Origin of the sequence: Nocardiopsis suaedae (genome assembly GCF_027706745.1) — a bacterium.
Lineage (GTDB): Bacteria > Actinomycetota > Actinomycetes > Streptosporangiales > Streptosporangiaceae > Nocardiopsis_A > Nocardiopsis_A suaedae.
On record NZ_JAQFWP010000041.1, the window covers coordinates 1 to 55,645 of the forward strand.

At 72.8% G+C, this 55,645-nt stretch carries 53 protein-coding genes and 2 tRNA genes (1 of these 55 cut by a window edge); 20 read left to right on the forward strand and 35 right to left on the reverse strand.

Annotated features, from left to right (window positions below):
- Positions 1–142 precede the first annotated feature (142 nt).
- The 5 genes from O4U47_RS19890 to O4U47_RS19910 all read right to left on the reverse strand — a co-directional run bounded on the left by O4U47_RS19890 (position 143) and on the right by O4U47_RS19910 (position 5,036).
- Positions 143–1,363, reverse strand: a complete 1,221-nt coding sequence (locus tag O4U47_RS19890; protein ID WP_270679417.1) for a cytochrome P450 — start codon at positions 1,361–1,363, stop codon at positions 143–145.
- A 269-nt stretch (positions 1,364–1,632) separates the two neighbouring features.
- Positions 1,633–2,856 (reverse strand): NAD(P)/FAD-dependent oxidoreductase, encoded by a 1,224-nt coding sequence (locus O4U47_RS19895; protein WP_270679418.1) that lies wholly within the window; start codon positions 2,854–2,856, stop codon positions 1,633–1,635.
- Entirely contained in the window at positions 2,853–3,053 is a 201-nt protein-coding gene (locus O4U47_RS19900) for a ferredoxin (protein WP_270679419.1), read from the reverse strand. Before O4U47_RS19900 ends, O4U47_RS19895 begins: the two co-directional genes overlap by 4 nt.
- 100 nt (positions 3,054–3,153) lie before the next feature.
- Positions 3,154–3,822, reverse strand: coding sequence for a TetR/AcrR family transcriptional regulator (locus O4U47_RS19905; RefSeq protein WP_270679420.1), 669 nt, complete (start codon positions 3,820–3,822; stop codon positions 3,154–3,156).
- Positions 3,819–5,036, reverse strand: a complete 1,218-nt coding sequence (locus tag O4U47_RS19910; protein WP_270679421.1) for a cytochrome P450 — start codon at positions 5,034–5,036, stop codon at positions 3,819–3,821. Before O4U47_RS19910 ends, O4U47_RS19905 begins: the two co-directional genes overlap by 4 nt.
- Positions 5,037–5,161: 125 nt before the next feature.
- Between O4U47_RS19910 and O4U47_RS19915 the strand changes: the two genes are divergently transcribed.
- Positions 5,162–6,637, forward strand: coding sequence for an MFS transporter (locus O4U47_RS19915; protein ID WP_270679422.1), 1,476 nt, complete (start codon positions 5,162–5,164; stop codon positions 6,635–6,637).
- Positions 6,638–6,744: 107 nt separating this feature from the next.
- On the opposite strand, the gene O4U47_RS19920 is transcribed toward O4U47_RS19915, so the two are convergent.
- Positions 6,745–6,996 (reverse strand): hypothetical protein, encoded by a 252-nt coding sequence (locus tag O4U47_RS19920; RefSeq protein WP_270679423.1) that lies wholly within the window; start codon positions 6,994–6,996, stop codon positions 6,745–6,747.
- Between the two features lie 16 nt (positions 6,997–7,012).
- Positions 7,013–7,930, reverse strand: a complete 918-nt coding sequence (locus tag O4U47_RS19925) for an RpnC/YadD family protein (RefSeq protein ID WP_270679424.1) — start codon at positions 7,928–7,930, stop codon at positions 7,013–7,015.
- Between the two features lie 469 nt (positions 7,931–8,399).
- On the opposite strand from O4U47_RS19925, the gene O4U47_RS19930 reads away from it, so the two are divergent.
- Together O4U47_RS19930 and O4U47_RS19935 are read left to right on the forward strand one after the other, a co-directional pair.
- Complete coding sequence (locus O4U47_RS19930) at positions 8,400–9,884, forward strand: SulP family inorganic anion transporter (RefSeq protein WP_270679425.1); 1,485 nt, start codon at positions 8,400–8,402, stop codon at positions 9,882–9,884.
- A 78-nt stretch (positions 9,885–9,962) separates the two neighbouring features.
- Entirely contained in the window at positions 9,963–10,670 is a 708-nt protein-coding gene (locus O4U47_RS19935) for a response regulator transcription factor (RefSeq protein ID WP_270679426.1), read from the forward strand.
- Between the two features lie 26 nt (positions 10,671–10,696).
- Here O4U47_RS19935 and O4U47_RS19940 read toward each other — a convergent pair whose 3' ends face one another.
- Genes O4U47_RS19940 through O4U47_RS19950 form a run of 3 tightly spaced genes read right to left on the reverse strand, consistent with a single transcriptional unit; the run spans position 10,697 to position 13,110 of the window.
- Complete coding sequence (locus O4U47_RS19940) at positions 10,697–11,446, reverse strand: ABC transporter permease (RefSeq protein ID WP_270679427.1); 750 nt, start codon at positions 11,444–11,446, stop codon at positions 10,697–10,699.
- 3 nt (positions 11,447–11,449) lie between these two features.
- Positions 11,450–12,211 (reverse strand): ABC transporter permease, encoded by a 762-nt coding sequence (locus O4U47_RS19945; RefSeq protein ID WP_270679428.1) that lies wholly within the window; start codon positions 12,209–12,211, stop codon positions 11,450–11,452.
- Positions 12,208–13,110 (reverse strand): ABC transporter ATP-binding protein, encoded by a 903-nt coding sequence (locus O4U47_RS19950; RefSeq protein ID WP_270679429.1) that lies wholly within the window; start codon positions 13,108–13,110, stop codon positions 12,208–12,210. Before O4U47_RS19950 ends, O4U47_RS19945 begins: the two co-directional genes overlap by 4 nt.
- A 128-nt stretch (positions 13,111–13,238) precedes the next feature.
- Between O4U47_RS19950 and O4U47_RS19955 the strand changes: the two genes are divergently transcribed.
- The 4 genes from O4U47_RS19955 to O4U47_RS19970 all read left to right on the forward strand — a co-directional run bounded on the left by O4U47_RS19955 (position 13,239) and on the right by O4U47_RS19970 (position 17,452).
- Positions 13,239–14,468, forward strand: a complete 1,230-nt coding sequence (locus tag O4U47_RS19955) for a sensor histidine kinase (RefSeq protein ID WP_270679430.1) — start codon at positions 13,239–13,241, stop codon at positions 14,466–14,468.
- 113 nt (positions 14,469–14,581) lie between these two features.
- Positions 14,582–15,694 (forward strand): glycoside hydrolase family 43 protein, encoded by a 1,113-nt coding sequence (locus O4U47_RS19960; RefSeq protein ID WP_270679431.1) that lies wholly within the window; start codon positions 14,582–14,584, stop codon positions 15,692–15,694.
- A gap of 18 nt (positions 15,695–15,712) precedes the next feature.
- Positions 15,713–16,756, forward strand: coding sequence for an endo alpha-1,4 polygalactosaminidase (locus O4U47_RS19965; RefSeq protein ID WP_270679432.1), 1,044 nt, complete (start codon positions 15,713–15,715; stop codon positions 16,754–16,756).
- A gap of 126 nt (positions 16,757–16,882) precedes the next feature.
- A complete protein-coding gene (locus O4U47_RS19970; protein WP_270679433.1) occupies positions 16,883–17,452 on the forward strand; it encodes a hypothetical protein in 570 nt (189 codons plus the stop codon).
- Between the two features lie 103 nt (positions 17,453–17,555).
- Here the strand turns inward: O4U47_RS19970 and O4U47_RS19975 are convergent, their stop codons facing one another.
- Positions 17,556–18,827, reverse strand: a complete 1,272-nt coding sequence (locus tag O4U47_RS19975) for a DUF5685 family protein (protein ID WP_270679434.1) — start codon at positions 18,825–18,827, stop codon at positions 17,556–17,558.
- Positions 18,828–19,234: 407 nt separating this feature from the next.
- Between O4U47_RS19975 and O4U47_RS19980 the strand changes: the two genes are divergently transcribed.
- Positions 19,235–21,208 (forward strand): ABC1 kinase family protein, encoded by a 1,974-nt coding sequence (locus tag O4U47_RS19980; protein ID WP_270679435.1) that lies wholly within the window; start codon positions 19,235–19,237, stop codon positions 21,206–21,208.
- An 86-nt stretch (positions 21,209–21,294) separates the two neighbouring features.
- On the opposite strand, the gene O4U47_RS19985 is transcribed toward O4U47_RS19980, so the two are convergent.
- The 4 genes from O4U47_RS19985 to O4U47_RS20000 all read right to left on the reverse strand — a co-directional run bounded on the left by O4U47_RS19985 (position 21,295) and on the right by O4U47_RS20000 (position 25,302).
- Positions 21,295–21,717, reverse strand: coding sequence for an Hsp20/alpha crystallin family protein (locus O4U47_RS19985; protein ID WP_270679436.1), 423 nt, complete (start codon positions 21,715–21,717; stop codon positions 21,295–21,297).
- A gap of 597 nt (positions 21,718–22,314) precedes the next feature.
- Positions 22,315–22,387: transfer RNA gene (locus O4U47_RS19990), tRNA-Arg, on the reverse strand.
- 171 nt (positions 22,388–22,558) lie between these two features.
- Positions 22,559–23,593, reverse strand: coding sequence for a pectate lyase family protein (locus O4U47_RS19995; RefSeq protein ID WP_270679437.1), 1,035 nt, complete (start codon positions 23,591–23,593; stop codon positions 22,559–22,561).
- Between the two features lie 443 nt (positions 23,594–24,036).
- A complete protein-coding gene (locus tag O4U47_RS20000; protein WP_270679471.1) occupies positions 24,037–25,302 on the reverse strand; it encodes an aspartate aminotransferase family protein in 1,266 nt (421 codons plus the stop codon).
- 174 nt (positions 25,303–25,476) lie between these two features.
- Here O4U47_RS20000 and O4U47_RS20005 point away from each other — a divergent pair, with 174 nt between their 5' ends.
- Positions 25,477–26,955 carry an NAD-dependent succinate-semialdehyde dehydrogenase gene (locus O4U47_RS20005; protein WP_270679438.1) on the forward strand — a complete coding sequence of 493 codons (1,479 nt, stop codon included), beginning with the start codon at positions 25,477–25,479 and terminating at the stop codon, positions 26,953–26,955.
- Between the two features lie 563 nt (positions 26,956–27,518).
- Here O4U47_RS20005 and O4U47_RS20010 read toward each other — a convergent pair.
- The 3 genes from O4U47_RS20010 to O4U47_RS20020 form a co-directional block, all read right to left on the reverse strand.
- The gene (locus O4U47_RS20010) at positions 27,519–28,043 is read right to left on the reverse strand and encodes a hypothetical protein (RefSeq protein ID WP_270679439.1); all 525 of its coding nucleotides are present in this window, start codon (positions 28,041–28,043) and stop codon (positions 27,519–27,521) included.
- Between the two features lie 1,218 nt (positions 28,044–29,261).
- Complete coding sequence (locus O4U47_RS20015; RefSeq protein ID WP_270679440.1) at positions 29,262–29,960, reverse strand: hypothetical protein; 699 nt, start codon at positions 29,958–29,960, stop codon at positions 29,262–29,264.
- Entirely contained in the window at positions 29,960–30,565 is a 606-nt protein-coding gene (locus O4U47_RS20020) for a hypothetical protein (protein ID WP_270679441.1), read from the reverse strand. The genes O4U47_RS20015 and O4U47_RS20020 overlap by 1 nt, the downstream gene beginning before the upstream one ends.
- A 466-nt stretch (positions 30,566–31,031) precedes the next feature.
- On the opposite strand from O4U47_RS20020, the gene O4U47_RS20025 reads away from it, so the two are divergent.
- The 3 genes from O4U47_RS20025 (at position 31,032) to O4U47_RS20035 (ending at position 34,737) form a co-directional block, all read left to right on the forward strand.
- Positions 31,032–31,250: a hypothetical protein gene (locus O4U47_RS20025; RefSeq protein ID WP_270679442.1), complete on the forward strand. Its 219-nt coding sequence runs from the start codon at positions 31,032–31,034 to the stop codon at positions 31,248–31,250.
- 55 nt (positions 31,251–31,305) lie between these two features.
- A complete protein-coding gene (locus O4U47_RS20030; RefSeq protein WP_270679443.1) occupies positions 31,306–31,491 on the forward strand; it encodes a hypothetical protein in 186 nt (61 codons plus the stop codon).
- Between the two features lie 390 nt (positions 31,492–31,881).
- Positions 31,882–34,737 carry an ATP-binding protein gene (locus O4U47_RS20035; protein WP_270679444.1) on the forward strand — a complete coding sequence of 952 codons (2,856 nt, stop codon included), beginning with the start codon at positions 31,882–31,884 and terminating at the stop codon, positions 34,735–34,737.
- Here the strand turns inward: O4U47_RS20035 and O4U47_RS20040 are convergent.
- From O4U47_RS20040 to O4U47_RS20065, 6 genes are all read right to left on the reverse strand, one after another.
- Positions 34,731–36,386: a polyamine aminopropyltransferase gene (locus O4U47_RS20040; RefSeq protein ID WP_270679445.1), complete on the reverse strand. Its 1,656-nt coding sequence runs from the start codon at positions 36,384–36,386 to the stop codon at positions 34,731–34,733. The two genes, O4U47_RS20035 and O4U47_RS20040, sit on opposite strands and share 7 nt — an antisense overlap.
- Positions 36,386–36,805, reverse strand: a complete 420-nt coding sequence (locus tag O4U47_RS20045; RefSeq protein ID WP_270679446.1) for a DUF350 domain-containing protein — start codon at positions 36,803–36,805, stop codon at positions 36,386–36,388. Before O4U47_RS20045 ends, O4U47_RS20040 begins: the two co-directional genes overlap by 1 nt.
- 147 nt (positions 36,806–36,952) lie before the next feature.
- Positions 36,953–37,291 carry a hypothetical protein gene (locus O4U47_RS20050; RefSeq protein ID WP_270679447.1) on the reverse strand — a complete coding sequence of 113 codons (339 nt, stop codon included), beginning with the start codon at positions 37,289–37,291 and terminating at the stop codon, positions 36,953–36,955.
- Complete coding sequence (locus O4U47_RS20055; protein WP_333563663.1) at positions 37,288–38,001, reverse strand: DUF2617 family protein; 714 nt, start codon at positions 37,999–38,001, stop codon at positions 37,288–37,290. The genes O4U47_RS20050 and O4U47_RS20055 overlap by 4 nt, the downstream gene beginning before the upstream one ends.
- A gap of 1 nt (position 38,002) precedes the next feature.
- On the reverse strand, positions 38,003–38,653 hold the full coding sequence (locus O4U47_RS20060; protein WP_270679448.1) for a DUF4178 domain-containing protein: 651 nt from the start codon (positions 38,651–38,653) through the stop codon (positions 38,003–38,005).
- A 214-nt stretch (positions 38,654–38,867) separates the two neighbouring features.
- Positions 38,868–39,215, reverse strand: a complete 348-nt coding sequence (locus O4U47_RS20065) for a hypothetical protein (protein ID WP_270679449.1) — start codon at positions 39,213–39,215, stop codon at positions 38,868–38,870.
- 289 nt (positions 39,216–39,504) lie between these two features.
- Between O4U47_RS20065 and O4U47_RS20070 the strand changes: the two genes are divergently transcribed.
- Positions 39,505–39,578 (forward strand) — tRNA-Pro (locus tag O4U47_RS20070).
- Between the two features lie 273 nt (positions 39,579–39,851).
- Here O4U47_RS20070 and O4U47_RS20075 read toward each other — a convergent pair.
- Positions 39,852–40,430, reverse strand: coding sequence for a TetR/AcrR family transcriptional regulator (locus O4U47_RS20075; RefSeq protein ID WP_270679450.1), 579 nt, complete (start codon positions 40,428–40,430; stop codon positions 39,852–39,854).
- A 91-nt stretch (positions 40,431–40,521) separates the two neighbouring features.
- On the opposite strand from O4U47_RS20075, the gene O4U47_RS20080 reads away from it, so the two are divergent.
- Entirely contained in the window at positions 40,522–40,968 is a 447-nt protein-coding gene (locus O4U47_RS20080; protein ID WP_270679451.1) for a DUF1772 domain-containing protein, read from the forward strand.
- An 82-nt stretch (positions 40,969–41,050) separates the two neighbouring features.
- Here O4U47_RS20080 and O4U47_RS20085 read toward each other — a convergent pair whose 3' ends face one another.
- The gene (locus O4U47_RS20085) at positions 41,051–41,425 is read right to left on the reverse strand and encodes a hypothetical protein (protein ID WP_270679452.1); all 375 of its coding nucleotides are present in this window, start codon (positions 41,423–41,425) and stop codon (positions 41,051–41,053) included.
- Positions 41,422–41,799 (reverse strand): hypothetical protein, encoded by a 378-nt coding sequence (locus tag O4U47_RS20090; RefSeq protein WP_270679453.1) that lies wholly within the window; start codon positions 41,797–41,799, stop codon positions 41,422–41,424. Before O4U47_RS20090 ends, O4U47_RS20085 begins: the two co-directional genes overlap by 4 nt.
- A gap of 252 nt (positions 41,800–42,051) precedes the next feature.
- Here O4U47_RS20090 and O4U47_RS20095 point away from each other — a divergent pair, with 252 nt between their 5' ends.
- On the forward strand, positions 42,052–42,864 hold the full coding sequence (locus tag O4U47_RS20095; protein WP_270679454.1) for a GntR family transcriptional regulator: 813 nt from the start codon (positions 42,052–42,054) through the stop codon (positions 42,862–42,864).
- 121 nt (positions 42,865–42,985) lie between these two features.
- On the forward strand, positions 42,986–43,978 hold the full coding sequence (locus tag O4U47_RS20100) for a hypothetical protein (RefSeq protein ID WP_270679455.1): 993 nt from the start codon (positions 42,986–42,988) through the stop codon (positions 43,976–43,978).
- A 31-nt stretch (positions 43,979–44,009) separates the two neighbouring features.
- Here the strand turns inward: O4U47_RS20100 and O4U47_RS20105 are convergent, their stop codons facing one another.
- Positions 44,010–45,167 carry a M48 family metallopeptidase gene (locus O4U47_RS20105; RefSeq protein WP_270679456.1) on the reverse strand — a complete coding sequence of 386 codons (1,158 nt, stop codon included), beginning with the start codon at positions 45,165–45,167 and terminating at the stop codon, positions 44,010–44,012.
- A 119-nt stretch (positions 45,168–45,286) separates the two neighbouring features.
- On the reverse strand, positions 45,287–45,832 hold the full coding sequence (locus tag O4U47_RS20110) for a GNAT family N-acetyltransferase (protein ID WP_270679457.1): 546 nt from the start codon (positions 45,830–45,832) through the stop codon (positions 45,287–45,289).
- 562 nt (positions 45,833–46,394) lie between these two features.
- Here O4U47_RS20110 and O4U47_RS20115 point away from each other — a divergent pair.
- A complete protein-coding gene (locus tag O4U47_RS20115; protein ID WP_270679458.1) occupies positions 46,395–47,117 on the forward strand; it encodes a peptidoglycan recognition protein family protein in 723 nt (240 codons plus the stop codon).
- 102 nt (positions 47,118–47,219) lie between these two features.
- On the opposite strand, the gene O4U47_RS20120 is transcribed toward O4U47_RS20115, so the two are convergent.
- Positions 47,220–47,963 (reverse strand): GAF and ANTAR domain-containing protein, encoded by a 744-nt coding sequence (locus O4U47_RS20120; protein ID WP_270679459.1) that lies wholly within the window; start codon positions 47,961–47,963, stop codon positions 47,220–47,222.
- Positions 47,964–48,004: 41 nt separating this feature from the next.
- Entirely contained in the window at positions 48,005–48,598 is a 594-nt protein-coding gene (locus tag O4U47_RS20125) for a GAF and ANTAR domain-containing protein (RefSeq protein ID WP_270679460.1), read from the reverse strand.
- A gap of 344 nt (positions 48,599–48,942) precedes the next feature.
- Between O4U47_RS20125 and O4U47_RS20130 the strand changes: the two genes are divergently transcribed.
- Together O4U47_RS20130 and O4U47_RS20135 are read left to right on the forward strand one after the other, a co-directional pair.
- Positions 48,943–49,269, forward strand: a complete 327-nt coding sequence (locus O4U47_RS20130) for an STAS domain-containing protein (RefSeq protein ID WP_270679461.1) — start codon at positions 48,943–48,945, stop codon at positions 49,267–49,269.
- Positions 49,270–49,345: 76 nt separating this feature from the next.
- Positions 49,346–50,059, forward strand: a complete 714-nt coding sequence (locus O4U47_RS20135) for a Crp/Fnr family transcriptional regulator (protein ID WP_270679462.1) — start codon at positions 49,346–49,348, stop codon at positions 50,057–50,059.
- Positions 50,060–50,453: 394 nt separating this feature from the next.
- Here O4U47_RS20135 and O4U47_RS20140 read toward each other — a convergent pair whose 3' ends face one another.
- The 3 genes from O4U47_RS20140 to O4U47_RS20150 form a co-directional block, all read right to left on the reverse strand.
- Positions 50,454–51,071: an FMN reductase gene (locus tag O4U47_RS20140; RefSeq protein WP_270679463.1), complete on the reverse strand. Its 618-nt coding sequence runs from the start codon at positions 51,069–51,071 to the stop codon at positions 50,454–50,456.
- Complete coding sequence (locus O4U47_RS20145) at positions 51,068–52,186, reverse strand: LLM class flavin-dependent oxidoreductase (RefSeq protein ID WP_270679464.1); 1,119 nt, start codon at positions 52,184–52,186, stop codon at positions 51,068–51,070. The genes O4U47_RS20140 and O4U47_RS20145 overlap by 4 nt, the downstream gene beginning before the upstream one ends.
- 107 nt (positions 52,187–52,293) lie before the next feature.
- A complete protein-coding gene (locus tag O4U47_RS20150; protein ID WP_270679465.1) occupies positions 52,294–53,214 on the reverse strand; it encodes a metallophosphoesterase in 921 nt (306 codons plus the stop codon).
- Between the two features lie 103 nt (positions 53,215–53,317).
- On the opposite strand from O4U47_RS20150, the gene O4U47_RS20155 reads away from it, so the two are divergent.
- Positions 53,318–53,773 carry a GatB/YqeY domain-containing protein gene (locus tag O4U47_RS20155; RefSeq protein ID WP_270679466.1) on the forward strand — a complete coding sequence of 152 codons (456 nt, stop codon included), beginning with the start codon at positions 53,318–53,320 and terminating at the stop codon, positions 53,771–53,773.
- A gap of 142 nt (positions 53,774–53,915) precedes the next feature.
- On the opposite strand, the gene O4U47_RS20160 is transcribed toward O4U47_RS20155, so the two are convergent.
- Positions 53,916–55,645: the 3' portion of a penicillin-binding protein gene (locus O4U47_RS20160; RefSeq protein ID WP_270679467.1), read on the reverse strand. The gene runs 703 nt beyond the window's last position; the window shows 1,730 of its 2,433 coding nt (coding positions 704–2,433); its start codon lies off the right edge, out of view; it ends in the stop codon at positions 53,916–53,918.

Below are 55,645 nucleotides of genomic sequence, written 5' to 3' on the forward strand. Positions count from 1 at the left end.
GGACCGCGAGGGGCCCGCCGGACGGCAAGCACGCCATGGGAACCGCCCCGCTTCGGCCGTCGCCGCCCATCATGGTGACCACGCAATCGCCGTGCGGCCGACAGCACGACCGCAAGGGCAGTCAACGCTTCCTCTCCGGCGGTTACCAGGTCACCGGTAGTTCGTACACGCCGTACACCTGGCCGTCGTGTTTGAACGGCAGGGCCTCTGCGTCCACCGTGAGCTTCAAGGTGGGGATGCGCTTGTACAGCGTTCCGTACGCCACCTGCAGTTCCATCCGTGCGAGCTGCTGCCCCAGGCACTGGTGTACGCCGAACCCGAAGGCCGAGTGGTTGCGCGCGCCCCGGTGCACGTCCAGGGTGTCCGGGGCCTCGAACACCCCCGGGTCCCGGTTGCCCAGTTCCAGCCCCACGAGCACGCCGTCCCCGGTGCGGATCGTCTCCCCGGCGACCTCGATGTCCTCCAGGGCCACCCGGCGCAGGCCGGTCTGGATCACCGTCAGGTAGCGCAGCAGCTCCTCGACCGCTGAGGCCACGGTCGTCTCATCGCCCTCGCGCACCTTCGCCAGCTGGTCCGGGTGCTCCAGCAGTGCCACCGTGCCCAGGGCGATCATGTTCGCGGTGGTCTCGTGGCCCGCGATGAGCAGCAGCACGCCGATCTTGGCGGCCTCGTTCCGGTCGATGTCGCCGTTCCGGACCCGCTGCGCGAGGTCGCTCAGCACGTCGTCGGCGGGGGCCTCCCCCTTCTCCTCCACCAGCCCCGCCAGGTAGGAGAACAGGGCGCCCATCGACGCGTTCCGGTCGGCCGCCGGGGTGTCCCGGTTGATGACGGCGGCGCTGTTGCGCTGGAAGAAGCCGTGGTCGGCGTAGGGCACGCCGAGCAGTTCGCAGATCACCAGCGACGGCACCGGCAGGGCGAACTCCTGCACCAGATCGGCCGGGTTCGGCCCGGTGAGCATCGCGTCGATCCGCTCGTCGACGATGCGCTGCACGGCGGTCCGCAGCGCCTGCACCCGCTTCACGGTGAACGGTGAGGCGACCATGCGCCGCAGCCGCGCGTGCTCGGGGTCGTCCATCAGGATGAAGCTGAGCGGGGACGCCTCCTGCCGGGGCCGATCGATGGGCACCGGGTAGTTCTCGTTGGTGACGTCGGAGCTCAGCCGCGCGTCGCCCAGCAGCGTGCGCTGCTCGGCGTGCCCTGTCACCAGCCATACGGCCCTGCCGGTGGGCATGCGGACCCGGCGCAGGGCGCCCGCGGCCTGCTCCGCACGTGCGGACGGCGCCGGGTCGAAGGGGCATTTCGCGTCCCGGGGCGCCGGGTACCGGGGGAGGTCGGCGGCATTCGTGGAGGCCGTCTCGGTCATTGCGCACTCCAATGGGTTGTTTACGGCACTGCGGTGCGGTACTGCGGGGGCGGTGCTGTGGCGGAGAGGCCGGGGAACGGCGCGCCGTCGCCCTCCGAAAGGGGCAGGAGACGCCGACCGTCCTCGCGGCCCGGGGGAACGGCGGCGGGCCCGGGGCCGGTCGTGGAATTCGGGACGGGTCGGAGCCCGCGCCGTGGGGCCGTTCCGGCATGGTCACGCCGACGGCGGCGGCATCCGGTCCGGTGTCCGACCCGCCCCCTTCACGCGGCTCACCCGGCGACCGGGGATCCGCCCACCGGGGACGGGGCGGCGAAGGCCTCGGCGACCTCGCGTCTCCACTGGCGCGCCTGCTTGGGCATGTTCCAGCCCAGCACCCCTTCGGTCCGGCTCCCGCGCCTGAACCGGACCACGAAGCGGCCGTCCTCGGGGGAGCCCTCGACCACCTCCGCCTCGGCCGACGCCGAGGGCAGGCCGTGGATCTGGATCTTCGCGCCGAACTGGTCCGTCCACAGGTAGGGGACGGGGACGTAGGGCCGCTCATCCCCGAGGACCGCCGCGGCGACCGCGCCCGCCTGCTCCACCGCGTTGGTGCGGTTCTCCAGGCGCACGCTCCTCCCCAGCCCTTCGTGGTACCAGCGGGACACGTCGCCGACCGCGTACACGCCCTCGGCGGCGCGGCAGTGCGCGTCGCACACCAGCCCGTCGGAGACCTCCAGCCCGGACCCCTCCAACCAGTCGGTCTCCGGGCGGGCGCCCACGGCCACCAGCACCGTGTCGGCGGGCAGCTCCTCGCCGGTGTCCAGTAGGACCCCGCGCACCCGCCCGCCGCCGTCGTCGGCGAGCCCGGACACGGCGGCGCCCAGCCGCAGCCGGACCCCCTCGCCCCGGTGCAGCTCCGCCAGCAGCCCGCCGACCAGCGGCCCCAGCTGGGCCTCCATCGGCACGCGCTGCGGCCCGACCAGCGCGGTGTCCACGCCGAGCCCGCACGCGGTGGCCGCGGCCTCGGCGCCGAGCACGCCCTCGCCGACCACCACCAGGCGCCCGCGCCCGTTCCCGCCGCGGTCCAGCAGGTCGGCGCGGAGCGCCGCCGCCTCGTCCAGGGTGCGCAGGACGTGCACGCCCGTCAACGGCTCCTGCCCGGGCAGCGTCCGGGGCCGCGCACCGGTGGCGACCACGACGGCGTCGCCGCCGACCGCGCGCCCGGACGCGGTGGCCACGGTGCGGGAAAGGGGGTCGAGGCCGGTGGCCGGGTCGCCCAGCACCCACTCGGCGCCGAGGCCCTCCAGCACCTCGGCGGTGCGCAGCCGGGTGCGTTCCGGCGGCCAGGAACCGGCCAGGACCTGCTTGGACAGCGGCGGCCGGTCATAGGGCGGGTACGGTTCGGCGCCCACGACGGTGACGGGGCCGTCATGGCCCTTGCGGCGCAGCGCCTCCACGGTCGCCAAGCCGGCGGCGGAGGCGCCGACGACCACCACGCGCGGCGTGGCGCTCATGCGTCCTCGTCCACGGTGATCGCGGCCGCGGGGCACACCTGGGCCGACTCGCGGACGGCGTCGTGGTGCTCCTCGCCGGGGGCGGCGTCGAGCAGCACCACGATCCCGTCCTCGTCCCGCTGGTCGAACACCTCGGGCGTGATCAGCACGCACTGTCCCGCACCGCAGCACTTGTCCTCATCGACGGTGATGTTCACGGTCGCTCCTGTCTCGCTCGGCGGTTGTGACGGCGGTTCTGAACGGCCCGGGTGCCGCGGGCCGCGGCGGCGGGGGATGGGGGACGGGGAACGGAGGCGGTCAGGGCGCCGCGTGCCCGGAGGGGGAGGCGGGCGCGAAGATGAGCCCCTGCAGGGCGTCGACCATGCCGGTGGCGGCCTCGTCCCAGGTGCGGCGCAGGGTCGGGGCCCCCTCGGCGAGGTTCCGCTCGCGCTCGGCGCACATGTTGTGGACGATGTGGCGGAGCATGGCGGCGCGCTCCCGGCGCACCTCGTCCGGGATCTCCCGGGTGCGCACGTCGAGCGCGTGCATGATCTCCCGCAGCGACGGGGCGGACAGCGCCTCCTCGACCACGATCCGGCGGAACACCGGGTCGGCCATGGCCTGGACGCTGAAGCGCGCGAACCAGGTGGGCGCCCCGAGCGCGCCGAGGTGCTCGGTGACCGGGCGCACCAGGCACGCCAGCCACGCGCGGGGGTCGTCCGAGCCGCGCACCCGGTCGACCATCACGATGCGCCGCTCCTCGATGTCGTCGGTGTGCCGCTGGACGATGGCGCGCACCAGGTCGGCCTTGGAGCCGAAGTGGTAGCCCACCGCGGCGTTGTTGCCCTGCCCGGCGGCCTCGCTGACCTGCCGGTTGGAGACCGCGAACAGGCCCTCCTCGGCGTACAGCCGCTCGGCGGCGTCCATGATGGCCAGGCGGGTGGACTCGGACCGCTCGTACCGGGAGGTGGCGGGAGGCACGGTCACCACCTCACCGGGACCGTCGCCAGCCCGCCGACCGCGAGCCCCTCGACCCGCCGCAGTTCGGCGGCGGGGACCGCGAGGTCGAGGCCGGGCAGGCGGTCCAGCAGCGCCTCCAGCACCACCTGCAGCTCGGTGCGGGCGAGCGCCTGGCCCAGGCAGGAGTGCGCCCCCGAGCCGAAGGCGATGTGCTGGTTGGGAAGGCGGTCGAGCACCATCGTGTCGGCGCCCTCGAACGCCCCCGCGTCCCGGTTGGCGGCGGCCATCGCGCACATCACCGTCGTCCCGGCGGGCACGGTCTCCCCGCCGATCTCGGTGTCCTCGGTGATGAAGCGGGGCAGGCCGATGCCGGAGTTGGCGTCGAACCGCAGGGCCTCCTCCACGGCCGTGCGCACCAGCCGGCGCTCCTCCAGCAGCCGCTCCCACCGGCCGCGGTCGGACAGCAGCATCGCGACCATCTTGCCGATCATGTTGGCGGTGGTCTCGTGCCCGGCGACGAGCAGGCCCATCCCGGTGCCGACCAGCTCCGCGTCGCTCAGCCTCCCGCCGTCCTCGGCCGTTCCGGTGATGAGCGCGCTGAGCAGGTCGTCGCCGGGGTCGGTGCGCCGCCGCCCGATGTGCGCGGACATGTAGGCGAAGAACTCCTCCTGGGCGGCGGAGACCTCCTCCTCGGTGTAGCGGGTGAGGTTGAGCAGGGTGTCGGACCAGTAGGAGAACCGGTCCCGGTCGGACTCGGGCACGCCGAGCAGGTCGCAGATGACCCACACCGGGAGCGGGAACCCCAGGTGCGCCTTGAGGTCGGCGGGCGCGCCCGCCTCGACCATGCCGTCGATCAGCCGCTCGGCCATGTCCCGGATGCCGGGGCGCAGCGCCGTCATGCGCTTGGCGGTGAACCACTTGCCGACCTCGCGGCGCCAGCGCTGGTGGCCCTCGCCGCCGTCGGGGACGCTCGCGGCCATGTCGCTGTTGAACACGCCGCCGGACTCGTTGGCGGCGATGCGGGCGGCGCCCTCGCCGGTGAGGCGGCGGGAGAAGCGCGGGTCGGCCAGCACGCCCTTGACGTCCTCGTACCGGGTGACCAGGGCCGCCTCGTCTCCGGAGGGCAGGGTGACCCGGGCGACCGGGCACCGGGAGCGCAGCCGCTCCCATTCGGCCGGCGGCTCCAACGCCGAAGGGGCGGGGATCGGGTAGTCGAGCACCTGCTCGTCGTCGCGCTCCATGGCCGTTCCTCACGTTTCGTGGGGGCTGGGTACGCGCCCAGTCAACAACCGGGGCTACAGTAAGTCAAGCGACTGATTTAAAACTTCGCCGTCCTCCTCCCGCCGCCGTCACGGAAGGCACCTCCATGTCCCAGGCCGCACAGGCCGACGGCGCGACGCACGCCCCTGGTGAGGCGCCCGCCGCGTCGAGACCGACCGCCGTCATCGCCGTCCTGGCGTTCGCCGGCATCTCCGTCTCGCTGATGCAGACCCTGATCGTGCCGATCGTGCCCCGCCTGCCGGAGTACCTGCACACCACGCCGGGCCAGGCGGCCTGGGCGGTCACCGCCACGCTGCTCGCCGCCGCCGTCGCCACCCCGGTGGCCGGGCGGCTGGGCGACATGTTCGGCAAGCGGCGGGTGCTGCTCGCGAGCATCGGCCTGATGGTGGCCGGGTCGCTGGTGGCCGCGGTCAGCGACGGCCTCGCGCCGATGATCGTCGCCCGAACGCTCCAGGGGGCCTCCGCCGGGGTGATCCCGCTGGGCATCAGCATCATGCGGGACACGGTCCCGGCGCACCGGCTGGGCGGAGCGACCGCGGCGATGAGCGCGTCCCTGGGCGTGGGCGGCGCCCTCGGCCTTCCCGCGGCGGCCCTCCTGGTGCAGAACGCCGACTGGCACGCGCTGTTCTGGGCGGCGGCCGCGATCGGCGCCTTCGGAGCGGTGCTGATCGCCGCCGTGGTCCCGGAATCACCGGTGCGCAGCGGCGGCCGCTTCGACCCGGTGGGCGCGGTCGGCCTGTCGGTGGGGCTGCTGTGCCTGCTGCTGGGCGTGTCCAAGGGGGCCGACTGGGGGTGGACCGGCGGCACGGTGCTCGGACTGTTCGCCGCCGCGGTGGTCGCGCTGGTGCTGTGGGGCGTCTGGGAGCTGCGCACCGCGCACCCGCTGGTCGACCTGCGCACCACGGCGCGTCCGCAGGTGCTGGCGACCAACGCGGCCTCGGTGGTGTTCGGGTTCGCGATGTTCGCCATGTCGCTGGTGCTGCCGCAGGTGCTGCAGCTCCCGGCGGCCACCGGCCACGGGCTCGGCAGCGACCTTTTGACGGTCGGCCTGGTGATGGCGCCGTCCGGGCTGGTGATGATGGCGATGGCGCCGGTGTCCTCGCGCATCTCCCGGGCGGCTGGGCCCAAGGTGACGCTGATGGTCGGCGCGGTCGTGGTGGCCCTTGGGTACGGGCTGGGGACCGTGCTGATGGGGTCGGCCTGGGAACTGGTGGCCGTATCGAGCGTGATCGGCTGCGGTATCGGGCTGGCCTACGGGGCGATGCCCGCCCTGATCATGGCGGCGGTCCCGGTGTCCCAGACGGCGGCGGCGAACAGCCTGAACACCCTGATGCGGTCGGTGGGCACGTCGACGTCGAGCGCGGTGGCCGGGGTGGTGCTGGCGCACATGACCGTGGACTTCGGGGGAACGGCGGTGCCGTCGGAGGGGGCGTTCGTCACGGTGATGGCGATGGGAGCGGCGGCCGCCGTGGTGGCGCTGCTGGTGGCGGCCCTGATCCCGGGGAGGCGCCGTATACCGGTCGCGCGCAGCGACCGCAGCGACCGCAGTGGCGCCCCGTAGGCGGCACCCGAGCGCCCATGAAAGCGGGGGAGGGGCCATCGGCCCCTCCCCCTCAAAGGTGGATCACCACCGCGATCTCCGGCAGAGGAACCCGACCGCGTCTTCCATTAGTCGAACAGTTCTTGGGCTGAGGAGATGGTGAAGGCGCGGTCGGCCCAGTGGTCGAGGGTGTCCAGGTCGGTGCAGGCCCTGATGCGCTCACGCGTGGCCGTGTCGGTCTCGATCCTGCGGGACCGGAGGATCTTGAGGATCATCCGTGCGGTGGCGTCGGCGCGTCCTTCCACGCGTCCTTCCGTGCGTCCCTGCTCGACGTAGCGTTCGGTGAACGGTGACGTGAAGCCGTAGGTCTTTGCAGACACGATTCCGCGTCCTCCGTTACTCGAACAGTTCTTGGGCTGAGGAGATGGTGAAGGCGCGGTCGGCCCAGTGGTCGAGGGTGTCCAGGTCGGTGCAGGCCGTGATGCGCTCACGCGTGGCCGTGTCGGTCTCGATCCTGCGGGACCGGAGGATCTTGAGGATCATCCGTGCGGTGGCGTCGGCGCGTCCTTCCACGCGTCCTTCCACGCGTCCTTCCGTGCGGCCCTGCTCGACGTAGCGTTCGGTGAACGGCGACGTGAAGCCGTAGGTCTTTGCAGACACGATGTCCTCCAGTCGGTGTCGAGGCGCCTCAGCCAGCAGCACCATCGCGAGTCCAGTGTAGGTTTCCGCCTTCGACGGGTCGATCTTGTTCAGGCCCTTCATCAACGTGTCCACCAGTTCCACATCCTCATCGGCGTGGAGCAGAGTGGAGAGCATTCCCAGCTCCGGGGAGGCGGCAACGCTCATCGGGTCGTCTACGACCGGGACCTCGTCCGGGCCGAGGGTGAGCGGCGTCAGTTCGAACCGCGGGTGCCCGGTCGGGATCGGGGTCCGGCACCACCGGGCCACCGAACGGTCCGTGCACAGCACCAGGAGCACCACCGGCGCATCGATGCGGTAGCGCAGGTTGGTCACGTAGCAGGGCCAGCTCAGCCGCTTGCCCTTGTCGCGCTCCCGCTGGACCTCCGCGATGATCCCGCCGACCGCGTCGGTGGCCCGGCCGTGGACGTGCCGCGACTTCTCGGGGTCGCGCAGCAGGACCACGGAGTCGGCGGTCATCTCCGGGGGGTCGACCTTGTTGACGCGGTTGCTCTGCAGCGTCACTTTCGTGAAGCGGGGCAATGGTCCGCCCGCTTCCTGTTCGACGAGTTCCACCACCAGATTCGGGTCGTTCTGGAAGAGCTCGGTGAGGAACTCGTGCTCGATCTTCGGCATGCCGCGGAAACTACCGAGGGGCACTGACGAACCACGGTACGTGTCTGAATGGTCGGCTTTCGGCGGTGACGGGGGATACGCCGCAGACCCCGGGAAGCGGGGAGGATACGACAGGTCCGCTACCCGGACGCACCCCTCGCCGCTGTGAATACCCTCTCAAGGCGACCGCGCGACCTCCGGCTTCGGTCCCGGGTAGTGTCTCGCCGCGGGAGTTTCGTGCCGGAGTGCGAAACTCCTTCTCTTTGCACCGGTTCACCGCCGTGCAGGAGCGCCGTCCGTTCGGGGTCCGGCTCTCCGCATGCCCGGCGGGGACCCCGCGGGCCATCCGCACCTCGCCATACGGGACCGTCCCTTCCCCGAACCCGCACACACCTTCCTCCGGGCCGTCCGGCCCGCGTCCCGTCCCTTGACCGATGTCCGGCCGACCGCCGCTGGCGGTCACACCGAGCTGCCCGAAAGTGAGCGGCTTATGACCACACTGAGGACGGCGTGGCGGCGGGCCACGCTCCCGCGCCTGTCGGTGCTGCGCACCGAAGCCCTGTCCGGGCTGGTCGTGGCCTTGGCCTTGATCCCGAACGCCATCTCGTTCTCGATCATCGCCGGTGTCGATCCCAGCGTCGGGCTGTACGCGGCCACCATCCTGGCCGTGGCGCTGGCCTTCCTCGGCGGGCGGCCGGCGATGATCTCCACCGCCACCCCGGCGATGGCCCTGGTGGTGGCGCCCCTCGGGCGCGAGTACGGGGTCGACCACCTGCTCGCGGCGACCGTGCTGGCCGGGGTCTTCCAGGTGGCCCTCGGGCTGGCGGGCGCGGCCCGGCTGATGCGGTTCGTCCCCTCCAGCGTGGTCACGGGCTTCGTCAACGCGCTCGGGATCATGATCTTCACGGCGCAGATCCCCTACTTCGCCGGCGACGGCTGGACGGTCTACGCGATGATCGCCGCCGGCCTCGCCGTCATCGTGCTGCTGCCCCGCCTCACCCGGGCGGTCCCCGCGCCGCTCGCGGCGATCGTCCTGCTCACCGCCGCCGCCTGGGCGGGCGGCCTGAGCGTGCCGACCGTCGGCGACATGGGGCGCCTGCCGGACAGCCTGCCGGTGCCCTTCCTGCCGGACGTCCCCCTCACCTGGGAGACGCTGCGCGTCATCGCCCCCACGGCGCTCACCCTGGCCCTCGTCGGCCTGATCGAGTCGCTGATCACCGCCAAGCTCGTGGACGACTACACCGAGACCGGCTCGGACAAGGCCCGCGAGGCCCGCGGCCAGGGCTGGGCCAACATCCTGTCCGGCTTCTTCGGCGGCATGCCCGGGTGCGCCACCGTCGGCCCGACCGTGATGAACGTGCGCTCGGGCGCCCGCACCCGGCTGTCCCTGCTGTTCGCCGGGGTGTTCCTGATCGCCCTGGTGACCGTGTTCGACGGCCTGGTCGCGGGCATCCCGATGGCGGCCCTGGTGGCGGTGATGGCCTACGTGGCCGCCACCACGGTGGACTGGCGCAGCCTGAACCCGCGCACGATGCGGCGGCTCCCGTGGAGCGAGACCCTGGTCATGGCGGTCACCGCCGGGATCATCCTGGCCACCCACAACCTGGCGCTGGGCGTCGGCGTCGGCGTCCTGGCCTCCATGGCGCTCTTCGCCCGGAACGCCGCGGTGGTCGCCGAGGTCACCAGTGTCCTGGACCCCGAGGGCGGCACACGCGTGTACTCGGTGCACGGCGAACTGTTCTTCGGCTCCCGCGAACAGGTGCTGCACCGGTTCGACTTCGCCGAGCCCGGGCTCCGCGCGGTCACCATCGACCTGTCGGGGGCCCACATATGGGACGCCTCCGCGGTCGCCGCGCTCGACCAGGCGGTGGAGCGGTTCCGCAAGAACGGGGTGGAGGCCGCGATCACCGGCCTCAACGCCCCGAGCGCGGCCCTGCACAGCAATGTGAGCGGCCTGATGGCCGAAGCCAAATAGGCACGGGCGGGACCGTCGTCGGCGCCGCCCCTCACCTAGGCTCGGCTCCTGAGGCGCGACCGGAGGGAGCGGCGACCTGTGGCAACGGCGGAGGCGCGAGGGGAGGCGGCGGTCCGCGTCGTGCTCGTCGACGACCAGGAGCTGGTGAGGGCGGGCTTCCGGATGGTGCTCGACTCCCAGCCCGACATCCGGGTCGTGGGCGAGGCGGGCGACGGCGCGGAAGCGCTGGAGCTGCTGCGGGGCGTCGGCGCCGACGTCGTCGTCATGGACGTGCGGATGCCCGGCCTGGATGGCGTCGAGGCCACGCGGCGCATCCGCGCGGAGGACGGCGGGCCGCGGGTGCTCATCCTGACCACGTTCGACCTCGACGAGTACGCCTACGCCGCACTGAGGGCGGGGGCGGCCGGGTTCCTGCTCAAGGACGCGCCGCCCTCCGCCCTGCTGTCGGCGGTCCGCTCGGTCCACTCGGGGGACGCGGTCGTCGCCCCGAGCACCACCCGCCGCCTCCTCGACCGTTTTGTCCGCCGGGCGCCCGATGGCGGGGCCATCGGCGGGCCGCCGCTCCCGCCCGCCGGGCCCGGGGGGCTGACCCCGCGCGAGCGGGAGGTGCTGGGCCTGGTGGCACGCGGGTTGTCGAACGCCGAGATCGCCGGGCGGCTCTTCGTGTCGGAGACGACGGTCAAGACGCACGTCCGCCGGATCCTCACCAAGCTCGACCTGCGGGACCGTGTGCAGGCCGTGGTGTACGCCTACGAGTCCGGCCTCCTCGGTGCCCGCGATGAGTGACGCCGCTCCGCCCTATGCCCGGCGCCTCACCCGGCGTCGCGCCTGTCGAGGAGGGCGGCCGTCGCAACGGTGACCAGGACCGTGGACACCAGGGCCCAGACCGCCATGGAGGCCAGGGTGCCCACGGTCACGGTCCCGGCGTCCATGAACGCCCCCGTGCCCACCTGTGTCGCCCGGGCGGTCAGTCCGTAGGGCACCGCCAGCGACACGGCGTCGAACCGCAGCAGCACCAGCAGCAGTCCGCCGACCGACCCCGCGAGCCCCACCGCGACGGGGGCGGCGAAGGACTCCATGAGCATCGAGAGCCCCGACTGCAGGGCCGCCACGGGCAGGCACACCACCACGATGAGGACGCTGATCAGAAGGTACTGGCCGGGCAGCGGCCCGGGCAGGCCGAACACCGCCTTGCCCGCGGCCACCACGCCCGCCGTCAGCACCGCCTGCATCGCCGCCGCGAGCACGGCCACCGCCGCCAGCTTGCCGACCACCGCTTCCAGGGCCGAGACCGGACGCCCCATCAGGGCGTTCCGGTTGCCGCCCCGGTGGTCGGCCCGCCACACCAGCGACCCCAGCACGGCGACGCCGGTGGCCAGGGGGAACAGGCCGTAGACGACCACCACCCGCATCCACAGCGTGTGCCAGCCGTCGGTGAGCGGTTCACCGGCCAGGACCGTGTTGCCCGCCCCGCTCGCGACGGCGGCGAGCGGCAGCGCCACGACCACCGCCCAGCTCGATGAGCGCTTCAGCTTCAGGAGTTCGGCTCGGACCGATCCCATGGCTCAGGCCTCCTGGCGGTCGAAACGGCGGGTGGCGGACAGGAACAGGGCCCCGGCCCCGGCGGCCAGGAGGAGCGCGGCCAGGTGCGGCGGGGTGAGCGCGACCAGGGCACCGTCCCGGTACCCGACGGGGACGGCCGGCCCGTAGTACCCCCAGGGCGGCAGGAGGAAGGCCAGCCGGTCCGGCATCCCCGCGCTGGACAGCGCCGCGAACACGCCCATGACCGCGATCCCCAGCCCGACGAGCTGGTTGGGGACCCACGCCGCCAGCAGGAGGTGGAGCGCCAGCAGCGCGAGGCCCACGACCGTGACCCAGGCCGTGTACCCGAGCCACGGGCCGGCCGGAACAGGGGCGGTGATGCCGACGAGCCGTCCGAACGCGACCACCAGCCCGCTGTGGGCGAGCACGGCCGCCGCCACCAGTGCTCCGGTGGACGCGAACTTTGCCCGGCACAGCGCTCCGGGGGCCACCCCCGACGCGTGGGCGAGCGTCCAGCCGTTCCCCCGGTGCTCGATGTCGACCTGCCTACTCGCCATGACGGCGATCAGCACGGGCGAGACCAGCGGGACGGCGATGCCCATGCTGCCGAGCAGCACCCGCCAGGAGTGCGGGGAGGCATCGCCCGCCGAATCCGTGAACCCGGGCGAGGAGAGCGCCGTACCGCACGTCAGCACGGTGACGCCGAGGACCAGGGCGATGAGGGCCGGAGCCGTGCGCAGCCGGCGCATCTTGGCGAACTCGTTCGCCACCGCGCGGCCGGTCACAGCGCCTCCTCCCGGGTGAGGTCCATGAACACGTCCTCCAGGGAGCGTGTCTCCCGCCGCACGCCGTGGAGGTCGACGCCCTCCTGGACGAGGCGGGCGACGAGGCGGGCGGTCTCCCGCTCGCCGAGTCCGGGGACGCGGACGGTCCCCGCGTCGAGGACCGCGCCCCATGCGCCCGCCAGGGCGGCCGCCCGTTCGGGCTCGAAGGTGTCGACCAGGACGTCGGGGACGGAGCGGGCGAACAGCTCCTCCCGGGTGCCCTGGAAGAGCATCCGCCCGCCGCCGAGGATGCCGAGGACGTCGGCCGTGCGGTCGACCTCGTCGAGCAGGTGGCTGGAGACCATCACGGTGGTGCCGTCCCCGGTGAGCCGTCTGATCAGGCGCCGCATCTCGTCGATGCCGGCGGGGTCGAGCCCGTTGGCGGGCTCGTCGAGGACCAGCAGCCGCGGCTCGCCGGCCAGCGCCATGGCGATCCCCAGCCGCTGCTTCATGCCCAGCGAGTAGGTGCGGACCGGCCTGTCGATGTGGTCCTGGAGGCGCGCGGTCCGCACCGCCCGGGCGACCTGCCCGTCGTCGAGGCGGAGGAGCCGCTGGACCAGGCGCATGTTCTCGGCGCCGGTGAGGTGGCCGTACCCGGGCGGGGACTCGATGAGCGAGCCGATCTCCGACAGCAGGCCGCGGCGGGTGGACCGGTCCATGCGGCGCCCCGCGATCCGGACCTCGCCGGAGGTGGGGCGGACCAGGGACAGGAGCATCTTCATGGTGGTGGTCTTGCCGGCCCCGTTGGGGCCGAGGAAACCGTAGACGCAGCCTTCGGGGACGCGGAGGTCGAGGCCGTCGACGACCGTCCGGCCGCCGTAGCGCTTGGTCAGGCCGTGGGTGGTGATGAGTGCGGACACACGGCGACTGTGGCGCGCGCGGAGGCCGCGGGTCGTCCACCGCGGGGACGACTTCGCAAGGTCCTCCCTGAGGACGAGTTTCGGGGCGGCCCCTCGTCGGTGCGCCGTCACAGCCTTACGCTGACGGCGTGTACCGCTCCGTGCTCACATGGCTGCGGAACCACCCCCGGGCCGTGGACGGCACCGTGGCCGGGGCCGTGTTCCCCTACGCCGTCCTCACTCAAGGGCTCTACACGCCCGAGGATCTCCCCTACGCCGTCGTCGTACTGCTGTCGGCCGGGGTGTGCCTGGGGTATGCCTTCCGCCGCGTGCGCCCCCTGCCCGCCTTCGCCGTGATGATGGCCTTCGCGTTCGCGCAATGGGCGGTGGTGCTGGACCCCATGGTGGTCGACGTACTGCTCCTTCCCGCGCTCTTCACGGTCGCGGGACGGTGCGACCGGCGGGTGTCGACGGCCGTGGCAGGACTGTTGGGGGTCTGGGCCGCCCTGGCACTTCCGCGATGGGGGAGCCAGCCGCTGGCGGTGGTGGTCGACATGCTCATCATCGCGGTGGTCATCGGCGTGGCGTGGGCTTGGGGGCGAGCCGCCGGTCTGCGCCGGGCCTACTTCGACGGCCTGAAGGAACGCGCCGCGCAGTTGGAGAGGGAACGCGACCAGCAGGCCCGTATCGCGGCCGCCGAGGAGCGCGCCCGAATCGCGCGGGAGATGCACGACATCGTGTCCCACAGCCTCAGCGTGGTGGTGGCCCAGGCCGACGGGGCGGCTTTCGTGCTGCGGAGCAGCCCGGACGATGCCGAGAGGGCCGTGCAGACGATCGCTGACACGGGCAGGTCCGCCATGGATGAGATGCGGCGGATGCTGGATGTGCTGCGCGAGGGCGACGAGCCCCGGCCACAGGACGACCAGCGGCCCGGGTACGGACCGCAGCCGGGCATGGCTGACCTTTCACAGCTTGTGGAGCGTGCCCGGCGCTCGGGCCTTCCCGTGGAGATGGCCGTGACCGGTGCGGAGCGCGCGCTTCCGGCGGGAATGCAGCTCGCGGTCTACCGGGTGGTGCAGGAGGCGCTGACCAATGCGCGTAAGCATGCCGGGCCGGGTGTGAGCCGTGTCGAGGTGCGGCTGGCGTACACGCCGGAGGCGCTGGAGGTGAGCGTCCGTGACGACGGGGACGCCACCTCGCCCCGGCCGGGCGGGCGCTCCGGGCGGGGGCACGGCCTCGTCGGTATGCGTGAACGGGCGGCCGCGTACGGCGGTTCCGCGCACGCGGCCCCGAGTCCCGAGGGGGGTTTCGCGGTGGTGGCGCGGTTCCCGGCCGGCGCCGGGGACGGGGGCGCCGACCGGCTCCGCGCCGACCCTTGACGGGGGAGGGGGCGGCCCCATACTGGGGCCGATGTCCGTGTGGCCGTGGCCCCGTGGTTGTTAGCGCTCACAACGGACTTTCAACTCAATATCCCCCCTGGAAGGGATGGAACATGCCCGGCAGACGACCGCCCCGCCGATCGGCCCGTGCCGTGGCGGGCACCGCCCTCCTGGCCGCCCCCCTCGTCCTGACCGCACCCGGTGCCGCGTCCGCGGCCGGACCGGCAGAGCCCCCGCGCGGCGCCGACGGCGCCGGGTACCTGTTCGCCTACATGACCGGGGAGGGCCTACCCGACGGCGAACAGGTCCACTTCGCCCTCAGCGCCGGGAACGACCCGCTGCACTACCGGGAGCTCAACGGCGGTGAGCCCGTGCTGACCTCGGACGTCGGCGAGGAGGGGGTGCGCGACCCCTTCCTCGTGCGGTCGCCCGAGGACGGCACCTACTACCTGATCGCCACCGACCTCAGAATGTACGGGGGAGGCGACTGGGACGAGGTCCAGCGCCACGGCAGCCGCGCGCTCATCGTCTGGGAGTCCGACGACCTGGTGAACTGGTCCGACGAGCGCCGGGTGGAGGTCGCTCCGCCGAACGCCGGCAATGTCTGGGCCCCGGAGGCCCACTGGGACGCCGAGCGCGGCCGGTTCGCCGTCTACTGGGCCTCCAAGCTCTACGACGAGGACGACCCCGGCCACACCGGCGACCAGCACCAGCGGATGATGGTCGCGACCACGGAGGACTTCGAGGAGTTCACCGGGGCCGGGGTCTGGCACGACCCGGGGCACTCGGTCATCGACTCCACCATCGTCGAGCACGACGGCGTCTTCCACCGCTTCACCAAGGACGAGCGCAGCGCGTCCGGCGCGGAGTGCGGGAAGTTCATCACCGCCGAGCGCTCCACCGACCTGCTCGACCGGTCGTGGGACTTCGTCGCCGACTGCATCGGCCGTGGCACCGGGGACTCCCCGGGCATCGAGCGCGGCGAAGGGCCCACGGTGTTCGCGTCGAACACCGAGGAGAAGTGGTACCTCCTCATCGACGAGTACACCGGCCGGGGCTATGTCCCGTTCGAGACCACCGATCTGGACTCGGGGGAGTGGACGGTATCGGACGACTACGCGCTTCCCGAGGGGGCGCGCCACGGCACGGTGATGTCCGTCTCCCAGCAGGAGTACAGCCGGCTGGAAGCCGCCTGGGGCGCCGAAGGCGGACAACCTTCCGCGTGATCCCGCCGTCATAGCTGCGTGCGCTCAGAACCTTCGACACCATCGCCGGGGACGACCGGCATCCGGCCCTTCGCCGCCACCGTACTGGCCCTGCTCCTGCTCGGCGGGTGCGCCAGCGCGTCCGGCCCGGACACGGGCCCGGACCCGGGGCCGGACACCGGCCCGGACACCGGCCCGGACACCGGCCCGGACGGCGGCGGCGATTGGTGGAGGCCCGCCCCCGGCGAGGTCGCCTCATGGGAATGGCAGCTCGAAGAGCCCTACGACCTGGGCGTGGACGCGCAGATGTACGACCTCGACCTGTTCGAGGTCGCCCCGGAGGGCTCCGAGCTGCGCTACCCGGACGGCGAGGTCGTCGAGGTCCCCGCCGGGCCGCTCGCGGGGGCGGTCGACGAACTGCACGCCCGCGATCCGCGCCCCGTCGTCATCTGCTACATCGACACCGGCGCCTACGAGCACTACCGGCCCGACGCCCGCATGTTCCCCGGTTACGAGGAGGACCTGGAGGACGTGCCGGACCGCCCGGCCGCCCCGGAGGAGGGCTCGGCGCTGGGCTGGAGCTCGGGTTGGGAAGAGGAGCGCTGGATGGACATCCGCGCCTCCGAGCGCGACGCGTGGACCGGCGTCATCTGGGCGCGCTTCGACCTGGCCGAGGAGCTGGGCTGCGACGGCGTCGAGCCCGACCAGAACAACCCGCTGGGCAACGACCCCGGGTTCCCGATCACCCTGGAGGACCAGCACTCCTGGTACGTCGAACTGGCGGAGCAGGCGCACGCGCGCGGCCTGTCGGTCGGCATGAAGAACGGCCACGACCGGCCCGGGTCGGCCGCCGAACTGGCCGGGCACTTCGACTGGGCCCTCCCGGAGGAGTGCGTGCAGTTCGACGAGTGCGACGAGCTGAAGCCGTTCATCGACCAGGGCAAGGCGGTGTTCGCGGTCGACTACCAGGGGGCGGTGGACGAGGACGAGGCCTGCCGGGAGCACGCGCGCCTGGGATTCGACGGCATGATCAAGGACCTGCCCCCGACCGCGGCCTACCGGAGGACCTGCGGGGAGGAGTGATCAGGCGACCGGAGCCGCTGCGGTGCCGACCCGTCGGCATGACCGGAAGCGGTCGGACCGCTGTGCGTTCCCGGCACGTATGCCAGCGTTGGGACGACAAGGCGCCCTCCAGGCCTGGGAGTGACGGTGGCCCCCCAAGTCGAGCGGTGGACCGGAATCGCGGCGCTTTTCATGGCCGCCCTCGTCGTCTTCTACGTCCCGAGCATGCGGATCCGTGCGAACTACCCCGTGTTCAGTACGGATGCCACGATCACCGGCACCGACGTCTACGACGCCCACATCTCTGTCGGAGTGCAACTGGCCATGGCGCAGGCGGCCGCAGAGACCAACGTTCCCGGCCCCCAAGTGGGCTTCGCCGCCTGGACTCTGGCGTGCCTGGCGGTCGCCGCGGTTCTCGCGTTCGACCGTCGGTGGACGGCGGTGTTCGTGACCGGCGTCGTGACCGTGGTCGTGATGACCGTGAACGCGGTGACCGGACCGTCCGAGGCGGCGGACAGGGCCAACGAGGTTCTTCCGTCGGGGTCGGAGGTCAGGGCTCTGGAAGGAGCCGCGGAACACGATGCCGGCTTCTTCGTGGCGGGTGGTGTGCATCCCTTCGGATACTGGGTGGTGCTCGCGGGGCTCCTGGTCCCGATCGGGTTCAGCGCGTGGCGTGTTCTGGTCGGCGAGCACGGCCGAGCGCCGACTCCGGAGTGAGCACCCCCGGGGGAGCTCTCGGCCGACCCGCAGTGGCGTCGGTTGACCGGCCCCCGGTGTCTCCTCCGGTGCCGTGGCCGGTCGGGCCACGGCACCGGAGCCATCAGAGGTTGCAGCATTCGCAGCACCGGCAGCACTCACAGCACTCGCAGACGTTGCACCAGGCATCGCGCGACTTGCCCGACCAAGGGCCGGGGTGGGGGTCCCGGCAGCAGAGCTGGCACGTGCAGAACATGAAGAGCGCGACCGCGCAGCCGCTGAACAGGCCCCGCTTGTAGGGCTGGTTCAGCGGAGGCGTGTCCCCGCAGCTGCAGCAGGTCTCGCAGCAGTTCCCCTTGCTGTTGCCCGCCTCGTCGGACGAGCCGGACGAGCCGCCGGTCGTGGCGTAGTCGTCGCCATAGGAGTGGCCGCCGTCGGCCCGCCGGTGCGGGTGCTGCCGGTTCGGGTTCTGTCCGTGCGGGTGCTGCGGGTACCGGGGATCGTGGTGCGGGTGGCCGTGCTGATAGGGGTCCTGGGGGTATCCGGCCTGAGTGAACGTGCGGTCGACCGCGCGGCCCAGCTCGTGCCCCAGCAGCGCGTGCACCAGGCGGCCGTCGGTGAACTCGGCCTCCTCCAGCGCCAACCGGACCCCCAGCACGGCGTCGTCGCACAGCTCGCGCGCCCGCGCCGGCTCCGTACCGGTCGCGGTCAGCGGGTTCCACGCCCCCTGCTCGCGGTCCCGCTCCCGGTCCTCGACCGCGTCCAGCAGGTGCGCGATCCGCCCGAACAGGCGGCCCGCCTCCCGCAGCGGCGCGGCGTTGCCCGGCCGCCCGGCCAGCACCGCGGTGTGCGCGAACGCCTCTCCCGTCGCCTCCTCGGTCGGCCACGTCACCGCCAGCACGTCCGTTCCGGGGCCCGCGGCCTCCTCCGCCCGCTTCTGGCGGTCGAGCACGGCGAGCAGCCCCTCCCCGTCGAAGCCGAGCGCGCCGCTCGACTCCTGCGCTCCCCGGCGCCACCGGTCGGCCACCCGCCCCGCGAGGGCGCGCACCCCGCGCCTGGCGTACACCCCGTCGCCGTCGGCGATGTGGTCGGAGATCTTCGCCGAGGCCAGCATGAGCGACACCGACGCCGCCAGCCGCGCCCCCGCCCCGTCGGCCACATCGGCGCCGCGCATTCCGCGCAGCGGGCACGCACCGGCCCGCCGGGTGCCCGCGCACTCCTCGGCCTGGGCGGCGGCCAGGACCGATACGACGAGCCCGTCGTAGTTGGTCGCGACCCGCGAGGCCTGACCGTGGTCGTCCCTCAGGGTCAGACACAGGCCGCACATGTGGGACATCCACTCCTCCGCGAGTCCTCCGGGGAGGGAGTGCCGACAGGGACGCAGGATTCCGAACACCAGACCACGACCTCATCCGTTGACACCACGGTCCCGGACCGCCTGGGGACCGCGAGTTGGGCAACGGTGTTGGACGCCGGGAACCCGGCGGAGGTTCCGAAAAGACAGCGCCCTCGCGGAAGTGTCCTCCACACGTCGGAGCCGCCCCGCCCGGCGCTCCCGCACCGGGGCCCACAATCTCACCCTTGCGAGCGAGATTCCGGGCGTCGTCTCGTCCGGCCACCGTCGCCGGCTCTACGCTGTCGGCGTGCGCGCACCGTGCCCACGCGGCCGCGGAACCGTGCCGACGGTGCGGGCTGGGGCGCCCGCTCCGCGCCCCACCCGTCGGGGGCGATCCGCGACCCGTGTCGATGACGCCCCACAGGGGCCCTGGTGCGCCCACGCGGCGCCGATCCTGGAGGACGCCGATGGACCTGCTCGGCCTGATCATGCTCGCCCTGTTCACGGCGGTGATCAGCGCGCTCGCACGCAGGACGCTCGGTGTCCCGATCGGCTGGCCGCGCACGATCCTGGTCGCCCTGACCGTGCTCACCTTCGCCTACGGGGCGGCGATGGTCCTGGTGCGGGCGTCCGGCCTGCCGTTCACCGTCGAGGCGGCCCAGGAGTCCCCGGCCCCCTACATGCTGCTGGCCGGGCTGGCCGTCGTCTGGGTCTTCCTGTTCGGACTCATCGCGCTGGTGCTGCTGGAGCTGTTCCTGCCGACCGGCACCCTGCCCCCGGCGCTGTCGCTGGTCACCGGGTGGAAGGCGCGCCGCCGCCGGGCCCGGAGGTACGCGCGGATCACCGCCATCGCGGTCAAGCACGGCCTCGGCGGGTACCTGCGCGGCCGCCGCCGCACCGCCCCGGCGCAGGGCATGGCCAAGACGGCGCGCTCGCTCACCGCGGCGCTCAACGAGGCGGGCGTGGCGTTCATCAAGTTCGGCCAGATGCTCTCCACCCGCCCTGACCTGGTCCCGGAGGCGTTCACCCGGGAGCTGTCGGCGCTGCAGACCCGTGCCGACCCCGAGCCGTGGCCGCGCATCGAGCGCGCGGTCGCCGACGCCCTCGGGCGGCCGGTCGGGGAGGTCTTCGCGTCGGTGGACCCCGAACCGCTGGCCGCCGCCTCGGTCGCCCAGGTGCACGCCGCCGAGCTGCGCGACGGCACCCGGGTGGTGCTCAAGGTGCAGCGCCCGGGGGCGCAGCGGCAGGTCGAGGCGGACATGGACATCCTGCTGCGGCTGGGCCGCAGGCTGGAGCGCTCGACGGCCTGGGGTGCGGCGCTGGGCGTGCAGCGGCTCACCGAGGGGTTCGCGGCCTCGCTCGAAGAGGAGCTGGACTACCGCGTGGAGCTGGACAACATGCGGGCGGTCGCCGCGGAGGTGGACGGGGACCGCGTGCGCGTGCCCGGCGTCCACCCCGAGTACTCCTCGCGCACCCTGCTGGTGATGGAGCGGGTCGAGGGCGTCCCGGTGGGCGACGCCGGGCCGGTGCTGTCCGCCTTCACCGGCGCCGAGCGCCGCGAGACCGCCGAACGCCTGGTCGGCGAGGTGCTGCGGCAGATCTCGGTGAGCGGCGTCTTCCACGCGGACCTGCACATGGGCAACATCCTCATCGCCCCCGACGGAGGGCTGGCCATGCTCGACTTCGGGTCGGTCGGCCGGCTGGACAGCGGCGCCCGCACCACCCTGGGGCTGCTGCTCGCGGCGGTGGACCGGGACGACGCCATCGGCGCGACCGACGCCCTGGTGGACCTGCTGGGCCGCCCCGACGGCCTGGACGAGCGGCGCCTGGAGCGGGAGGTGGGCCAGCTGATGCTGCGCTACCGGCCGGGTCTGGGCGGCCGGGGGAGCGCGGAGATGTTCGCCGAGCTGTTCCCGGTGGTCCTGGGCCACGGGTTCGCGGTCCCGCCGCAGGTCGCCGCGGCCTTCCGGGCGCTGACGGCGCTGCAGGGCACGGCGGCCGCGATCAGCCCCGACCTCGACCTGATCCAGGCGGCCCGGAGGCAGGGCCGCCTGCTCGCGGACGAGGCGATGTCGGGCGCCGCCCTGCGGGAGTCGCTGGAGGCGCGGCTGATGTCGCTGCTGCCGACTCTGCAGCGGCTGCCCCGCCGGGTCGACAGGATCACCGAGGACCTGGAGGAGGGCCGGTTCACCGTGACGGTCCGCCCCTTCGCCGACCCGGAGGGCCGGCGGTTCCTGACCGGCCTGGTGCGCCAAGTGGTGCTGGCGGCGATGGCGGCGACCGCCGTCCTGGGCGCGATCCTCCTGATCACCAGCGACCAGGGCCCGATGATGGCGCCGAACGTGCCGCTGTACGCCTTCGTCGGCGGAGTCCTGCTGTTCGTCGGGTGCGTCCTGGCGCTGCGGGCACTGGTGCTGGTCTTCCGAAACGACCGCCCGTGAGACCCGGGGTGCGGGCGCGAGCGGGGCGCCGCCCCCGCGAAGCGGCCCCGGCCGAAGGGCCGGGGCCTGTGCGGCGGTCTCCGGTCTCAGCCCCTGATCCGGGCGCGGGTCCCGCCGTCGCCGACCTCGATCTTGCGCGGCTTGGCCTGCTCGGCGACCGGGATGACCACGGTGAGCACACCGCCGTCGTAATCGGCCCTGATCCGGTCGGTGTCGAGGGTCTCGCCCAGGAACAGCTGACGGGAGAAGGACCCCGTCGGGCGCTCGCTCACCACGGTCTCGCGCCCCTCGGTCCGCTCGGGGGCGGGCCGCTCGGCCCTGACCGTCAGCACGTCGCGCTCGACCTGGAGGTCGATGCTGCCGGCCGCGACCCCCGGCATGTCGAAGTGGATGACGAACTCGTCGCCTTCGCGGTAGGCGTCCATCGGCATGACCGCCGGACGGGCCTCGTTGAACACCCGCTGGGTCAGGCGGTCGAACTCGCGGAAGGGATCGGTGCGCATCAGCATCCCTCGCCACCTCCTCGTGGAGTAGACAACGTTGATGCGCTTGCACTCTTGGTTTCTACCGGAAGCGGGCCGGGGGAAAACACCTTCTTCGGGGCAGAGGAACCCCGACAGAGGGCCCGATTCACAACGCGGCCGGAGCGGGGAGGAAGTGCGCCTGGAAGGGGGCGTCTCCTGGGAGCGAGCCGGGAGCGCTCGAAGGGGAACACCGGAGTCTCCGTCCTATGGGAAGGAGGCCCGCGCCGCTACTAGGTCCTGTCCGGACTCCCTCCCGCCCGGCCCCTCCGTCGTTGATCTCGGGGAAGTCGGGCTCATGACGGCGCTCTTAAGCCCGACTTCCCCGAGATCAACGGGGATCCGGGTCGGTGGGGCCGCGGGAGGACCGCGACTCGGCGGGACACCGCAGAACTCCGGACATCACACCGAGGGTGGGGACATTCGCCGTGTGAGTGACGAACGCGGCCCCGACGGTGCCGGGAGCGGGGGAGGAGCCGACGCCGGGAGGCCCGGGGCGCGTCCCGACTCGCCCCGGCCGACCGGTGTCAGAACCAAGCGAAGGGCCCTGGTCGGCTCTTACCGACCAGGGCCCTTCGGCTCCTGCGCACTCGGGAGGATTCGAACCCCCAACCTTCTGATCCGTAGTCAGATGCTCTATCCATTGAGCTACGAGTGCCTGTTTTCTCTTGTGTCCGCCCTGGTGGAGGCTGTCCTCCCGGGCGACGTCTAAGACTCTACCACGGGCTGCGGCGCGCTTTGACCGCATTATTCGCGTGCCGGGGCGGGAGGGGCGGCGCCCAGGCCCCGCGGAGGGGCCGGGGCCCAGACGCCGCCGGTGGACGGGCGGCTAGGCCTGTGGGCCCGCGCCCCCGGAGACGATGGAGGGGATCTCCTCCGCCGGGTCCAGCGTGTAGTCGTACGGCGGGTCGTCCACGGAGCCCTCGGTCGCCGGGGAGCCCGAGTCGTCGTAGACGTTGTCCCGCTCCACCAGCTCTCCCGGGCCGGAGCTGCCGTAGCCGACCTCGGTCGGGGTGTCCACGCCCTGGAAGTAGTTGCCCTCCACCAGCACCTGGGCGCCCATCGTGGACGCCACCCCGTACTCGGCGTTGTCCACGTAGTAGTTGTTGAACACGTGGGCGCTGGCCGAGAACCGCACCCGCGGGTGGCGGGTGTCGGTGCCGTCGAAGAAGTTGTGGTGGTAGGTCACCCGCAGGTGGCCCCGGTCCTCGGTGTGGTCGTCGCTGTGGCCGAGCAGCATCGTCTTGTCGTGGTCGAAGAAGCGGTTCCACGAGACCGTGACGAAGTCCGACTCGCGCTTGATGTCGACCGCGCCGTCGTCGCCGTTGCTGAAGGCGTTGTGGTCGACCCAGATGTTGGTCGCCCCCTCCTGCACGTTGATCGCGTCGTCGTCCCAGCCGTCGAAGTTGAGGTTGCGGATGACGACGTTCTCGACGCCGCTCAGGTCGAAGCCGCCGCCGGTGATGGTCGCCGTGCCGTCGCCGACGATGGTGGTGTTCGATCCGACGTCGTTCATGCCCGACAGGTCGATGTCGCCGGTCACCTCCACCACGGCGGCCCCGTCGCCGGAGACGGCGTCGAGCAGCGCGTCGGCGTCGGAGACCTGGACGGTCTCGCCGCCTTCGCCGCCGGTGGTGCCGCCGTCCTCGGAGGCCCAGCCGACCGGGGCGTCGGCGAGCGGGGAGCCGGCGTCCTGAGCGGTGTCCTGGGCGCCGGCCGGCGCCGCCGTGTCGCCCCCGCCCGTGGGCAGGGCCAGGGCGAGCGCCGCGACCGCGCCGACGCCGAGGGCGGCGGCGCCGGCGGTGGCGGCCGCCTTCGGGCGGCCGCGCCGGGGGCGGGTGTGCGCGGGCTGTTGAGACTGCATCGAGGAGACTCCTCGTATTCGGGGACAGGGGCCGGGAAGCGCGCCCGGGCGGGTACCGCCGCGGTGGGGGCGCGGGGCGACCGGAACGCCGCCGGGTCATCGGCGGATCGTCGGCCGAGGGGCCGCCCGGGGAAGGAAATCGCTTTCCCGATGCAGGGGACGCTACGGCGGCACTGGAACCCTGTCAAGGGAGGGAAAAGTCGTCGATTTCCCCTGGTAAGCGGCGTTCCGAAATGAGTTAAGCGCTTTCCAATTCCTGGTCGGAAGTCCCGAATCGGGAGGGCGGTCGGATACGGGGCGCGCTCGTCCGGTTCCGGTCCGCAGCGGCCGGCCCAAGGATCCCGTGCGCCGTGGGACCAGGGGGCGCCGTGGGGTCCAGACGGCGCGAACGCGTCAGTGGAACGCGCCGCACCGCCCTTGGACCCCGGCGCCCCCGGTGCCCGTCAGGCGGAGGCGTCGGCCAGCGCCTCCGACCAGAGCGCCAGCGCCTCGTCGATCTGGTCGGCGTCGACCACCAGCGGCGGGATCATCCGCACCACGTTCCCGTGCGGTCCGCAGGTCAGCAGCAGCAGACCGCGCTCGGTCGCCGCCTTGTGCGCCTTCGTCGCCGTCTCGGTGTCGGGCGACCCGTCCGGCGTGGTGAACTCGCTGGCGGCCATCAGCCCGAGCCCGCGCACGTCGCCCACGCGCGCGTGCCCCTCGGCCGCCTTGCGCAGCCCCGTCAGCAGCCGCTCGCCGTTCCGGGCCGCGTTCTCCACCAGCCCTTCCTCCCGGATGACCTCCAGGGTGGCCAGCGCCGCCGCGCACGCCACCGCGTTGCCGCCGTAGGTGCCGCCCTGCGACCCGGGCCAGGCGCGCTCCATGATGCTCTCCGGCGCCGCGATCGCCGACAGCGGGAACCCGCTCGCCAGGCCCTTCGCGGTGATCACGACGTCCGGCCGGACCGCCGCGTGCTCGTGCCCCCAGAACCTGCCGGTGCGCCCGAACCCGGTCTGCACCTCGTCGGCGACCAGCAGGATCCCGTGCTCGTCGGCGCGCCGCCGCAGCCCCTCCAGGAAGGCCGGGGGCACCGGCACGTACCCGCCCTCGCCCAGGACCGGCTCGATGAAGAACGCCGCGGTGTCCTTGGGCGAGGTGACCGTCGCGAACATGTAGTCCAGTTCGGCCAGCGCGTACTCGACCGCCTGCTCCTCGTTCATCCCCAGCCGGTAGGCGTACGGGAACGGCGCGACCGCCACCCCCGGCATGAGCGGCCCGATCCCCGCGCGGATCTTGGTGCCGGAGGTGGTGAGCGACGCGGCGGCCATCGTGCGCCCGTGGAAGGAGCCCTCGAACACGACCGCGTTCTGCCGCCCCGTCGCCTGGCGGGCCAGCCGCAGCGCCGCCTCGACCGCCTCGCTGCCCGAGTTGACGTAGAAGAGGCGGTCCAGCCCTTCGGGCAGCACCGAGCCCAGCTCCTCGGTGAGCCGCAGCAGCGGCCGGTGCATGACCGTGGTGTACTGCCCGTGGATGAGGGTGCCGACCTGCTTCTGCGCGGCCTCCACCACCTTGGGGTGGCAGTGGCCCGTGCTCGTGACCCCGATACCGGCGGTGAAGTCCAGGTAGCGGCGGCCGTCCTCGTCGTAGATGTGCACGCCCTCGCCGCGTGCGGCGAGGACCGGTGTGGCCTGCTTCAGGACCGGGGACAGCCGGGCCGACTGCTCGACCATGCGCGCGAACCTCATTCCGTAGGATTGTTGACAATCGACGGCGCTATGGAATCATCCGCCTGGGGCGGTGTCCAGACCGCGCTCTCCCGGGTCCCCCTACCCGCGGCCCCGTTAGCGAACCCGGTCCGCTGGGAAGGGGGCGGGCAGCGACGAGGATGAGGGAGCGGCAGACCGATGGCGCAGCGCAGCGACGAAGTGAAGGCCGTCGAGCAGGTGGACAAGCGGCTCATGGTCGGCGGCCGGTGGCGCGACGCCTCCGGCGGCGCGACCTTCGCCGTGGAGGACCCCTCGACCGGGGAGGCCCTGTGCGAGGTCGCCGACGCCTCGCGCGAGGACGCGTTCGCCGCCCTCGACGCCGCCGCCGGCGCCCAGGCCTCCTGGGCCGCCCGCGCCCCGCGCGAGCGCGGCGAGATCCTGCGGCGCGGGTTCGAGATCCTGATGGAGCGCCAGGACGAGCTCGCCCTCCTGATGACCCTGGAGATGGGCAAGCCGCTGGCCGAGGCGCGCGGCGAGATCGCCTACGCCGCCGAGTTCCTGCGCTGGTTCTCCGAGGAGGCGGTGCGCGTCTCCGGCGGGTACGCCACCTCGCCCGACGGCAAGTCCCGCTTCCTGATCATGAAGCGCCCGGTGGGCCCCTCCATGCTGATCACGCCGTGGAACTTCCCCATGGCGATGGGGACCCGCAAGATCGGCCCGGCGGTGGCGGCCGGGTGCACCATGGTCCTCAAGCCCGCCCAGCAGACCCCGCTGTGCGCGCTCGCCCTGGCCGGGATCCTGGAGGAGGCCGGGCTGCCCGAGGGCGTGCTGAGCGTGCTGCCCACCACCGACCCCGGCGGGGTGACCGAGCCGCTGCTGCGCGACGGCCGCATCCGCAAGGTGTCGTTCACCGGCTCCACCGGTGTGGGGCGCACCCTGCTGGAGCAGAGCTCCGAGCAGGTCCTGCGCACCTCCATGGAGCTCGGCGGGAACGCCCCCTTCCTGGTGTTCGGCGACGCCGACCTGGACGCGGCGGTCGAGGGCGCCATGCAGGCCAAGATGCGCAACATCGGCGAGGCGTGCACCGCCGCCAACCGGTTCTACGTGCACGAGTCGGTGGCCGCCGAGTTCTCCCGCCGCCTGGGCGAGCGCATGGGCGCCCTGTCGGTCGGGCGCGGCACCGAGGACGGCGTCCAGGTGGGCCCACTGATCGACGCGCGCGCACGCGAGAAGGTGCAGCGCCTGGTCGACGACGCGGTGGGCCGCGGCGCGCGCGTGGTCGTCGGCGGCGAGGCGGCCGAGGGGCCCGGGTACTTCTACCGGCCGACCGTCCTGGAGAACGTGTCGCAGGAGAGCGACATGTACGCGACGGAGATCTTCGGCCCGGTGGCGCCCGTGAGCGTCTTCAGCACCGACGACGAGGCCCTCAGCGCGGCCAACGACACCGAGTACGGGTTGGTCAGCTACGTCTACACGAGTGACGTGACGCGCGCGCTGCGCGTCAGCGAGGCGCTGGAGACGGGGATGGTCGGCCTGAACCAGGGCATCGTGTCCAACCCGGCGGCGCCGTTCGGCGGCGTGAAGCACTCGGGACTGGGCCGCGAGGGCGGGACCGTCGGCATCGAGGAGTTCCTCGACACCAAGTACGTCGGCATCGGCGGTCTCGGGACGGTGTGAGGCTCTGAGGGGCCGGGTCGCGCGGGGCCGAATTCCGCCGGACCGGGACGGGCCGAGACGGCGTCCGTTGCAATGGTGCGGCTTTCGAGGGCCGTGACCGCCGTCGGCAGGGTGGCTTTCGGCCGCCCTGCCGACGTGCAGGGGGCCGGTCCGTGCGTGGGAGAGTCGGGCCGGTCCTGGCCGGAGTTCCTGACGATCCGCCGACCCGGCCGGGCGGGAAGGACACCGCTCCAGCGCGTGTGAGCGGTCCCGTCCCTCCGTGTTGATCTCGGCAAAACGACGCTACGAGCCCCTTTTTTTGCGTCGTTCTCCCCGAGAACACCGCGGATCCGGGCCGGTGGGGCCGCCGGAGGACCGTGAATCGGCGGGAGACCGCAGAACTCCGCTAGGGGGTGTTGTGTGGATCACGGCCTACTGCGCGACGCCCGGGCACGCCCCTCGCTGCGTCCTCATCGGTCGACAGCGCACCCAGGCTGACTCCCCTGCTTTTCGGGAAACACAGCGTTCTTGCGATGAACGCACCTGGACGCCGCTCGCTACGGCCATGATCCACACAACACCCCCTAGTCGTCCTCGTCAGGACGTTCGAACACCGCCGCCTCGGGGGCCGGGGGGTCGCTCTCCTTCTTCCCGAGCCCCGTGTCGACGTCCACCCGGAACCGCAGCGAGTCCACCGCGTCCTCGGGAACAAGGAAGCTCGCCACGAAGGCCCCGGTGTCGTCGGGCTTCAAGGGCTCGCCCTCGGTGTCGGTACACCCGAGGAACCCGGGGAAGACGATGCCCTCGTCCTCCAGCGCGGTGCGGGTGTTGTACTCGTTGCTCGTCTCCCAGATCCGGCCGTCGTCGCCGATGGCCTGGAAGCTGCACGTCTTCAGCAGCTCGGCCGAGCGCTCGTCGGTCGGGGAGGCCTTGAAGAGCGCGTCGACCAGGCTGATGCCGGGCGGAGGCGGCTCGGCGCCGATGTACTCGTCGGTGACGACCCCGGCCAGTTCCCAGTCGCTCCCGGCGATGAGGGCGGCGTCGCCCTCTGCGGGGACGGGGTCGGGCGGTATCGCGCCGGTCTCCTGCCACTGCTGGTTCTCCAGCACCCACGGGCCGCCGAGCGCGACCGGCAGCAGGACGACGATGCCCGCGATCCACGGCAGGTGGAGCCGCTTCCACAGCGGAGGCCGGTCCGTTGCGGCGGCTGCGCCCGCTCCGACGGCTCCGGCCGAAGCGGAAGGCGCCCAGCCGGCCTGGGGGCCGGTCGGGACCGGGCCGTCCTCAGGACGCTCGAAGGCGGGGCGCGGCGCCTGCGCGGGCGGTTCCGCCCCCAGCGGGGCGGGCGCCCGCCGGGGACCGCTGTTCTGAGGAGCGCCGTGCCATCCGTGGTGCGGTGGGCCCTTCGGCTCGATCAGCGGGGACGCCTGATGCGGCCCCTGCTGCGGTCCTGTGCCCTGCCCTGGGAAGGGCGCGCCCTGGGGAGGGCCGCCCTGTGCCGACGGGTGCTTGGGCTCGACGAAGGGCGGCGCCTGCCGCGGGCCGGAGTGCTGGCCGTAGGGCGGTGTCCCCTGCGGAGCCTGCCCACCCTGCGCGGGGCTTTGTCCCCGGCCCTGGCCCTGGGGCGCGGCGGGGGGAGGGCCCTGTTGCGGGCCGGTATGCCCACCGGGGAACGGCTCACCCTGCTCCGGCCACGCGCGCTGCGGTGCCCATGCGCCCGAGGGGTGTCCGCCCTCAGGCGGCCGCTGGTACGCGCCCTCAGGCGCCGCCTCCCACGGTCGGGCCTGATGCGGCCCGTGTCGGCCGGTAGACGCGCCCCCGGTAGGCGCGTTTCCCGCGGGCGTTCCGTGTCGGGGCTCCGACGGTGCGGGGCCCAGCTGCTGCGCCCCGTGAGGGGTGCCCTGCTGTTGTTCCGGAGGCTGCGCCGTGTGCGGAGTGGGCGGAGGCGCGAAGGGCGACGGCTCGGGCCCGGTCTGCGCGGAACCAGAGGGCTGCTGGTACCGGAACGGTTCCTGCGGCGCCGACGGCTGTTGGAATGCCGACGGCTGCTCCTGCCAAGGCGCCGCCTGCTGCGGCCGCGCAGGCTCCGGCGCGCGCTGGTGCCCGTCCGGGGGCGTGGGCCGCTGCGCGTGCGGAGGGAGGGCTCCCGGCTGCATGCCGGTGGGCGGTGTCCCCGGGGCCTGCTCGGGCGGCGCGCCCTGCGCCCCGTACGCCCACGGCTCGTGCTCGCGGCGGACGTGCTCCGATGGTGCGGGGTCCGACGATGCGGGGTCCAGCGGATCCCGGTCGTCGGGGTGGCGGGGGTCGTGACGGGCGGGCACGGGGCGTCACACCTTCTGCATCCGGGGCTCGGGCACGTCCAGGGTCTCCTCGGCGCCCTCGATCGCCTTCTTCAGCTCGTCCCCGGACAGCCCGAGCTTCACGTGGGCCTCCCCGGAGAGCCGCTTGTCGATCCCGGTAGAGATGGTGACCTGCACCACCGGGTCCTTGAGGGCCTTCTCCGGCACCTCGAACGCCGTGGCGCCCCGGATCGGGATGCCCGGCGGGAAGCCGTCGCCGATGGACCCGAAGGCGTTGTGCAGCCACGGCGTGGAGGCGTAGACGTTCTTGTCACCGCTGTCGAGCCGGGACTCGAACCGGGTCAGCTGCCGGTCCGTGGAGGTCACGTCCAGGAAGACCACCACCCACACGCCCTTGGCCTCGATGTAGTCCGGCTCTGGCGCGAAGTCGGACAGCGCGGAGTCCTCGGAGCCGTCGCCGACGGCCTTGGCGAAGCGCACCTCCTCCACCCTGACGGTGAAGGACCCCGCGTCCACGGTGGCGGACGCGTCGCCGGAGGCGACCATCGGTTCGGTGACCGCGACATCGGAGGGGAACCGGAACGACTGGGCGAACATGAGCAGCGCCAGCAGCACCAGCGAGGCGACCGCGGTGGGCCAGCGCCGCCCGCCCGCGGGCCGGGGCGCGGCGGTGGGCCCCGCGGGCGGCTGCGGGGACTGCGGAGGCGGGGGCGCGCTGACGGTCATCACTCCTCGTCGATGGGCAGGTAGACGATGCCACGCGTGTTGGTGTCGCCCCACCAGCGCTTGGTCTGGTCGGTGAACCCGGCATCGTACTCGGCCCCGGTGACCGTGACCTTGACCCGGTCGACCGCGGCGACCTGCTCGGAGACGTCGTCCGGTTCGAGGAGGTCCTCCTCGTCGAAGATCTCCTCGGCCTTCTTGGGCCCGGCGTCCGGGTCGTCGTCCGTGAGCTGCCAGGTCAGCACGGCCTCCTCCGGCACCTCGGGCTGGAGCTCGAAGACGGAGCGGTCCGGCTGGCGGGTCAGGGACATGCGCATGGCGGAGGCGGACAGGTCCTTGCGGCCGAAGCGGGGGTCGATCATGCCGCTGATGTTCGACACCGGCACCGGCTCGTTGAACCGCGACTTGATGTCGGCCCGGACCTGGAGCGTGTGGGCGCCGGTGTTCGGGTCCTGGGAGAAGGCCGCCTCGTGCAGCTTCAGCTCCAGCAGCGAGTTGCGGACCAGCCCGCCGGGCTCGACGTCCCGGAAGTCGGTGGACTTCGAGGCCTCGAAGCCGCCCGCGGCCCACAGGCCGGTGAGGGCCAGCGCGACCGCGAGGACACTCACCGTGGCCGCGATGAGGGTCGCCCGGGACCTCCGGGGCAGTCGGGCCAGCGGAGTCTCTTCTCCCGGATCGGGCGCATGGTGTGCCACGAGAAGGCAGTTTAGATCGGAACGGTGACAGACGGGGGACCATAGGCCGAAAGAGGACAGGCGAACGGCGTGTGGACACGGGTCCGCCGGGAAGAAGTCCTCCCTTCCCCGCCCGGCCCCACCCCCCCGGACGGCCCGACGGGCCGGACGCGGCGGGGGACCGGTCGGCGCGCGACCTCGGGCGGGCGGGTTCCGGCGGGCTGCAACCGACGCTGAAAGCAGGCTGAAAGCGCTACAGAAGACGGCGTCTCTAGCGTGGAACGCGTTCGGCCAGACCGGGAACCCGCGGGAGGACGGCCCGCGGGATCCGGTCCGGCGTGCCCACGGTGCTCGGTGCGGTGGATCGGCCGCATCCGGGGGGTGCCCGTTCACGGATGAGATGGGATGGGATTCGATGCTGCTGACCGAGCCGAGCCGGGTCGACGAGGAGTTCTCCCGGATCGTCGAAGGCCTCGACGCTCCTGCCGCCGCCCCTGCGTCTCCGGTCGCCAAGGTGCGGCCCTGGAGCGAGGAGGACGGCGGGGACTCCCGCCAGGAGGAGATGGAGCCCTGGGAGGACGAGGACGACCTGGTCGGTGACGACATCGAGTTTCCGTAGGGCGCACCTCCGAAGGCGGGGCGCACCTGCGGCCTCGCGGAAAGGGAAGTGTGACATGACGGGGTGCAAGACGCTGCAGGAGGAGTTCGACGCCATCACGGCCGGGCTCGGGGACGTCGTCGCGAAGATGAAGCCCTACGAGGAGCCCGTCCCGGGCGGCGGACAGGAGAGGGAGCGCGAAGCCGACGGGGGCGAGGCTCCGGACGACGCCGAGGAGGCGCCGCAGAAGTCGGACGGCTGACCCCTCTCCGCAGCTCAGTGGGTGGACCGTCGGCGTGATTCCCGCCGGCCCGCAAATCCCCTGTGCGAGGAGCGCGCCGGATCCGCAAATGGCCTTGGTACAGTGCCATTTGTGGATTTTGGCGTGCTCGGACCTATTTCGGCGTGGCGGGACGATGGTGAGCCTGTGCCCGTCGGCGGGCCGAGACAACGCTGTGTGCTGGGCGCCCTCCTGGTCGATGCCGGGAAAGAAGTCCCGATCGACCGGTTGATCGAGTATCTCTGGGACGACGACCCGCCCCGAACGGCACGCTCCGTGATCCAGGTCCAGGTTTCCCACCTCCGGCGCGCCTTTCCCGGGCTGATCGTGACTACTCCGGGTGGATATCTCGCCGATATCGATCAACAGAAAGTGGATCTCCACCGCTTCCGCGACCTCGCCGCGCGCGGTCACGCGGCGGGGAGCACCGAGGAGGCCGTCGCCCTGTGGGAGCGCGCCCTCGAATGCTGGAAGGGGCGCCCCTTCTCCGGGACCGGGACCGACCGCCTCTGGTACGCGCTCGGCCAGCCCCTCGTCGAAGAGCGGTGGGCGACGGTGGCCGCATGGGCCGGCGGGGCCTTCTCCCTCGGCCGCTACAACGACGTGGTCACCCGCCTGACGCCGCTGGTGCGCGAGGACCCGCTGCGCGAACGCCTGCAGTACCTGCTCATCGCCGCACTGAACCGGAGCGGCCAGCGGGCCGCGGCGCTCAGCGCCTACCAGGAGAACCGGCGCTACCTGGCCGAGGAGCTGGGGGTGGACCCCAGTCCGGAGCTGGCCGACCTGCACGAGCGCATCCTCACCGACACCGAGGGGCGCGACGCGCCCGCCGCCGACGCCGCCCCCGAGCCCGCCGCCGCGGAGCCGCCGCAGGCCCCGTGGCCGACCTCGGCCACCCGCAACGACCTCCCACGGGACCTGCCCGACTTCACCGGCCGCCAGGAGGACCTCCGAGAGCTGCTGGAGGCGGCCGAGCGCGGTGGGGACGGCGCACCGGTACAGGTGGTCACCGGCCCGGGCGGGGTCGGCAAGACCTCCCTCGTGGTGCACGCGGCGCACCTGCTGGAGCACCGCTACCCGGACGGCGCCTTCTTCATCGACCTCAACGGTTTCAGCCCCGAGCAGGCGCCCGCCTCCCCCGAGGCCGCCCTCGGCACGCTCCTGCGCGCCGTGGGGGTGGCACCCGAGGCCCTCCCGGACACGCTCGAGGAGCGGTCCGCCCTGTGGCGCGCCCGCCTGGCCGGGCGCCGGGTGCTCGTCGTCCTCGACAACGCCTCCGGATACGCCCAGGTCCACCCCCTGCTGGCGGCGGCCGGGTCGTTCACCCTCATCACCTCGCGCCACGACCTGCCCGGGCTGAGCGGGGTGGGGCACCTGTCGCTCGACATGCTCGGCCGTGACGACTCCCTCCTGCTTCTGGAGATGGTCCTGGGCAAGGAGCGCGTCGCCGCCGAGCCCGAGGACGCCGGGGAGGTCGTGCAGCTGTGCGGGGGCCTCCCGCTGGCCCTGCGCATCATCGCCGGGCGCATGCTGCACCGGCGGCGCTGGACGTTCGCGCACGTGCGCCAGCGGTTGGGGGAGGAGCGGCGGCGCTTCCTCGAACTGCGGGTCGAAGGGCAGAGCGTCGAGGCGGTCTTCGAGCTGTCCTACCAGAGCCTCACCGAGGAGCAGCGGCGCATCTTCTGCCTGCTCGGAACCATGATCGGCGGCAGCATCGACCTCATGGGAGCCGCGGACCTGCTCGACATCGAGCCGCCCGACGCCGACGACCTTCTCCAGGACCTGGTCAGCGTCTGCCTGCTGGACGAGCCGAGCGCGGACGTCTACCGGTTCCACGACCTCATCGGCGACTATGCGCGGCACAAGGCCGCCGCGGAGCTGGAGGGCAAGGCGGCCGATGCCGCCCGGTGGCGCCTGGCCGAGCACTACCTGGAACGGGCCAACGAGGCCGCCGGGCATCTGGGCCCCCGGGGGCACGATTACGACCTCGTGGTGACCCGCCGGTCCCGGTACGACAGCCGGTTCGGTGACCGGGACGAGGCCGTCGCCTGGTTCGAGCGCCACCAGGAGAACCTGGTCTCCGTGCTGGACTACTTCGCCGACCGGCAGGCGGGCGAGCACACCTGGCAGATCGCGGACGCGGTGTGGCGCTTCTACGCCGTGCACGGACGCACCGAGCTCCTGCTCTCCACCCAGGAGAAGGCGCTGGCGGCCAGCCGGGAACAGGGCAGCGAGCGCGGCAGCGCCGTGACCCTGATCGGGCTCGGGATCGCCCAAGGGCTGGCGGGGCGGTACGTTCTGGCGCTCGACCTGTTGCAAGAGGCCAAAGAGCTGCTCATGAAACTGGGCGACGACGGGGGGCTGATCCGCGTCGAGGCCAACCTCGGGATGGTCTATGAGCGGCTCGGCCGGTTCCGGGACGCCGTGGCGGCCCTGACCAACGTGCTGGAGCACGCCCGCCAGGTCGGCGACACCGCCCTCGAATACCTGCAGATCCTCAACATCGGTGTGATGCGGCAGATGATCGGCGAGCACGAGGAGGCGATCTCCGCAGGCAAGGCCGTACTCGACGGCCCCGCCGACGTCATCTCGCCGGACACGCGCGCCGTGGCGTTCAGGGTGATCGGGGACTCCTACACCGGCCTCGGAGACTTCGGGCAAGCCGTCGCCTATTTGGAGCAGGGCATCTCCGCGGCGCAGGAGTGCGGAGACCACGCGAGCGAGATCTTCGCCTTGAACGGCCTCGCCATCGCGGTCGGAGGGCAAGGGGAGATCGTGCGTGCTGAGCGGCTTCACCACGAGGCCCTGGAACTCAGTGAGAAGGCGTCTTTGGGCAGCGCCGACTCCGAGATACTCAACGGCCTCGGCCTGACCTATGTCCGCGCGGGCCGGGGCGAAGAGGCGCGGGACGCGTACGAGAAGGCCCTTCGCATCGCCCGGGAGCGCAAGGAGCGGTACGCGGAGGGCAAGGCGCTGCTCGGTCTCGGAACGCTGCGGCAGCCCAAGGACTCCAGGGAGGCCGAGACCGCGCGCGACCGGCTCTCCGCGTCCACCGCGATCTTCACCGAACTGGGTGTGCCCGAGGCCGACGAAGCGCGCGTCGCCTTGAAGCGCCTCGGAGGGCGTGTGCCCGCGCCACGGGCCGAGAGCGTTCCGGAGGACGGGGCCGAAGAGGGCTCCGACCAGGTCGGAGAGCCGTCCGACCCCCGCGACCGCGGGGATCAGTAGCCCTCCCAGGCCTCCTTCTCCTGCTGGTAGCCGATGACGGCCGGGTCGAGCAGCGTGGAGGCGCGCACGTCGCCGCCGCCCGCTCCGCCGTCGGACGCCCCGCGGGCGCGGTCCTTCGGGAACACCTTCGCGGCCTCGAGGATCCGGTCGTCGAGGAAGCGCAGCTCGGGCGCGTCCTCCGGCACCGCCAGCTCCGGGTCTCCGTCCCGCCCCGGCGCGGCCAGGTAGAATCCCCAGTTTCCGAAGCTCGGCACGTCCACGTTGTACGGGACGGTGCCCCACCCCGCCTCCTCCAGGGACGCGCCCACGCTCCAGTACGCGTCGTTGGCGAAGTAGGGCGACCCCGCCTGCACCGTCATCAGGCCGCCCTCGCGCAGGCGCTTCCGCACCAGCCCGTAGAACTCCACCGAGTACAGCTTCGCGGTCCCCACGTCGTCCGCGTCGGGCATGTCCACGATGACGGCGTCGAACCTCCGCCCGCCCTCGCGCAGCCAGTTGAACGCGTCGGTGTTGACGACCTCCGTCCGCGGGTCGTCCAGCGCGTCCCCGTTCAGCTCCGACAGGACCGGGTCCGTCCGCGCCAGCCGGGTGACGGCCGGGTCCAGGTCGACCAGGGTCAGGTGCTCCACGCCCGGGTACCGCAGCACCTCCCGCGCCGCCAGCCCGTCGCCGCCGCCGAGCACCAGCACGTCCCCGTGCGGCCCCGCCAGCGCCGGGTGCACCAGCGACTCGTGGTACCGGTACTCGTCCAGCGAGCTGAACTGCAGGTCCCCGTTGAGGAAGAGCCGGGTGTCCCGCCCGTCCCGGGTGACCACGATCTCCTGGTACTCCGAGCGCTCGGCGTGCACGATCGGGTCCCGGTACAGCGCCTGCCGGGCGGTCACCTCGAACCGGCCGGCCTGCACGTAGGCGACGGCGAGCACCGCGACCACGACCGCCATCCCGACGGCCGCCCCGGCCCGGGCGCGCGGCGCCAGCTCGGACCGGAAGATCCACAGCACCACCCACATCCCGACCAGGGCGTTCAGCGCCCCGACCGCCAGCGTTCCCTCGACCAGGCCCAGCACCGGCAGCAGCAGGAACGGGAAGGCGAGCCCGCCGACGAGCCCGCCCACGTAGTCGGCGGCGAACAGGTCGGCGACCGCGTCGGCGGCGTCCTGGCGCCGGATCCGCTGGATGAGCTTCATCAGCAGCGGGATCTCGGCGCCGATCAGCGCCCCCACCGCGAACGCGCACACCACCAGCGCGGGCTGGTACAGCGACAGGTAGGCGTAGGCGGCGTACAGCGCGAGCACCGACAGTCCGCCGACCAGCGACAAGGCGCCCTCGATCACCACGAACCAGAACGCGGGCCGGCCGGTGAGCCCCTTCGACGCCAGAGAGCCCACCCCCATGGCGAACACCATGACGCTGAGCACGATCGAGGCCTGCGTGACGGTATCGCCGAGCAGGTAGCTGCCCAGCGCCACCAGAGCCAGCTCGTACACCAGGCCGCAGGCGGCGCAGACGAAGACGCCCAGCAGCACCAGGAACCGGGCGGCCCGGGGGCCGACGGGAAGACGGGCGGGGGAGGCGCCCGCGTCGGGCGCCTCCCCCGCCGTGCCCTCCGCGGACCGTTCCGTGTCCACGGCGCCTTCGGATCCTGCCATCAGGAGATCGCCGCCGCCACGACCAGGGCGACGGACACGTGGGCGGTGGCGTTCACCCAGGCGGCGGGGACGAGCTCGGTGTGGTTCACGGCGTCGCCCAGGCGGCCGGGGGTGAGCAGGTCGATCGCGGCGAACGACAGGGCCATCAGCACCAGGCCGATCACCCCGTAGACGGCGGTGAGCATCAGGCCTTCGGCGAGGCCGCCGTCGGAGGCGTAGATGGCCATCGCCACGACCATGGCGACGCCGAGGGTGTTGGCGGCCAGTACGAGCGTGGCGTTGGGGTTGCGGTTCTGCCAGATGAGGACGTGCAGCTTGCCGGGGGTGAGCAGGTCGACGATGAGGTATCCGGCCAGCATCAGGACGAGGCCGAGGGCCCCGTAGGCGAATACGGCCAGGGCTTCGTAGAGGATGAACATGGCGTCTCGGGGGTTCCTTGTCTGTCGCGTTCCGTCAGGGGCCGTCGGCGCGGACTGCCGCCGCGCCGGGGCAGGGGGTCGGGGACGGTCCAGGTCAGGCGGCCCGGCCGGGGCGTCGCGGTCACTGCGCCGGTGCCGTCTGCGGCCTCACTTGCCGAAGCCGGGGCCGCCGCCGCGGAAGCCGGAGCCGTCGCGGGAGCTGCCGCCCCAGGACGAGAAGAAGCCGCCCCCGCTCGAACCGCTGTTGTTGTTGTGGCCGCTGGAGCCGCGCGAGTTCGAGGAGCACCCGACGTAGATGTACTCGCCGTTCTCCTTCTCGTAGTCGCCGCGGTCGTCCCGGTACACGTACTCGCCGTTGACCCGGTCGTAGTCGCCGCACTCGGGGCGGCCCGACGCGTTGCCGATCGCGACGAAGACCACGACGACGATCACGCCGGCCAGGCCGATGAGCAGCAGGATCTTGCCCGTGTTCCCTTCTATGTTCACGGGGCGGGGCTCCTTTCCTCGGATGGGTGGGGGGCGGTGCCCTGGGCGGCGACGCGGGTCCGCGTGCGGGTGCGGACCAGCTCGCCGGTCTGCGGGTAGGCGTGCCAGGTGCGCCACTCCAGGCATCCGGGGGCGGGGGACGCGGAGGCGAGGGCGGTCACCGCGGACGGCGCCCCGGGGAAGGCGGCGGCGACCGCGGCGGGGTCGCCGTCGAGCCGGCGGACCAGGGCGCGGACGCGCCGGTCCAGCTCGGGGCCGGAGAGCCGGTCGACGGTGCTGGTGAAGGAGTAGGAGGCCAGGCCGGGGACGTCGGGGGCGGCCGAGCCGGGCAGGTGCCCGTCGGCGCCCGGCAGGCAGGCGACGGTCTCCACGGCCCGGGCGCGGACCCGGGGGCCGCTCGCCAGCACGACCTGGTGCGAGGCCCCGAGGACCCGCAGCTCGACCCGGACCCCGCCCAGCAGCGCGGTGCGCGTGGCCAGGGCGGGCAGCGGCGGGTGCTCCAGCGTCCAGACGAGGTCGCGGGCGCGGGTGTCGGCGAAGGGCACGGAGACCGGGACGGCGGTGCCGCGGCCGTCGGCTCCGGCCGCGGGTCTCGGGGCGCCGTCGGCGTCGCCGCCGGAACCGGCGTCGGGACCGGCGTCGGGACCGGCGTCGGGACCGGCGCCGGATCCGGGACCGGCGTGGGCCCCGGGAGCGGATGCGGTGCGCACGTCAGGCACCCGGCCCTTCGGAGGCGCCGGAGGAGTAGACGGTGAGGGCACCGCGCTGGACGGGCGTGCCGGTCGCCGCCTCCCAGCCGCCGTGGTCGAAGCGCTCGAAGGAGAGCAGCGAACCGTCGTCGGCCTCGTAGTCGGCGTAGTCCATGCCGCCGGAGGCGCGCAGCCCGGTGGTGCCCTCCGACCGGTAGGAGGCGCTGCCGCGCTCGGAGAGGCGGTAGCGCACCCCGTCCAGCTCCAGGGAGGACGGGCCGGGGACCAGGTCCACCTCGGGGCGGGCGGTCCACAGGGCCATCTGGAGGTCGGGGTCCTCTTCGACGGACAGCCAGCGGCGGGCGGCCTGCCCGCCCCCGGTGTCGGTGCCCTGCGCGTCGACGAAGTGCTCGGCCCACTGCGCGCCGCCCTCGGAGAGCCGCAGGGTGCCGCGCACCCAGGAGCGCTCGGCCCCGAGCTCGATCATGTCCCCGGCGCGGAGGGCGAGGGGGTCGCCGTTGATGTCGCCGACGTCGGCGAACGGGTCGCGCGGGGCGGGGGGAGCGGACGGGGCGGGACGGTCGCGGCGGCGGAGTTGGGCGATCAGGATCGCCGCTCCGAGGACGACCAGTGCGCCCAGCAGGATCAGGACCACGGTCGTGAGGGTGTCCAAGGCGCTCCTCCGGAGCTCGGGTGTCGAAGTCCGGCCCTTTGGGACGCGTGGGCCGGACCCAGGGTTCCACCTGCGCGGTCACGACACCGTCACGGTTTCGGTGCAGGTCCGCCGGAATTCGCGTCGGGGCCGCCGGAGTACGCACCCCGTTTCCACGGGGGACGGCTCACCGATGCCGGGACGACGCCCTCGTCGTTCAGGACGCCTTCTTCGTTCAGGACGAAGAGCGTGACGGGACGTTCCAGCGGCCGGCGGAGGAGCGGGCGAAGGCGTCGCGCAGGAGTGCGGCGTCCCCGTGGGCGCGGCACAGGTCCCCGTGGACGTCGCCGCCCTCGCGCGGGTCGGGGCAGCCCTCCGCGGCGCAGCGCCGGTCGCCGAGGCGCGAGCGGAGGACGCGGACGGCGTCGGTGTGCGCCGCGCAGTACGGCTCGTCGGGATCGGTCATCCCGATACAGCCGGGCACGGCGCACACCCGCTCCCCGTTGAGTCGGCGGGACAGGCGCACCCACCAGGGGAAGGGCCGCGCTTCATCGGGGTCGGGGATGGTGGTCGCGGCACCCATGCCCTGAAGGTGCGACGGGGGAGTGGGCCCGGCAAGGGAAAGGGCCGCCCCCGGCCGTTCTTCTCTAGAGAGGTTTGGCCCGGCTCTTTGCGGAAAGAGCTCCTCTACGCGCGAGGACCGGGGAGGCCGCGCCTGAGGGCGCGGCCTCCCCGTATCGCGTCCGGACGCTAACCCCCGTGCGGGACGGTCCGGAAGGCTCCTGCCTCCGGGTTCACGTCCGCCCCCGGATCATCTCGCTTTCGCGTGTGCGAGCACCCCTGTGCGTCCGCTAGACTGATCAGCGTTGCCACGGGGTGTAGCGCAGCTTGGCAGCGCGCTTCGTTCGGGACGAAGAGGTCGTGGGTTCAAATCCCGCCACCCCGACAGTGGAACGGGCGTCCATGCACATGGACGCCCGTTTTTCGTGTTCGGCCTCCCCAAGGCCCCGACGGCGACAGTCGGAACGTCGACGACGGCCCTGCTCGGTGAGGACCGATCCCGTCGGCCCCGGCCGGAGTGTGCTTCCTCTTCGAGCGCTTCACGGCACACGCTTCACCCCGAGGACGTGGGCCAGGCGGCGTCCCCACCTCCCGCCGTGCGGGGCACCGTGGCCGAGTGGGTCCACCCCGCCCCCACGAGGCGTAGGACGCATGCGCGTCAGTCCATGATGAGCCGGTCCACCAGGAGTTGCGTCCTCCGTTCGGCGTCGCCCTTCGGGAGCCGGCCCGATCGGCCCAGGGTCGCCAGGCCGTGCAGGGACGCCCAGAACACCTCGGTGAACAGTCCCGGGTCGATGCCGTCCCCGGCGACCTCGCCGAGGGGGTCCAGCAGGGAGGCGAAGGCGTCCTTCAGCGGCTCCGGGGTGTCCTCCTGGGCGAACACCAGGCCGCCGTCGAGCCGGAAGACGGCGTCGTAGACCGCCGGGTTGCTCTCGGCGAAGCCGAGGTAGGCGCGGGCGAGGGCGGTGACCCGGGCGCGCGGGGTGTCGGCGGCGGACGCCGCGGCCCGCGCCGCCGCGGCCATCTCGGCGGCGCCTTCGAGGGCGACGGCGCCGATGATCTCGCGCTTGCCGCGGAAGTGGCTGTAGAGGACGGGCTGGCTGTACTCGATGTGCTCGGAGAGCCTCCGGGTGGTGACCGCGTCCCAGCCGTGCTCCTCGGCGATCTCGCGGGCCGCCGCCACGATGAGGCGCTCGCGGTCCGCCCGTTCGCGCTTCTTGCGCTCCTGTACCGACATGGATCGATGCTAGCACCGCTAGACAAGCGAGCGCCGTTAGTACTAGCGTCGCTTCAATAGCTAGCAGTGCTAGATCTTAGAAGGGGTCGCCATGCTCGACGCACTGGAGGTCGTCACCATCGTGGTGGTCGGCGTGATGGTGGGGGTGGAGTTCTCCGTCGCCTTCGTCGTCACCCCGATCCTCGACGCCCTTCCCGACGACAGCGCCCTGCGGGGGCGCGCCCACGGGGGCCGGATGCTCGGCGCCCTGATGCCGTTCTGGTACATCGGGTCGCTCGCCCTCGTCGGTGTGCGGGCCGCCGCGGGATGGGGCGCCCCGGGCACCGCACTCGTCGTCGCCGGGGCCGCGCTGCTGATCCTCAGCGTGGTCATGTCGCTCCTGCTGCTCGTCCCGATCAACGACCGGGGCAGGACGTGGACCCCTGAGAACCACCCGGCCGACTGGAAACAGCAGATGAAGCGCTGGGACCGCTACCACTACGCCCGCGTCGCGATCATCATCGCCGCCTTCGCCCTCTTGGCCGCCGCCCTGGCCTGAGCCCGTGTTCCCGTTGAAGTGCACGGCCCCGGAGCCCTGTCTCAGAGGCAGGGCTCTCGGTCGCTGTCGTCCGGCGTCGGCCTCAAGCGGCCGACTTCATAGGAGCGACCTTGTTGAGGGCGGGGCCCCTGCCCAGGCGTGCGGCGAGATCGACCAGCTCGGCGAGAACGCGCCGTTCCCGTTCGGCCTGTTGCCGCTCCCAGCGTCGGTAGTACCGCCTCACTCGGCCTGCGGTCGGGATTCGTCGGAGGTGCCGGTCGGACGCTGCGAGCACCGCTTCGAGGGTGTCGAGGTCACGGCACGAGACTTGGGTGTCGTGGAGCTTGTGCACGGCGTTGAACAGCAGGTGCTCGCCGTCGCTCGTGTAGCCGATTCCCCAGCTGGTGTACCGCAGGGTGAGGTCCATGAAGCGCGCGTACCGGGTGCCGTCCAGAGGTGGCGGGGTGTAGCTGATCATGGCCGACCCTCCGAGCCGCGGATGCTGATCCGGTAGTTGACCGGGAACAGGGCCGGGGCGAGCCGCAGGGCGCGCACCGTGGTGTCGAGGTCTTTGGAGTCCGCCTGCTCGAGCACCCCGCAGACGTAGTCGGCGCGAGCGGACCGGATCCGCTCCCGCACGTTCCGGTGTGCGAAGTCGTAGGGCGGTGCGACGTCCATTGCGTCGCGGACTGCATCGAAGAGGTCGTTCAGGGTGCTCATCGGGCAGATCCCGACGGCGTCGATATAGCTATCGGCGGGGCGGTCGGACTGCGACCGCGGGCGGTGGTGCAGGGACCGTGAGAACGGGCACGTGCCGTTCCGGTCCGGTGGCTTGGCGGTGGAACTGGGCATGGTGTGCTCCTCAGGGGCATCTGCGGTATGGACCACCATGCGGCCAGTGACCGCCAAGCCGCGGCCGCATGGTGGTCGGCGGCCGCATGGAGGGCTGCGGCAGACTGGAGGCGCGACCGCCACCCGCCGCCCGTGGCCCCACCCCCGTTTATAGGGGCTAAAGAGTCGCCTGGTATGACGGTGGCCATGCATGCCGCTCGGCGCAATAGAGGGGCTAAAGTTCGGGTCGGAAAGCCGCGACAAGAGGACTCCATGGACGCACGGACACTTGACGACATCGCCGCGATCGCCGATCCGGTGGAGCGCGCCCGGGCTGCCTCGGCGGCCATGGCCTCGCTCCAGGGCCAGAGCGTCGAGCTGTCGCGCATCCGCCGCGGCGCCATCATCGAGGCCCAGGAGGGCGGGATGCGCCAGGAGGAGATCGCCAGGAACCTCGGCGTCACCCCCGGGCGCATCAGCCAGATGAAGAAGGCGGGCGCGGGCGGGGACCACAAGGCGCCGAGCGGGCCGGTCGAACCCCGGCCGCGTGTGCTCGTCGAGCGCGCCCTGCCCACCCCTCCCACTGTGCGCGGGTCCACGAGCCTGTACCTGACCGAGGCCGACCGCCAAGGGCTCACGCCCGAGCGCAAGATGCTCTTCGTGGGGCAGGAGCCCGCCTCGGAGCACGTGGCCGCCGCCCTGCGGGTCGAACCCGGCGACATGGTGATCGCCCGGCGGAAGATGTTCTGGGCGAACGGCGTGCCCGTGCGCATCGCGACCAGCTTCTTCCGGGTGGACGTGGGCCAGGGCGCCCGGCTGGACGCCGAAGGGTTCGTCCTGCCGACGCTCCAGGCAGCCATCGAGGACTTGGGCCACCGGTTCGGGCATGCCACCGAGACTCTGACCGCCCGGCCGCCGACGCCGTACGAGGCCGGCCTGCTCGACGTGGCCGGTGAGTGGGTCGTGCAGGTCCTGCGGGTGAGCGTGAGCTCCGAGGACGTGCCGATCCACGCCCTGGAGACCATCTGTGCGGCTTCCCGTCACACGTTCCCGATCGGCCAGGTGGCCGGATCAGACCAGTTCTGAGGTGTCGAGGACAGGACCCCGGCGGTGGCCGGGGCCTTGTCGTCGACTCGTGGAACCCCGATCCCCGTGTCCGCCATCCCAGTACCGGACGTGATGCCGGTTCGGTTGGGGGCAAGAGTCCGTGGAGCAGGAGACACCGGAGACACCGAGCGGTCCGAGCCGGGCGGCACTGTGGGGCGCGGGTGTCATCGGGCTGCTCTGGCCGGTCGTGACGGTCCTGTCCTCGACCGCTTTCCTCGCCCCGTTCGACAAGCCCTATGCATGGGGCACCGGCGAGACCCTCGGGATCGTCCTGCTCGGGATCCTCCTCGCCGCCGTGCCGGTGGTCCCGATCGGCTTCCTTCTCAAGCTCCTGCGTGTGCCGCGTCCGACGAGGACCGCGGTCACCGGGCTTCTCCTCGCCTGCCCGACGTCGAGCTTCATCATCGGGGCGGTCGTCACCGGAGTGGCCGGCGGCGCTGCCGATGAGCTCTCGGCCATCCTGCTCGCGATGGCCGTCGGCGCGGTGCTGTTCCCGCTGATCGTGCGCGCCTCGGCCGACCCGGCACGGCTGCACCGCGCCATGCTGGTCGGCGCCGCGGCCCTGGTCGCCACCTTCGTGGTCTCGTCGGTTCTGTACATGGCCGGGAGCCGCGCGGACGCGCGCGCGGCGTTCGACGAGTCCGCCGACTCGGTGGTGCTCCTGGACGATGACGGCTGGACCCGCATCGGTGTCGCCGCCGTTGGCGACTACGTGCGGATCACTTACCACTCCACCGGTCCCGAACCACGCGCGCTCCAGGTCACCGGCTACTCGGACCCCGACTACACGGACTTCGAGGACCCCTGCGCGAACTGGGGCGACGACGTCACCTGTGAGGACAAGGGGATCGGCGTCGTGCGCGACACGGACTCCGGCCCCGAGCTGATCACCGAACACGAGGGCGTCCCCGTCACCATCGCCGCGCCGACCTGGGAGCCGGAGGCACGCGCCTCCGAGCTGCTGGACGCCGCGGAGCACCTGCGCCTGCCCACCGGGGACGAGCGGGAGGCGATCGGGGACGCGTGCGTGCGCGAGCGCGTCTTCAACGACATCCCCGGCGGCCCGCGCCCGCCGCACACGAGCGAAGGGTGACGAGGGAGGAGGCGTCGCGCCTCCGAAGCGCCTACCTGTCGCCGGGCCCGGTCATCCGGGCCGACTGCTTCTCCAGGCGCTTGATGCGGGCCTCCACCGAAGGGTGAGTGGAGCGCAGGGAGTCCCACAGCCGGTCCATCGCCTTGCCGATCGCGTCGTCCGGGTGCCGGTCCTTGCGCTTTCCCGGGCGGGACGTGGGCAGGAACGCCTGTGACGATGCGTTCCCCAGGCCGCGCAGGTCCCCTGAGAGGGGGATCGACTTCGTCAGCCGCGCCAGCGTGGCCGCGAGCACCGACGGCGCCCCTGTCAGCTCGGCCGCCGCCCGGTCTGCGGCGATCTCGCGCCGCCGGGTCAGGACGAGGACCACCAGTCGGCCGGGGACCAGGGCCGCGCCGTACGCCAGGACCCCCACGATGATCGCGGGGAACAGGATCGCGAGGAAGAGCAGGATGAGCGCCGCGCGTGCGAGTCCCGCCAGAATGATGACCACGCGGGCGGCGCCGGGGGAGAACGCCTCGTCCTCTCTCTCTTCGGGCCGCGGAGGCCTCGGGAGCCAGGTGCTCGCGCCGTCGGGCGTCCGAGGACCGGTCGACGCGCCGAACGCCGGCCGCCACTTCCGGCCGCACCGGCGGGCGACACGGCACACCCGCCCCTCGGCCGCCGCCACGAGCATCACCGCCATCGCCGGAAGGGTGAGCGCCCATTCCATCGTCCCCATCAAGGTGGCGTACGACAGCACGCGCTCGTCCCGGTGCGCCAGGTGCGCCAGCTCATGGGCGAGCACGGCCTCCAGCTCCCGGTTGTCCAGCCGGTCCACCAGCCCCATGCTCAGGTAGACGGTGTCGGGCTCGAAGGACAGGGCGTTGGGCGCGCCGTCGCCGTAGAGCCGCACCACCGGCTTGTCCTGCCCGGTGAGTGCGCACAGCCGGTCGACGACCGCGTGGATGCGCGCGTCGTCGACGGGTTTGATCACCACGCTGTCCGTCGGGGCGTCGGGCTCGCTCACCCGGAGCAGCAAGCCCGTACAGGCACCGGCCACGGCGATGGCCACCGGCAGCAGCCCCCACCACCACGACAGCCCGAGCGCCCAGACGGCGGCGCAGCACGCCGCCGCGTAGAGCGCCGAGACCGCGGCCACGAGCAGCCAAGCGCCCACCATCGGCCAAGCGGATTTCGCGGCTCTCGACATGCGCTGGAGATTAACAGGGGCATGTCGTTCGGAATAGGGGCGCAGCGGGCGAAACGCACCGGGCGGCGGGCGGGGACACGTCCCCGCCCGCGCTGCTCACCGCTCGGACGCCGGACGGCTCAGATACCGAACGGTTCCGCGTAGCGGATCGTCCCCGGCGGCACCTGGTCCCCGGGCCGCAGCGCCATCACCATCAGCGCCTCGTCGGGGACCTCGATCGTCAGGCCGACCCCGGACTCGGAGGCGCGGCCGAATCCGAACCTCGGGTAGTACTCGGGGTGCCCCAGCACGGTCACGTACCGCTCGCCCATCGCCGCCGCCGCGTCGAGCGCCGCCCGGACGGCCGCCGAACCGGCGCCCGTCCTCTGGTGCTCGGGCAGTACCGCGCACGGAGCCAGGCACAGCGCCGGAACGGTGCCGATGTGGCACCGGGTCAGCAGCGCCTGTCCGACCGGACGCCCGGAACGGTCGGCCGCGACGAGGGACAGCCCGTCGATCCACGCGGGGTCGGCGCGCAGCGCATCGACCAGGTCGGCCTCGTCGGGCCGGCCGAAGGCGGCGCGCACGATCCGCCGGACTTCGGGTACGTCGGAGGGCGTCTCGGCCCGCACCGCCCAGTCGGCGGACGCGGGATGCGCAGGGGATACCGAGGAGTCGTCGTTCATCGGTGACGGGATCCGTTCTCTCGGGCCAATGGATTTCGGCCCGCCGCCTCACGCTCTCGGCGGGCGGAACGGATGACCGGCGATCACACCGCGCACCGGTGCGTGAGGCAGGTCCGGTCGTGCTGCGCGGTGGTCGCCGCCGTCGCGGTCATCGACCCCGCCTCCCTGAACTCGCGGTCGTCGTGGGCCGGACAGGATGGACCCGGTCAGTATAGGTCCGCCAACCGGACGCCCCTGAGGAGTTCCGGACACCCCGCCATCGTGAACGAGCGCCGAGGGGGTCGTGGGGTGCGCGGGGAGAACGGGGTGCGCCCACGGGGGCCTTTACGGGGTTTCGGCACGGGCGTCCGACTCTTGACGTGCCCTCCCATCGCAGCGCACCGGATGTGGATTCTCCGGATTCCACCCTAGTGACAGCGTGCGATCCCTACGATGCGAAATGTGAGATGCGCGATGGGGTCGGGGACCGGTCACCGCGCCGCCCTGTGCCCTGCCGCCGCTCACCGTTCCCCACAGGCCCCGGTCCGTGCTCCGGGGCCGTTCGCGTTTCCAGGAGGCACGCATGGTCTCGATCGTCCCGCGCTCCGGATGGGGCGCGCGGGCGCCCCGCTCCCGGTCGACCACCTCGTGGTCGCAGCGGCGCGGGGTCACCGTCCACTACTCGGCAGGGCCGCCGGGCCAGTCCGTCCGCTCCATCCAGGACTTCCACATGGACGGCAACGGGTGGGCCGACATCGGCTACAACTTCCTGGTCGACCGCTCCGGCACCGCCTATGAGGGCCGCGGCTGGCTGGTCGTCGGCGCCCACGCCTCCCCCTACAACACCTCCCACATCGGCATCTGCTTCATCGGTCAGGACGGTGACGCCACCGGCGCCGCCAAGGCCGCCATCCGCGCCCTGTACGACGAGGCCAACCGCCGCGCCGGGCGCACCCTCGACAAGACCGGGCACCGCGACCTCAACCAGACCTCGTGCCCCGGCGACGACCTGGCCGCCTGGGTCGACGCCGGAATGCCCGCCGACGGAGCACAGATCGGAGACGACGACATGGTCGGACTGAGCAAAGGCGACACCGGAGAGCGCGTCAAGTACCTGCAGGTGATCCTCATGAAGGCCGGGTTCGACCTGCCCGAGTTCGGCGCCGACGGCCACTACGGCGACGAGACCGAGAAGGCGGTGCTGGCCGCCCGCAAGTCCCAGGGCTCCGAACAGGACTTCGGCGACCGCGTCACCGGCTGGGCCGCCGCCCAGATCATGGCGGCCTTCACCAAGAAACAGATCTGACCCCCTCCCGGTCCCGGAGTCCTCCGTCCCCCGCCCGCTCTGGGGGACGCAGGGCTCCGCCGGGCACCGGGGTCGGCCTTCGGTTCCGGCCGTTCCCCCCGGTCAGTACAGCGCGCGGCCGTGGGGCGGGATGAGCTCCGCGGTCGACGCCTCCCGGCGCACAACGGCCGTGGCCACCTGCGACAGGCGGATGTTGTTGTTCCGGGAGAAGCGGCGCAGCATCTCGAAGGCCTGCTCCATCTCCACCCCGTGGAACTCCGACACCATCCCCTTCGCCTGTTCGATGGAGATGCGGCTGTTGAGCGCCGCCTGGAGCTGCTCGGCGAGGCGCTCCTGCTCCACCAGCGCACGCGAATTGATGATGCCGATCGTGGCCACGTCGGCCAGCCCCTGGGCGATCGTGGTGTCGGTCTCGTTCATCAGGCCGGGGGAGCTGCGGAAGAGGGTCATCGCGCCCAGCGTGCGTTCGCGCAGCCGGAGCGGCAGTGCCTGCACGGATGCGAAGCCGGCCTCCTGCATTGCCCGGTGGAGCCCGGGCCGGGTCCCGGTGTACTTCTGTAGGTCCGGTACGTCGACCCGCGCCCCGGTGCGGTAGGCCTCCAGGGCGGGTCCTTCCTCGTTCTGCAGCTGCAGCAGTTCGAGCATGCGCGCCTGCTCGGTGGAGGCGGCGACGAAGCGCAGCCGCTCATCGGTGGCGTCGCTCAGCAGCAGGCCACTCGCCTCGGCGTCCACCAGCGAGACCGAGCGCACCACCAGGTCGTGCAGGAATTCCACGACGTCGAAGCCGGCGACGAGGGTATCGGCCAATCCGACGAAAGCCTCGACGAGTTCGAGTTCTCGCGACACGTGGGATTCCTCCTTCGGAGATGGGGCGGGGCGAGACGGGGTCAGTCCGGCTGCGGGTCGGGTGTGAAGCGCAGCCATCGGCGGACGACCTCCACCGCCACGTCCGCGAGGGTCATGTCGTGCCGGAAGGCGTGGGCGCGGAGTCGTGAATAGGCCTCGTCCACGGTCACGCCGAGTTGTAGGGACACCATTCCCGCCGCCTGATGCACTTCTACCTGGTGCGCGCCCAAATCGGTGCCGTTGATCCAGGTCGCATCGGTGCCGGTGGGTGACGGGTGCAGCATGAGGTCGAGGGCGACCCCGGCGGAGGCGAGTCCGTAGGCGAGCTCGACCTCCTTCAGCGGGGAGGGGGCCGGGCGGTGGATGGTCAGGGTGCCGAGCACCGCCGCCCCCGTGCCCACGGGGAAGGCGAAGACGCCCCTGAGGTCGCCTGCCAGCGCCGACTCGACGAAGACGGGCCAGGTGCGGCGGGCCCAGGGCTCGTCCAGGTCGGGGACCAGAATCGCCTCGCCCTGCGCGGCGGCGGAGATGCTGGGCCCTTGGCCCAGGGCGGTCTGCATCTCGTCGAGGCGGCGGCTGAAGTCCGTGGAAGCGTAGTAGGAGCCGGTCGTGGTCCCGGCGGCGGAGGTGACCATCACGCCGACGCCGCGGCACGTCACCAGGTCCGCGCACGCTTCGCACACGTCGCCGACGGCCGCCGGCGCCTCCCGTTCCCGGGCGCGTTCGGTGATCCGTGCGCGGATCGTTCGCAGCGGACTGGCCAGCGGACCCCCCCCTTGCGTCGGCCGAGGTCACTTCGCATCCTACGCCCGGGCCCCGGCGAGGCGGAGGGACCTTCGTCGGTGATGCGTCTGAAGGGAAAACGGGGTACGGCGCCCCCGGTCGGCGTACTCTTGGGCGCTTCGAGAAACAGGTGCCCAATCCGGTTCCGGACCTCGATCGGGGAGGCGCGGCGGCGAAGGAGTCGTGGAGGGGCGCGGTGACCGGTATCGACATCGACGTGTGCCCGGACGAGGGCACGGTTCGGTTGTGCTTTCGGGGCGAACTGGACCTGGTGGGCGCGGCGGAGGTGCGGCGGGCGGCCTGCGAGGCCGAACGCCGCGCGGGGCCGCTGCTGGTGGCGGACCTGAGGGGGCTGGACTTCATCGACTCCAGCGGTCTGGCGCTGCTGGTGGAGCTGGAACGGGGGCGGCGGGCCCGCGGCGGCCGGATGGCGGTCCTGGCGGCCGCCTCGGGCAGGATCGCCAAGGTGCTCCGCTGCTCGGGCCTGGACCAGGTGCTCGATGTCCGCGTCAGCGCTTCCTGAGCGGCCGGGACCGGGCCTTCCCGTCCGGGTTCGGGCTCCGATAGGCAGGAGGGGGCGAGGGAGAGGAGTGCCGGCGATGGCTCCGACGGGCGGTGAGGGCTGGCCGGAGGGCACGTTCATGGCCCGTATCGGCCCGGAGGCGCGCGAGGACCTGCTGGCCCTGGCGCAGCCGCGGCGGGTGCCCGCCGGGCGGGTGCTGATGAGCCAGGGCGGGCCCGGCGACGGGGTGCTGCTGCTGCGCGCCCCCGGCCGCTCGGCCTCGGCGTGCGTGAAGGTCACCTCGGTGCTGCCGAACGGCACCGAGACGCTTCTGGGCGTGCGGGTCGACGGCGACCTGGTGGGGGAGATGGGCATCGTGCGGGACCGCCCGCGCACCGCCACCGTGGCCACGTGCACCCCGACCGTGGTGCACTCCTTCAGCGCCCGCATGTTCAAGGACTTCCTCGACCGCACCCCCGGGGCGTGGGAGGCGGTGGCCTCGGTGCTGGGGGACCGGCTGGAGTGGTCGGACCGGCAGCGCAGCGAGTACACCGCCTACCGGGTCCCGGCGCGCCTGGCGCGGGCGCTGCTGCAGCTCGCCGCCCGGCACGGGGTGGCGGAGGGCGACGGCGCCGTCGACATCGGGGTGCGGCTCTCCCAGGCGGAGCTGGGGATGCTCATCGGGGCCCGGGAGGACGCGGTCGGTGAGGCGCTGCGGCGCATGCGCGAGGCCGGGTGCGTCGAGGCCGGGTACCGCAAGGTCGCCGTCCTGGACGGCGACGGGCTGCAGCGCTTCGCCGAGGAGGACTGAGCGCCGACGGAGAGGGCGGGCGCGGACCGGCCGGTGTGAGGCCGGTCTCCCCGGGGCCGCCTCGTGCCCGGGCATCGGCGCGGTCCCCGCTATGCGCGGTGCGAATACCCGGGCCGGCTCCCTCCCCCGTCGCCACGGGCGTCGCCCCGTGCCGCCCGGTGGGCGCGCGGAATGCCGACCAGTCCGGGATTCCGGCACGGCTCGGGCGCCAGACTGGGAAAGTGAACGGGGCGCGGTGCCCCTTCCCGGAGGAGCCGGAGGTCGACCGCCGCACCAGCGGCGGCGGACGGCGGCGGGGCGGCGCTAGGACGGGGCGACGCCCCGCTCACGGCCCGGACCCTCCGCGGGAGGGGCCGGGCCCGCCCGGACCGCCCTGCCCCCGCGGCCCGGGCCCTCACTCCCCGCGCAGCAGGCGCTCGAAGGGCACCGGCTCCTCGTAGGGGTCGGGACGCTCCCGCTTCGGGCGTCCGGACACCAGGGCGGCCAGTTCCCCGCCCGCACGCGACACCCGCTCGGTGAGGGAGGCGTGCACATCGCCACCGCCGCCCCAGTCCTCCGAGGCGGCGTAGACCGCCGTGGGCGCCACCACCGCGCGCAGGTAGGCGAACATGGGCCGCATCGCGTGCTCCAGCACCAGCGAATGGCGCGGCGAGCCGCCGGTGGCGCCGATCAGCACCGGTGTCCCCTGGAGGTCGTCGATGTCCACCAGGTCGAAGAAGCTCTTGAACAGCCCGCTGTAGGAGGCGTTGAACACCGGCGTGACGGCGATGACGCCGTCGGCCCCGGCGACCGCGTCCACGGCCCGCTTCAGCTCCCCGGAGGGGAACCCGGCCGCCATGGCCTCACCCAGCGCGCGGGCGTGCTCGCGCAGTTCCACGGTCTCCACGGAGGCCGTGCCCCCCGTCTCGCGCAGGGCCGTGTCGACGGCCCCGGACAGCCGGTCGGCCAGCAGCCGCGTCGACGACGGGGTGCTCAGCCCCGCCGCGACGGCGACGATGCGCTTCTCGGTCACTTCGCGCCCTCCTTGTCGGCGTCGTCGTGCGCGCCGTCCTGTGCGAGCGCGCGCTTGCGCTCCTCGTGGCTGGGCGGCCCGTCGGGAACGCCCGCCGGGCGCCGTGCGGCGAACTCGCGCCGCAGCACCGGAACGACCTCCTCGCCGAGCAGGTCGAGCTGCTCCAGCACGGTCTTGAGCGGCAGCCCCGCGTGGTCGACGAGGAACAGCTGGCGCTGGTAGTCGCCGAAGTACTCGCGGAATCCCAGCGTCCGTTCGATGACCTGTTCCGGACTGCCCACGGTGAGCGGGGTCTCGCGGCTGAAGTCCTCCAGCGAGGGCCCACCGCCGTACACGGGGGCGTTGTCGAAGTAGGGGCGGAACTCGCGCACCGCGTCCTGGGAGTTGCGGCGCATGAACACCTGCCCGCCCAGGCCGACGATGGCCTGGTCGGCGCGGCCGTGGCCGTAGTGCTCGTAGCGCCTGCGGTACAGGCCGATCAGCCGCTGGAAGTGCTCCTTGGGCCAGAAGATGTTGTTGGCGAAGAACCCGTCGCCGTAGTAGGCGGCCTGCTCGGCGATCTCGGGGCTGCGGATGGAGCCGTGCCAGACGAACGGCGGCACGCCGTCCAGCGGGCGCGGGGTGGCGGTGAAGCCCTGCAGCGGGGTGCGGAAGCGCCCCTCCCAGTCGACGACGTCCTCCCTCCACAGCCTGTGGAGGAGGGCGTAGTTCTCCACCGCGAGCGGGATGCCCTGCCGGATGTCCTGGCCGAACCACGGGTAGACCGGGCCGGTGTTGCCGCGCCCGAGCATCAGGTCGGCGCGGCCGCCGGCCAGGTGCTGCAGCATGGCGAAGTCCTCGGCGATCTTCACCGGGTCGTTGGTGGTGATCAGCGTGGTGGCCGTGGACATGACCAGGCGCTCGGTGCGCCCGGCGAGGTAGCCGAGCATGGTGGTGGGCGAGGACGGCACGAACGGCGGGTTGTGGTGCTCCCCGGTGGCGAACACGTCCAGGCCGACCTCCTCGGCCTTCTCCGCGATGCGCATGACCGCCCGGATCCGCTCGCCCTCGGTGGGCGTGCGCCCGGTCGTCGGGTCGGGGGTGACGTCCCCGACCGAGAAGATCCCGAACTGCATGGCTCCTCCAGCCCCGGAATGGAGTCGTTCCGTTTTCAACTACTTCCCGGGAACACGACGAGGCGGCCGCGCATTCCCGCGACCGCCCGAGCCGGGCGCCGGGCGGGTCAGGCGTCGGCCGGGACCAGCTCCAGCAGGGCCGCCTCCGGGCGGCAGCAGAACCGCACCGGCGCGTACGGGGAGGTGCCCAGTCCGCCCGACACGTGCAGGTGCGCGCGGCCGTACCGGCTCAGGCCCCACGCCCGCCGCCGGTCGATGCCGCAGTTGGTGACCAGCGTCCCGTACAGCGGCAGGCAGACCTGGCCCCCGTGGGTGTGCCCGGCCAGCAGCAGGTCGTATCCGTCGGCCTCGAAGCGGTCCAGGTTGGCCGGCTCGGGGGAGTGCAGCACCCCCAGCCGGAGCGCCGCGTCGGACGGCGCCGGCCCGGCCACCTCGTCGTAGCGGTCCAGGCCGATGTGCGAGTCGTGCACCCCGGCGGCCGCCACCCGCTGCCCGCCCGCGCTCAGCGCGCCCGTGCGGTTGTCCAGGTCCAGCCACCCGGCCTTCTCCATCGCCGCGCCCAGCTCCCGCCAGGGCAGGTCCGGCTCACGGCGGTCCCGGTAGTCGGCGCTGCTGCTCCTCCACAGGTAGCGCGCCGGGTTCTTGAAGCGTGGCGAGAACATGTCGTTGGAGCCGAACACGAACGCCCCCGGCCGGTCCAGCAGCGGCCCCAGCGCCTCCAGGAACGGCTCCACCGCGTCCGGGTGGGCCAGCGAGTCGCCGGTGTTGACCACCAGGTCCGGCTCGTACCGCTCCAGGCCGCGCACCCAGTCGATGAGCATGCGCCGCCCGGGCGTCAGGTGCGCGTCGGACAGGTGCAGGACCCGCATCGGTGCCGCCCCGGGGGACAGGACCGGGAGCTCGTAGCGGCGCAGCCGGAACCAGTTCCGCTCGACCACCGACGCATAGGCGAGACCCGCCGCCCCTACCGCCGCGACGGCCGCCGCGGTCCGGCCGAACCTGCGCAGTCCCGCTCGCTGTCCACTCACGTGTCGCACCTTTCGCCTGTCTCACCTGTCCGAGCGCGCGTGTGCGCGCACACCGCGGAAAAACCCTGGGGAAGCCGTCCGGCACCAGCCTATGATCGTTGGCATGTCCGAACTCAAAGACCGCCTCAAGGCCGACCTCACCACCGCGATGAAGGCGCGCGACGACGTGCGCACCCGCACCCTGCGCATGGTCCTCACCGCCGTGTCCAAGGAGGAGGTGGCGGGCGGCTCCTCCCGCGAGCTCAGCGATGACGACCTGATCGCCCTGCTCACGCGGGAGGCCAAGAAGCGCCGCGAGGCCGCCGAGGCCTTCGAGTCGGGCGGCCGTGAGGACAAGGCCGCCGACGAGCGCGCCGAGGGCGAGGTCCTCGCCGGGTACCTGCCCGCCCAGCTCACCGACGAGGAGCTGGGGTCCCTGGTGGAGGCGGCGATCGCCGAGGCCGGGGCGAGCGGCCCCAAGCAGATGGGCGCCGTCATGAAGATCGTCAACCCGAAGGTGGCCGGGCGCGCCGAGGGCTCCCGGGTGGCCGCCGAGGTCAAGCGCCGCCTCGCGGGCTGACCGCCGCCGCCTCGCGGGGGCGCCGCCCCCGACCGCCCGCCGGGCGGGCGCCGAACGCACCGCGGCCCGCACCCCTGCCGGGGTGCGGGCCGCACGCGCTCCTCCTGTCTCCGGACGCCCGCCGGGCGTCCGGAAAGGCCGGTCACTCCTCGCGCCGGGGCACCTCGGAGGCGGGCACCACCGGGTGCGCCCCGGTGTCCCTGTCGGGGCCCCGGTCTCCGGCGCCGCCCCGGCCCTCGCCGCCCTCGCCCGAGTCGGCGGAGGGCGAGGTCCGGCCCGAACCGGTGCTCAGGAAGACGTTCACCGTCGCTCCCGCGGGAAGCACCGTCCCGGGGTCGGGGTTGACCGCGGCCACCGTGCCCTCGGCCTCGCCGGAGCGGACGCGGGTGCCCGAGACGCTCACCTCGTACCCGGCGTCCTCCAGGGCGGCCACGGCCTGGCCCTCGCTCTGGCCGACCACGTCGGGGACCCCGCCCTCGACCGAGGCGCCGCTGGCGGTCTGCTGGGCGTCCGGGCCGCCGGACCCGCCGCCCTTGAACTTGGACGGCGCCGACGGGAAGCCCTCCTCGGGCAGCTCCTCGGTGGCCCCCCGCATGGTCTCCTGCCAGATCGGCCCGGGGATGGTGGCCCCGTAGACCGTCCCGTAGTAGCGGCCGCCGAGGGTGACGCCGCGCAGCGGGTGGTTGTTCGGGCCGCGGGGGTCGCCGACGAACACCGAGCCGGCCAGGTTCGGCGTGTACCCGGCGAACCAGGCCGCCGCCGACCCGTCGGTGGTGCCGGTCTTGGCCGCCGCCGGGCGGCCGATCCCCAGCCCCGTGGTGGTGCCGCCCTTGAAGGTCTGCTGCAGCAGGTAGCTCACCCCGGCGGCGACGTCCTCGCTGATCCGCCGCTCGCACTCGGGCTCGATCTCGATGGTCCGCCCGGCCTGCTTGTCCTTGATGGAGGTGATGGCCTGCGGCTCGCAGTAGGTGCCGCCGGAGGCGAAGGTGGCGTAGGCGTTGGCCACGCGCAGCGGGGAGACCTCCTCGCTGCCGAGCACGAAGGAGTTGTTGGCCTGGGTCTGCGGGTTGTCGAAGGACTGGCCGTCGGCGCGCTTGACGCCCAGGTTCTCGGCCATCTCGATGACGTTGCACAGCCCCACGTCGCGCTGCAGGTGCGCGAAGTAGGTGTTCACCGACCCCTTCGTCCCGGCGATCATGCTGCTGCCGCCGCCCTTGGTGTCGCCCGCGTTGCTCAGCGACCACGGCGCCAGCACGTTGCCGTCGCAGTTGCGGTTCCCGGTGATGGTGGTGCTGCTGTCGTTGGCCCCCGAGTAGGAGGTGCCGAAGCCCTTGCCCTGCTCCAGCGCCGCCGCCAGGGCGAACGGCTTGAAGGTGGATCCGGCCTGGAAGCCGGTGCTGCCGCCGCGGTTCGCGTCGGTGGCGAAGTTGATCGAGGTCTCGCCCAGTTTGGACTCGTCGGGGCCGTAGTTCCGGCTCTGGGCCATGCCCCGGATCTCCCCGGTGCCCGGCTCGATCAGGATCTCCGCGGCCACCTTCTTCGACTCGTTCTTGCGGGGGACGTACTTGTCGACCGCGTCCTGGGCCGCCTCCTGCATGTCGCCGTCCAGCGTGGTGTGGATCTCCAGCCCGGCGGTGCGCAGCCAGCGGGCGCGCTCGGTCTCGTTCTCGCCGAACCGGTCGCTCTTCTCGATCTCCTGGACCACGTAGTCGCAGAAGAACGGCTGGTCGCTGGGGACGCACCCGTTGGAGGGGTTGGACACGTCCAGCAGGTCCTCCAGGTCCACCGCCTTGGCCTCGGCGGCCTCCTCCTCGGAGATCCTCCCGGTCTGGACCATCCGGTCGAGCACCACGTTCCGCCGGTCCTGGGCGT

What these genes read in the sequence shown, in the direction of transcription:
- O4U47_RS19890 (WP_270679417.1), bottom strand. Translation starts at nt 1,363, where the DNA reads ATGACCGAGACGGCCTCCACGAATGCCGCCGACCTCCCCCGGTACCCG.
- O4U47_RS19895 (WP_270679418.1), bottom strand. Translation starts at nt 2,856, where the DNA reads ATGAGCGCCACGCCGCGCGTGGTGGTCGTCGGCGCCTCCGCCGCCGGC.
- O4U47_RS19910 (WP_270679421.1), bottom strand. Translation starts at nt 5,036, where the DNA reads ATGGAGCGCGACGACGAGCAGGTGCTCGACTACCCGATCCCCGCCCCT.
- O4U47_RS19915 (WP_270679422.1), top strand. Translation starts at nt 5,162, where the DNA reads ATGTCCCAGGCCGCACAGGCCGACGGCGCGACGCACGCCCCTGGTGAG.
- O4U47_RS19925 (WP_270679424.1), bottom strand. Translation starts at nt 7,930, where the DNA reads ATGCCGAAGATCGAGCACGAGTTCCTCACCGAGCTCTTCCAGAACGAC.
- O4U47_RS19930 (WP_270679425.1), top strand. Translation starts at nt 8,400, where the DNA reads ATGACCACACTGAGGACGGCGTGGCGGCGGGCCACGCTCCCGCGCCTG.
- O4U47_RS19940 (WP_270679427.1), bottom strand. Translation starts at nt 11,446, where the DNA reads ATGGGATCGGTCCGAGCCGAACTCCTGAAGCTGAAGCGCTCATCGAGC.
- O4U47_RS19960 (WP_270679431.1), top strand. Translation starts at nt 14,582, where the DNA reads ATGCCCGGCAGACGACCGCCCCGCCGATCGGCCCGTGCCGTGGCGGGC.
- O4U47_RS19980 (WP_270679435.1), top strand. Translation starts at nt 19,235, where the DNA reads ATGGACCTGCTCGGCCTGATCATGCTCGCCCTGTTCACGGCGGTGATC.
- O4U47_RS19985 (WP_270679436.1), bottom strand. Translation starts at nt 21,717, where the DNA reads ATGCTGATGCGCACCGATCCCTTCCGCGAGTTCGACCGCCTGACCCAG.
- O4U47_RS19995 (WP_270679437.1), bottom strand. Translation starts at nt 23,593, where the DNA reads ATGCAGTCTCAACAGCCCGCGCACACCCGCCCCCGGCGCGGCCGCCCG.
- O4U47_RS20000 (WP_270679471.1), bottom strand. Translation starts at nt 25,302, where the DNA reads ATGGTCGAGCAGTCGGCCCGGCTGTCCCCGGTCCTGAAGCAGGCCACA.
- O4U47_RS20005 (WP_270679438.1), top strand. Translation starts at nt 25,477, where the DNA reads ATGGCGCAGCGCAGCGACGAAGTGAAGGCCGTCGAGCAGGTGGACAAG.
- O4U47_RS20015 (WP_270679440.1), bottom strand. Translation starts at nt 29,960, where the DNA reads ATGACCGTCAGCGCGCCCCCGCCTCCGCAGTCCCCGCAGCCGCCCGCG.
- O4U47_RS20025 (WP_270679442.1), top strand. Translation starts at nt 31,032, where the DNA reads ATGGGATGGGATTCGATGCTGCTGACCGAGCCGAGCCGGGTCGACGAG.
- O4U47_RS20030 (WP_270679443.1), top strand. Translation starts at nt 31,306, where the DNA reads ATGACGGGGTGCAAGACGCTGCAGGAGGAGTTCGACGCCATCACGGCC.
- O4U47_RS20040 (WP_270679445.1), bottom strand. Translation starts at nt 36,386, where the DNA reads ATGGCAGGATCCGAAGGCGCCGTGGACACGGAACGGTCCGCGGAGGGC.
- O4U47_RS20045 (WP_270679446.1), bottom strand. Translation starts at nt 36,805, where the DNA reads ATGTTCATCCTCTACGAAGCCCTGGCCGTATTCGCCTACGGGGCCCTC.
- O4U47_RS20065 (WP_270679449.1), bottom strand. Translation starts at nt 39,215, where the DNA reads ATGGGTGCCGCGACCACCATCCCCGACCCCGATGAAGCGCGGCCCTTC.
- O4U47_RS20075 (WP_270679450.1), bottom strand. Translation starts at nt 40,430, where the DNA reads ATGTCGGTACAGGAGCGCAAGAAGCGCGAACGGGCGGACCGCGAGCGC.
- O4U47_RS20080 (WP_270679451.1), top strand. Translation starts at nt 40,522, where the DNA reads ATGCTCGACGCACTGGAGGTCGTCACCATCGTGGTGGTCGGCGTGATG.
- O4U47_RS20085 (WP_270679452.1), bottom strand. Translation starts at nt 41,425, where the DNA reads ATGATCAGCTACACCCCGCCACCTCTGGACGGCACCCGGTACGCGCGC.
- O4U47_RS20090 (WP_270679453.1), bottom strand. Translation starts at nt 41,799, where the DNA reads ATGCCCAGTTCCACCGCCAAGCCACCGGACCGGAACGGCACGTGCCCG.
- O4U47_RS20095 (WP_270679454.1), top strand. Translation starts at nt 42,052, where the DNA reads ATGGACGCACGGACACTTGACGACATCGCCGCGATCGCCGATCCGGTG.
- O4U47_RS20105 (WP_270679456.1), bottom strand. Translation starts at nt 45,167, where the DNA reads ATGTCGAGAGCCGCGAAATCCGCTTGGCCGATGGTGGGCGCTTGGCTG.
- O4U47_RS20110 (WP_270679457.1), bottom strand. Translation starts at nt 45,832, where the DNA reads ATGAACGACGACTCCTCGGTATCCCCTGCGCATCCCGCGTCCGCCGAC.
- O4U47_RS20115 (WP_270679458.1), top strand. Translation starts at nt 46,395, where the DNA reads ATGGTCTCGATCGTCCCGCGCTCCGGATGGGGCGCGCGGGCGCCCCGC.
- O4U47_RS20125 (WP_270679460.1), bottom strand. Translation starts at nt 48,598, where the DNA reads ATGGTCACCTCCGCCGCCGGGACCACGACCGGCTCCTACTACGCTTCC.
- O4U47_RS20135 (WP_270679462.1), top strand. Translation starts at nt 49,346, where the DNA reads ATGGCTCCGACGGGCGGTGAGGGCTGGCCGGAGGGCACGTTCATGGCC.
- O4U47_RS20145 (WP_270679464.1), bottom strand. Translation starts at nt 52,186, where the DNA reads ATGCAGTTCGGGATCTTCTCGGTCGGGGACGTCACCCCCGACCCGACG.
- O4U47_RS20155 (WP_270679466.1), top strand. Translation starts at nt 53,318, where the DNA reads ATGTCCGAACTCAAAGACCGCCTCAAGGCCGACCTCACCACCGCGATG.